The sequence below is a fragment of the Ktedonobacteraceae bacterium genome (genome assembly GCA_035653615.1).
In the GTDB taxonomy this organism is placed as follows: Bacteria; Chloroflexota; Ktedonobacteria; order Ktedonobacterales; family Ktedonobacteraceae; genus DASRBN01.
In genome coordinates, this window is sequence record DASRBN010000041.1 from 1 (window position 1) to 57671 (window position 57671).

Below are 57671 nucleotides of genomic sequence, written 5' to 3' on the forward strand. Positions count from 1 at the left end.
GTACAAAGAAACCAGTAGGAGACTTTTTACAACTTTCTCTCATGCGAAGGTCAACTCTCACTATGATACTCAGAGAGCCGAACCTATAATAGTGGTAAGCAGGTCTATGTTTACCACTCTGTAGCGTGATTCTCAACGAAATGACCACTGAACCCAATCCGTTCCAGTATGCAGGAGGGTACTTTGAGAGCAGCACCGGCCTGGTCAAGTTCGGCACGCGCTACGACAATCCGAAGTTGGCCGCTGGACGCAGTAGGACCCGGTGGCGGGCAGCTTGGGCAATCCGGACTCACTCAATCGGTACTTATATGTCAAGGATGACCCGGTCAGTGTGGTCGATCCGAGCGGGAAATACTCTGCTGCTGGGTTATTGGGATCATGCCTTGGAGCGGCTGTTGGAGCCGCAGTCGTAACTATCCTAAGCCTGGCCTTTGGAATCGTGACTATTCCGGCATCACTACCAGCTGGGGTCTTCGTTTTAGTTACAGCACTTATTGCTTGCATAGGAGGAGAGATTACTTATGACGTTGTTCAAGCTATTGGAGGTTAACCACCAGTAACTCTTGCAGGACAGTAGCTGGGATAAATCCTATCTCTTCTACTGTCCAATTTTCTCCTTTTGTCGATAGTGACGCCCATCTGCAGGCTCATTTGCTTTTGGAAGAAGGCTTACACATTATGAGATGGAAAGCAGCCTGGAATCGACCGACATTTTACCTGATGATTCTCATCGGTATTGCCGTAGCAGTCTTTGGTTTGATAGCTGGTCAACAACGCCCACTGTTGTTCGTTTTTCTGGTGATAGGTATTCTTTATATCGCGATATGTTTTCTTCTGCTCTACCTGGCAAGGAGAGCCGAGTAAGATCTTTGATGTAGACCGTCATATACGTTCGATGCTCGTTTGATAGCACTACCTGCGGCAAATGCATCAAGTAATCGGTTTGCTTACTCACCCTACCTATCATCTTAGAACAGGCCCGCAACAAGGTCGGTGCCTATGTTCCTATAAGGCGTCTGGCATCCCTAATCCACGCCAGTAGGAGAAAGGCTACTTGGAGAGCAGCACCGGCCTGGTCAAATTCGGCACGCGCTACGACAATCCGAAGTTGGCCGCGGGCCCAGCCGTCGATTTGAATGGGAACAAAAGGAATGGGTAAATGATTGCTGCTGATATCCTCTTGATATTGTTGTTGTATGCTGCGATTTACTTCGGTATTTTCCTGGCCTCGCACTTTTTCAATAGGTCACGTACCTTCCGGGTTCAGATGTTGATCTTGATGCTTGCCGCAATGCTGGGAACATTTCTCCTGGTGCTAGCGAGCCAAAATGCTTCTTTACAGACACTTGCAATAGTTCTCACGATTGTTCTCGGGTTTTGCGCTGCATGCCTCATTGTTGCTATTGAGATAGTGAGGCAGAGACGGCTTGCTCGCAGAAATCCAGATAGGTAAAGGCCAGGAATCGTTAAAATATACTTCTACATTATCCCAGCAGCCGCTCATAAAACGGATTAAAATACCCCTCATCTCGCCCAATCACCCCCTCCAGCCCCCGTCCACCCTCTGGCGAGCGTTTGATATCGGCGAAAAGTCCAGCCTCCAGCCCTTTGAACAGACCAGGATTATCCATCTGTTGCAGCAGGTCGACTGCATCGCGTAGTATCTGATTTGCCCTTTTTGAGATCAGGCTATCCTCGCGCCAGTCAAATTGCTCGCCAAGATCGCGTGCGGCACGAAATACGTAGAGCGCGCTACGAATAGACAGGAAGCGGTCTTGCAAGAGTGGGGTATGGATGGCCTCGGTGGGCATGCCGAGCAGTTGGATGCCCTGACCCGTCAGGACTCCGACGAGGTTGAAGAAACTATCGAGCATGTGGCCGCGAAAGATATCGCCGGTCATGTGCTTTGTGGGAGGCATGTACTTGACCGGGTAGCCAGGAAAAAGATCGCGCACGAGCTGCGCCGAGGCAATCTCGTGCAGCAGGTGATTGGGAGTATCGGGATTGATTTCGAAGGCGTGGCCGAGACCGATTTGCTCCGGCGGCAGACCGGCTACCTGGGCGAAACATTCGTTGATAAACTGCGAGGCAATGACGGTGTGTTCGGACTCGAGTGCATCGGCGGTAGTCAGGTAGTTATCCTCGCCGGTATTGATAATGATACCGGCGGCGGCGTTGATGCGGCGCGAGAAAAGCTGATCGATGAGCGTGCGTTTCATGTTGATGTCGCGGAAGATGATGCCATAGAGAGCATCGTTGAGCATCATGTCCAGCCGCTCTAAGGCACCCATGGCGGCAATTTCCGGCATGCAGAGGCCCGAACAATAGTTGGTGAGGCGTATGTAGCGGCCAACTTCGCGGCTCGTTTCATCGAGGGCAGCGCGCATGAGCTGGAAGTTGGCCTGCGTTGCGTAAGTGCCGCCAAAGCCCTCGGTGGTTGGACCGTATGGCACGTAGTCGAGCAGGCTCTGAGCGGTAGAACGGATGACGGCAATTACATCGGCTCCCTGCCGCGCCGCCGCCTGCGCCTGCACGATGTCTTCATAGATATTACCGGTGGCGACGATGACGTAGAGCCAGGGCATTGGCGGATTGCCGAGTTCTTCAGTCAGCGCAGCTCGTTCAGCACGACGCGCACGAATGCGTTTGATGCTCTGATCTACCAATCGATGAATCTCCTCGTCGATCTTCTCCGTTGATAGAACTTCATCCTTTGAGGTATTCGGAGCCAGTTCCTGCCCAGAGGCGATAAATTGGTTTCCTGCACCCTGCCGCATTCGCAAATCGCCACGCCCAATAGCCTCCGCGGCTGCCTGCACATCCAGGTTATTCTGAAGCATCGCCGCGACAAATGGACGTAAGATGCCACCGGGCAGCAATGACCTTGCGCTGTCTACAACACAATTTGGCAATGGCACACCTGTTTCATCGACGCCATCCACGCCGATCAAGCGTAAGGTGGCACGTTCAATAGCGACGGTGGTGTGAGCATAGATATAGTCAATGACGGGAGCGACAATGTGTTGGGCAAGCGCGCGTGCCTCATCAACGAGAACGGAGTCAAGCTTGAGGTGGGGCATGGCGAAGTATCTCCTCTGTTACAAACAGCATATCGCGATCATATCCAATATGCACAAAAGGTGCCACTACTATGAACAGTTTATCTTGCACATGAACCTGTTCAAAGCAGCAACACCCTTGTTATGGGTTGCGGTATGAATTGTCTATTTCAAAGACTTTCGCAACTATTCGTACTGAAAGTCTTCATCTGGCTCTATCTCGTCCTCTTCAATCTCCTCATCTTCGTCATTGTATTCATCCAGATAACTCAGATCAGGATAATTACTTGAGTACGGGTCTCTCCGAATCTGGATAGTCGGGTGGATGACAGGAAAAGGCTTCAGCCCACTCTGATCGGCCGGACCCTCCATCTGCGGTTCGTAAGCTGGCAGGCCTTCGCGCACCAGCACCTCCTCGCCCCATGCCATTGATTCAAAGCCCAGTCGGCGCAGGTCCATTACCATACCCGGCCAGGTATCTTCGGGGTCAACAGCCCACCAGTCACGCCCCTCGACATGTACAGGTCGAACGCGCACAGGTCGGTTAAGATCGCCCAGATTAGCCAGCAAGGATGAATGTTTCCGTTCGGCTTTTTTCACGGCTAAACCGTCCCTTCTATAAGAAGAACAATACCCCACATTGCCTGTCCCTCCAGAGCTTGCAGCCGAGCCATGTTTTCCTCCACCAGTAATGAATCATTCTCTCGCTGATCCCAAAAGAAGGAACCTATCAATGCTTACCAATAACATATCACATAGACAATGCAATATGCTAGTGTTCAAAGATACGTTATGCTCGACTTTTTGGATGAAACTGGCGAGGCTAACGCATAGATGCGCCTGCGCTGCTTACTCAAGGCTCTCCAGAGCTGGCTTTTCTTGAATGGAATGCGGATTTTCATTTGTTTTATAAATATTGCGCAAATTTAGCATGGCATACAAAGCGCCCAGCATTACCAGCAATCCGGTTGCCGTAAAGATGGTATCGATGGGGCCGAAAGTGAATCCGAGCAATGTGGCATGGAAATTGTGCAGAATAGTGCTGGTGAGATAGCCGGCCAGTCCGATTGAGATCATCGAAGCCAGACTTGTGCTGGGAGCAAACACCGAGATCACGCGCCCAACCAGCTCATGAGGCGTGATATGCAACAGCAAGGGGCCGAGTATAGCATCACCCGCGGTCGCGGTTACGCCCACAAAGAAAAATACAATCAATGCCGGTGTGAACGCCGTGAGACGCGAGTAGACAAGAATGAGTATTCCGGCTATACCAGCAAAATAGTCGGGTCGCACCAAACGCCGGTTTTGAAGATGATAGACATGGTTCCAGCGCATGCAAACATTGTGACAAATCCCGGTCAGCCAGGAATCAAAACGTTCGGGGGAGTGTAGCTGCTCAATGTGCCGCCACGCCTCCAGCATCGTCTCCTGCACAATATCATCCACGCTATCTTGCGAGAGGCTATACTTCCGCGCATAGGTCAACAGGCGTGGCTGAGCGTTTACTAACAATTCTTGCAGGTTGGCGAATGTTCCCTTTTGAATTGTAAGTTGCTGCTCAAGCACGCTCTTTTCTCGCTCTCGTATTGTTTTTCTAGAAGAGGTACAGATGGAAGTGTATCACACATGGGCATATCAGGTGGCTTGTTGCAAAACTGAAGATCATATATAATACCTCTGCTAAGAGTGACCGTGGCAGCTACTACAGCACAATTAAAGGAGATGAGAGATGCAGTCAGAGGGCCAGCAGCGAGAAGACACATATGTCATGGACCCGGAAAGTATGACCGAGATGGCCCGCTTGATCAACCAGCATGTTCTGATTACAGAACACATGGGGGGATTGTTTCCGCCAGAAGTTGATCCAAATGCTTTTACTTCGGTACTCGATCTCGCCTGTGGGCCTGGCGGCTGGGTACTCGACGTGGCTCGCGCCTACCCGGAGATAGAGGTGGTAGGGGTCGATATCAGCCAGACCATGATAACCTATGCAAAGGCGAGAGCTAAATCGCAGGGACTGAAGAATGCTAAGTTCCAGATTATGAATATCCTCAAGCCTTTCACATTCCCAGATCAATCATTCGACATGGTCAATGTGCGTTTTCTCGTCGGCGTACTTTCTCCTGGCGACTGGCCGGCAATGATCCAGGAATGTAAGCGAGTGCTGCGCCCTGGTGGGATTTTGCGCCTGACGGATGTCGATGACCTCGGCATTACCAATAGCGCTGCACTGGAGCAAATCACCGCCCTGGGAGCTAAAGCCGCGCGCATGGCAAAGCGAGCATTCTTCTCTGAGGGACGCTATGTAGGAACCATGATTATGCTGGCACGTTTCCTGCGCGATGCCGGGTTCCAGGATATCCACCAGCAGGCCCATATGATCGATTGGTCTGCCGGCACAGATGCCTTTCCCTTACAATACGACAATGCAAGAATGGCTCTCCAACTGGGTAGTACATTTCTGACCAAAATGGGTGTCGTTACACAGGAACAATTTGACAATTTGTATTATCAGGCCGAGATTGATATGAATTCTTCTGATTTCGTTGCCGTCATGCTATACTTGACAGCCTGGGGCAGACTGGCCAGTAATAACCCTTGAACTCATGGTTATCACAACAAACAATAAGAAGTTGCCGTACTCTCATATGTACTCTTATTAAAGAACAGGCCGATCATGCATCGGATAGCTTTTCAGGAAGCAACGAACTATGCCGCAGCCGGCGAAGACATTACGAGGTGTGACCCAGGCGTCTTTGCGTCGCCTGCGTAACACCCCCACCTACTTCTTCCTCATCTGGCGTTGGGTGACATGGCTCTATGCCCTGCTGGTAATTGTAACGACCCATGTCCCCTTGAACGAAGCGCTGCTCCCGCTGGCCGTGACATTTGTTCAGGCATCGGTCGTCACCCTCTATGCTCCCGTCTTCCGAATATTCCTACCCGATTTACCCCTACTAAAAAAGGGCCAGGCCCCTGAATCGCGCAAAGTGCGAACGAGTACCCGGCAAATACGCCTGCTGGGCAGCAGACGGCAGCAACCAATGGCCGCTGACGATGAGGCGGAAATATTGAAACCGCTATCCGCGACCAACAATCCTAAATGGAACGCGGCCATTTACGCGCTTGACGTAATCATCTGCGGCCTGGTTACCTACTACGCCGGGATTTTCGGTAATCCTCCTTTCGGCAGTGGATCGGCATTCTATCGTTACGGCCTTTCGACGGTGCTGGCGGCGGCTTTTACGTACCGTTATACCGGTGGGCTGGCAGCGGCCTTTGGCTACGAGGCGATCATCTTGTTTGGCGCATTCGTGCCCCCACCTCATCATCACTATGCACTCATGCTTACGACACAGGACTTCGCCAGCTCGCTAATCGATGCGCCGCTGGTAGCGCTGCTCGCGGCCTACCTTGCCACGCTGCTCAATGGCCTGACGCAAAGCAAAAGGCGCGAGCAAGATACTGTCCGCCGGCAAAATGCGCTGCTACGCGTCAGTGAAACACTGGTTGCAGGTGCCGGCGATCAGCTGCAATTCCTGCAAAAAAGCGCGGAACAGATACGTAAAGGGGGCCATTTTGAACGCCTGATCGTGGCACTCATCACTGCTGAAGATGATCGTAAGGATGCAGAGATTGAAACAGGCCCTCTGGTCGAATCAGGTGTAGCCGGAGCCATAGCTCCTGATAAGAGTAAGACGTTGATTGAGCAAGTAGCGCGTACAGGAAGAAAATTGACGACTTTTGAACCGTTGGAAGGCGAGCAGGCACAGGATAATGACGCCTACCGGCTGGCGCGTCTCTATCTTCCGGTGTCAAGAGAGGGCCAGGTATATATGGTGCTGGGAGCCGAGAGCCTACGACACACTCCTTTTGATCAGAAACAGGAAAATTTCCTGACTATCGCGGGAACCCAACTATTGATTGCCCTGGAGAACATACGCCTGACCGAGCAAGCTGCCGAACTTGCTGCCGCCGCGGAGCGGGGGCGCATCGCGCGTGAGATCCACGACGGAATCGCGCAACTCATCTATATGATGAGCCTGAATGCTGAAACATGCGCTGCTCTTGTCCAACGTGTTGTTGAGGATTCAGGTGAAGAGGCACAGGCGCTTGCATCCATTACTACGTACCTGGACAAGCTGGTGACGATTTCCAAACAGGCGCTCTGGGAAACCCGCCACTATATGTTCACCCTCAAGCCCTTAATCAGCGGCACATCGACGCTGGCACAGATGCTAACTAACCAGTTGCGCGAATTCGAGGCCATCAGCGGATTGCCGGCGCATTTAGAGGTCGAGGGCGATGAAGAGAGGCCAGATGGAGATGCCGGGCGCGCTCGTAAGATTGCCCAGGTAGGAACTGCCGTCTTCCGCATCACTCAAGAAGCACTTACCAATGCCTATAAACACGCGAATGCGGCACAGATTACTGTACATCTGCGTTATTTGCCGGGCTGCGTAGAGGTCGAGATTCGCGACGATGGTAGAAGCCCGGTCGCTATTCCGCACAGTTATGATCTTGAAGCCGGTGGAGAACGACAGCGTATCTATGGCGGCCACGGGATACCAGGAATGCGGGAGCGAGCAGAAGAACTCGGCGGTAGTCTCGCGATAGTGCAACATGCCACCGGCGGCACCAGCGTCCGGGCACGCATTCCAATGTAAGGAGAACTCTTATGGCAAAGATTCGCATCATGATTGTCGACGATCACGAGGTAGTGCGCATGGGCATGCGGGCCGTCATCGAGCCGGAAGTAGACCTTACGGTGGTGGGAGAGGCCGCCAATGGCGCGGAAGCCCTGGCAAAAGTTGGCATCCTGGACCCACAGGTCATCTTAATGGATGTGCGCATGGAAAAGATGAGCGGTATCGAGGCGTGCCGCGAGATCAAAAGCCAGCATCCCCATGTAGCTATTCTTATGCTCACCTCGTATACCGACGACGACGCCCTCTTATCGTCTGTACTCGCCGGCGCCAGCGGCTACCTCTTAAAGAACGAAAGACGCGCCGAACTGCTGAAAGCTATTCGCCTGGTAGCCTCCGGTCAATTGCTGCTCGACACGACTATAGCGAAGCAGGCGATGGAGCGCATGACCTCGCAGGCACCTGGAAGCGAACTGACCGAACGCGAGCGCGAAGTGCTGGCCCTGGTAGCACGTGGCTATACGAACAAACAAATAGCCGATACGCTCTACGTCTCTGAAAAAACTGCCCGCAACCACGTCAGCCATATCCTTGAGAAGCTGGGACTCTCAAGACGCAGCGAGGCAGCGGCATATGCGGTTGAACACAAGCTGGTGCCCCCGCGTGAGCAAAGAAAAGATTGATTTACTTTTCCATTTTGCCCAGAACAGATAACTTTAAGCAGTCCAATTCGCTTTACGTTTTTCCAGGAAAGCGCGTAAGCCCTCCTGTCCCTCTTCACTGACACGCAGCGTAGCAATCAATTCGGCGGTAAAACGGCGCGCGGTATCGTGATCCATCTGTCCAACACTCAATGCCAGCCCTTTACAGGCCCGCAACGCCTGCGGCCCACTACTCAGCAACTCACGCACCGTCTTCTCGACAGCAGCATCAAGTTCCTCAGCAGTCGTCACTACATGTACCAGCCCAATCTCCTTAGCACGAGTAGCACTGAAGCGCTCACCCGTCACAAACAGTACGCGAGCATGCGATTCACCGATCTTGCGTATCACATACGGCGATATAACCGCCGGAGCAATCCCCAGCTTGACCTCGCTGAAAGCCAGCCGCGCGCTTTCAACGGCGATGACGATATCCGAGACGGCCACCAGACCAAGCCCTCCGCCCATGGCCGTGCCGTTTACGCGTGCTACGACGGGACAGGGAAAGGTATTGATATTATCGAAGAGATCAGCCAGGCCCAGGGCATCGCTCAGATTCTGTTCTTGCGTGAATGATGCCGCCGCCTGCATCATATTCAGATCAGCCCCGGCGCTGAAGGATGGTCCCTCGCCGGTCAGAATAACGGCATGCAGCTTTGTATCGGCGCGCAAAAAGGTAAATGCGGCCTGTAAATCCTGAATAAGCCGGGTGTTGAACGCGTTATGAACCTCTCCACGCCGCATGGTAATGGTTGCGACTTTATCCTGGTGGCTATGTTCTATGCTGATATGCGCGTATGTTGTTGGCATGATTTGCTCCTTTTATTTACATTCTGAAGACGCCGAATGGAGTATCCGGCATGGGAGCGTTCAAAGACGCGGCTATGCCCAACGCCAGCACGGTGCGCGTATCACGTGGATCGATGATCCCATCATCCCACAGGCGCGCTGTACTGTAATAAGGATTGCCCTCTTTTTCGTATTTATCAAGGATAGGTTGCTTGAACTCGGCCTCCTCTTCCTCAGTCATGGTTTTGCCGCGCGCCTCAAGTCCTTCTTTGCGCACAGTAGCCAGCACGCTGGCCGCCTGCTCGCCACCCATTACCGAGATACGCGCATTCGGCCACATCCATAACTGGCGCGGCGAATAAGCACGCCCGCACATACCATAATTGCCCGCGCCAAATGAGCCGCCTATGATAACCGTGAAGCGCGGCACGGGCACATTGGCGACCGCCATCACCATCTTCGCACCATCCTTGGCGATGCCGCCATTTTCATACTGCTTCCCGACCATAAATCCTGTTATATTCTGCAAGAAGATCAGGGGGGTCTGCCGCTGCCCGCATAGTTCCATGAAATGGGTGGCCTTTAACGCGCTCTCAGAGAACAGGATGCCATTGTTCGCAATGATGCCGACGGGATAGCCCATCAGGCGCGCAAAGCCGCATACCAGCGTGGTGCCATACAGGGCCTTGAACTCGTGGAAGCGGCTGCCATCGACGAGATGCGCAATCACCTCGCGCACATCATAGCTCTTGCGGTTATCGCGAGGGATGATACCGTACAGATCGCTCGCATCATAAAGCGGTGGCTCAGGCTCGGCAATATCCCAGGGTATATACTTGCGCCGGTTGAGGTTGGAGACGATGCTGCGACAGATTGCCAGCGCGTGCTCATCGTTGAGGGCATAATGATCGGTCACGCCGGAGATGCGGCTATGGACATCGGCCCCGCCCAATTCTTCCGCTGTCACCTCTTCGCCCGTCGCCGCTTTCACCAGTGGCGGCCCGGCCAGGAAAATCGTGCCATTTCCGCGCACAATCACCGTCTCATCGCTCATGGCCGGTACATACGCGCCGCCTGCCGTGCAGGAACCCATCACGGCGGCGATCTGTGGAATGCGTTGACTCGACATGCGCGCCTGGTTATAGAAGATACGCCCGAAGTGATCGCGGTCAGGAAAGACATCCGCCTGCAAGGGCAGGAAAGCGCCGCCTGAATCGACAAGATAGATGCAAGGGAGATGATTTTGCTCGGCAATTTCCTGGGCGCGCAGGTGTTTCTTGACCGTCATGGGATAATACGTACCGCCCTTGACGGTTGCATCGTTGGCGATAATGACGCATTCTTGCCCCTCGACCACTCCAATGCCGGTGATGATACCCGCTGAAGGCGCTTCATTGTCATACATATCCCATGCCGCGAGCGGGCTAAATTCCAGGAATGGTGTATCAGGATCGCAAAGCAACTGTACTCGTTCGCGCGCCAGAAGCTTATTACGTTTGCGATGCCTGGCAATGGCATCCGCGCCGCCACCCTGCTGCACCTGCTGCAAGCGCTCGTTCAGTTGGGCGAGCAATTCCTCAAAATGGCGCTTGTTTTCCAAAAATTGGGGACTTTTACGATCTACGTGTGTTTCGATTATAGCCATTGAAACGTGTTCCTCTCGACAACAGTGTCATGTGGAATTTCATCAGTAGCGTACTCTGCTCTTTGCAGCATAGCACCGCCTGGCAAACAGCGTCAAGTCCAGTTCTTACTCATAACGTTGACGTTGACGTGAACGATAATATTTCGTATCATATAAGTGTGCCAACAAGAGAATATAACATCTCACTCTTTTTTCAAACAAATGCATACTCATATGCAATAAGCAATGTTTCAGCAGCAATAATTATGTAGGAATGGGAGGATATATACGTGAAGGTAAGCGATAAAATAACTCCTTCAAGAGGCGAGGAGCCTGCTCAGCCGCGTACTTCCCGCAGGTTTCAACAGGTAGGGCCGAACTATAAATGGGTGGCGCTATCGAATACGACTCTGGGCGTGTTGATGGCAACAATCAACAGCAGCATTGTCCTGAGCTCGCTGCCGGCGATCTTCAATGGCATCGGCATCAACCCGCTGTCGCCCGGCGAGACGAACTACTTTCTCTGGATGTTGATGGGGTATATGGTTGTTACCGCAACTTTGCTGGTAACATTCGGGCGCATCTCGGACATGTTCGGGCGTGTCAGGCTCTATAACCTGGGCTTTGCCGTCTTCACAGCAGGTAGTATTCTGCTCTTTTTGACCCCTGGCTCAGGCAACGCGGCCGCGCTCGAACTGATCATTTTCAGGCTGGTGCAGGCGGTTGGCGCCGGTTTCCTCTTCGCGAACAGCACTGCGATTCTTACTGATGCATTCCCTTCGCACCAGCGTGGTATGGCGATGGGCATTAACCAGATCGCGGCCATTCTCGGCTCCATCATTGGTCTGATACTTGGTGGCGTGCTCGCCGTCGTCAACTGGCGACTGGTCTTCCTGGTGAGCGTACCATTCGGCGTCTTTGGCACCATCTGGGCCTACCGCATGCTGCGTGAGACCGCCGTCATTGGCGGCCATCAGAAGATCGACTGGCCGGGCAACATTACCTTCGCGCTCGGATTAACTGCGCTGCTGGTCGGTGCCACTTATGGCATTGAACCATACGGCAATTCCTCGATGGGCTGGACGAATCCGATGGTGATCGGGACGCTCGCGTTTGGGATCGGCTTACTCGCCATATTCATCTGGATCGAGCTGCACGTCAGCGATCCAATGTTCCGGCTCGATCTGTTCAAAATCCGTATGTTCGCCGCCGGTAACGTCAGTGGCTTTCTTGCAAGTACAGCGCGTGGTGGCCTGCAGTTCATGCTCATCATCTGGTTGCAGGGCATCTGGTTGCCGCTGCATGGCTATAGCTTTGAGGTGACGCCGCTCTGGGCAGGCATCTACATGCTGCCATTGATGGCCGGTTTCATTGTGATGGGGCCGCTCAGTGGCTATCTTTCCGACCGCTTTGGCGCGCGCCTCTTTTCGACAACGGGCATGCTGATTCAGGTCGTAACCTTTATCATGTTGACATTCTTGCCTGCCAACTTTAACTACATCTGGTTCGCGATCATACTGGTGTTCCTGGGCATCGGTCAGGGCATGTTCGCGGCGCCCAACACGACGGCCATCATGAACAGTGTGCCGCCACAGCAGCGAGGCGTTGCATCCGGCATGCGCGCCACCTTCCAGAATGGCGCAAAGCATTCACGCAAGAGCAATCCGCCTAGCCGTTACCGTTTCATCACGTAGGAAAAAGAATAAATAAGTAGTAGTACCAGCAAGAGGTGAACCAGATGCAATTAGTCGAGCAACACGTGATTAGCCGCAGCGACCCACGCTATGCGGTGATTGATGCCGCCGCTTTTGCCTCCAAGAACCTCTACAATGCTGCGAACTACGAGCTACGGCAAGCCTTTCTTCATGAAGGCTGTTTCCTCTCCTATCCACAGTTAGACAAGCTCATGCAGTCGCATGAAGCCTACCGCGCCCTGCCTGCTAAAGTGGCGCAATGGGTACTCAAAGGGCTGGTCAAGAATTGGCAGTCCTTCAAGCAAGCACGCGAGAGCTATGAGCATGACCCCTCCAAGTTTTTAGGACGCCCTGGTCTGCCGAAGTACAAACACAAGAGCGAGGGGCGCAATCTGCTCGTTTACACCATCCAGGCGCTGAGCAAAAAAGCCTTAAAGCGTGATCTTATCCGACCCTCTCAGCTTTCCATTGAGGTACAGACCCGACATGCAGCCCATGTCGAGCAAGTTCGTATCATTCCACGTAAAGGGTATTACGTGGTAGAAGTGATCTACGAAAAGGCCGTCACACAAGCCCCCGTCAATGCTGCTTACTACGCTGGTATCGATCTGGGAGTGAACAATCTGGTAACGCTAGCCTCAAATAAACCCGGTTTCCAACCGCTAGTCATTAACGGGCGTCCAGTGAAATCCACGAACCAGTTCTATAACAAGCGCAAGGCAAAGTTACAGCAGCAGCTTGGACACACGGGTACAACAAAGCGTATGGAGCGTCTCACCACGAAGCGGAACCGTCGCATTGACCACTATCTGCACACCGCCAGCAAGCGGGTGATCGAGATACTGGTACGAGAAGGTATTGGGACGTTGGTCATTGGCAAAAATGACGGCTGGAAACAGGACATCGAGATGGGCAAGCGCAACAATCAAAACTTTGTCCAAATTCCCCATGCTCGTTTTATCCACATGCTCACGTACAAGGCGGAACTGGTCGGAATTACCGTGCTACTCACAGAAGAGTCGTACACATCAAAGGCCAGTTTTCTCGATCGTGACCCGTTGCCAGCACACACGAATGGCGATGAGAAGCAGTATAATACCTTTAGCGGCAGGCGTATCGAGCGGGGACTGTACCGTACCTCTAATGGACGATACATCAATGCCGATCTCAACGGCGCGTATAATATCATTCGCAAGGTAGCACCTGATGCTTTCCCACAAGCGGAGGGTGTAGAGGATGGGAAGGGGATGCTTGCATCCCTGGTAGTCCATCCAGTGAGGGTTGCCATTCCCCTCACGAAGCCAAAAAGCAGGCGGTCAATAGAACGCTAGGCTCTTTGGAACTATTGCACGCTCTACCGGCAGCTAACCCTGCTGAGCAAGAGCTTTTTCCCGACCCTGATCTCTTCGCCGTTCATGGTTGGGCTGCACGCGGTGTTTTACCTGTCGGCGTTCATGTGTCTCGTGGCCGCTGTAGCTTCTCTGCTGCGTGGGAAACGCTACATTTATGACCAGGATCAGGAAGCGACAGGAGCCGTTGCCGTGGGATCAGCGCCAACTTCCACGGCGGCACAGAGCGTTCTGAAAGAGGATAAGAACGATGGCCTTGCCACACCACCTGGCCCCGCTCCTCATGTACATGAGAAGCGGTAATAAAGAGAGGGGTTTTCTTAGCGACCCAGAGTGGCTTTGACCAGCAGCACACCGGCCAGCAGGGCTACTCCAACCACCATCCATCCGGCACGAAAGATGCTGAGATGCTGGCTCACCACCCCAAAGAGCAGTGCGAAGAGTACAAAGGCCATTGAGGAGAGGGCACTCACTCCTGAGGCAGCTCCCGCTCGCACTTCTGAGGGGAGGGAGTCATGCAGCAAGCGGGTAAAGACCATGTTGACCCCCACTCCTCCCGCTACCAGCACTCCCTGGGCCAGGATGACGACCGCGATGTTCTTCACTACCACCAGCTCCAGACTCGACGCCACCAGCAGCACGGCCACCCCTACGATGGTGATTGGCTTTGAAAGCGCCAGACGGGTCGAAAGCAGCGAGCCTATCCCTCCAGCAGAGAGTACTGTCGCGTTGGCCAGCCCATAAAGCCCGATTGGGGCGCCCAGAGCCAGTTGCCACAGCGGGCCAAACTCGAAGATCGCTGAGAGGAGAAGCGAGGTGACGAGTAAGACGATGACAACACGCAGGGTCTTCCCTCGCCGGAAGAGAGTCTGAGCTACCATATGCAGATGGCCGCGGAGAGAGGTACGTCCCTCGGAGTGATGCAAGCGAGGCTCACGGAAGGTGAGCAGGGCGCCCAGGGACATGGCTACCAACGGGATGGTGGCAAAGTAGGCAAGCCGGGGCGAAAGCAGTGTGGCCACCAGCCCGCCTATGAGCGAACTGGAGAGCAAAGCCAGGCTACTTAGCAGCTTTACCTGGCTCAGGCGCTTTTCAAATGTGTAACTCTCCCCGGTGTGTTCAAGCAGCGTGTCGTAGAGGATCGATTCGTAGGTGCCCGACGCGAGGGCCACCTCGACACCGAAGAAAAGAGTGCTGACCAGATAGGTCGGCACATTGCGACTGAGTCCACCAAGCAGGGCGTTGAGCATGGCGGCGACCGAGGCTAGCATGAGGATATTCTTGCGGCTCCAGCGATCAGCCAGGATACCGGAGGCCAGATCGAGTAGCGGAATCAGGCTGCTGTAGCAGGCGGCCATCAATCCGAGGGCAGCCTGGTCAAACCCAAGGCTTCTGAGAAACACCTTCTCGATAGGGGCCCAGAGCACCAATCCCTGAGAAAAAGCTGCGATGTAGAGCGGCAGCAGGCGGCGGGTAAGCGACATTCGTGACTGGAGCGCCAGAGGTTCACGGATGGTAAGAGGAAGCTGCATATCGTCGTTCTCTTTCTCTGAGTGGAACAATTTCACTTGCAAATTACAAGTGAATGTACTATCCTATTCTCAAAGCAGGAAGCAAAAGCGGAAGCGGCGACCATCTCTCTGGCTGCTTGCCAGTGGGGTTGGCGCAAGAATGGGATATAATATAGAACAGCCGTCCGGGATACTGGCTCTGAACGATGGAGCCAGCCGGTGCTGCAATACATACCTTAAAAGGCACGAGGAGATTCAGTATGCGTGATTTACCGGCAGGAACAATCACGTTGCTTTTCACAGATATCGAGGGGTCTACTCACCTGCTCCAAAGGCTAGGTGAACGCTATGCGGAACTGCTGAACGAGTGCCGCACCCTGCTGCGCGCCGCTTTCTCTACCTATCATGGTCAGGAGGTCGATACGCAGGGGGACGCCATGTTTGCGGCTTTTGCTCGCGCCAGTGATGCCCTCGCAGCCGCGGTAGCCGCGCAGCGTGAACTCGCCGGTCATTCCTGGCCTGCTGGCGAAGCGGTTCGTGTACGTATGGGACTGCACACCGGTGAACCATCCCGCATCGTCGAGGGGTACGTGGGTTTAGATGTTCATTACGCCGCGCGTGTGATGAGCGCTGCCCATGGAGGACAGGTGCTGCTCTCACAAACCACCCGCGACCTGGTAGAACACGACTTACCGGAGGGTGTGAGCCTGCGTGATCTTGGGGAGCACCATCTCAAGGACCTGGAGCAGGCCGTACATCTCTACCAGGTAGTGATTGCGGGTCTGCCCGCTGATTTTCCACCGCTCAGGACCCATGATCGCCGCTCAGACACGCTTCCTGTGCAGCCAACACCGCTCATTGGGCGGGAGCACGAGGTCACGGCCGTTGTGCGACTCCTGCGCCGTGAGAAGGTGCGGCTGGTGACCCTCACCGGCCCCGGCGGGACAGGCAAAACGCGCCTGGCGTTACAGGTTGCGGCAGAACTTGGCAACATATTTACCGGGGGAGTATTTTTCGTCTCGCTCGCCTCTCTCAATGACCCTGCGCTGGTCATACCTACCATTGCACGCACACTTGGCATTTGGGAGAGTGTAGGCCAGCCTGTCTTCACACGCCTGGTGGAAGTATTGCAAGACAAGCAAGCGCTGTTGCTGCTGGACAACTTCGAACAGGTAATTGAGGCAGCGCCACAGCTAGCAGACCTGCTCGCGTCCTGCCCGCAACTCAAGCTGCTCGTCACGAGCCGGGAGGTGTTGCATGTGCGTTCAGAACGCGAATTCGCGGTGCCACCACTCGCATTACCCGATCCTGATCACCTTCCCAAACTTGCAGCACTCGCACGTATACCGGCGGTGACACTTTTTCTCCAGCGCGCGCAGGCGGTGAGGCCTGAGTTCAAGTTGAGATCTACCAATGCCAGGACAGTGGCGGAGATTTGTGTTCGTTTGGATGGGCTTCCACTGGCCATCGAGCTAGCAGCGGCACGTATGAAGTTGCTCTCTCCACAGACCCTGCTCGCGCGCCTGGACCAGCCATTGAACCTGTTAACCGGTGGAGCTCGGGATGTACCAGCACGCCAGCAGACCTTGCGCAACACTATCGAATGGAGCTATCAACTGCTTAATGCCAGAGAGCAACGGATCTTCCGCTGGCTCTCCGTCTTTGTGGGTGGTTGCTCGCTGCAAGCAGCTGAAACTGTCTGTACCGGGCCGGACGATGAAGCGGGACAGGTTTGGGATGACGTAGCCTCGCTCGTCGATAAGAGTTTATTGCGACGGATGGGGCAAACTCAGGAAGGAAGTGAGGACCAGCGCCTCTTGATGCTCGAAACGATCCGCGAGTATGGGCTAGAGGCACTCATCGCCAGTGGAGAAGAGCCTGCCGCTCGACACGCGCACGCCGTCTACTTCTTGCACCTGGCGGAAGAAGCCGAACCGGCGTTGAAAGGGCCACTACTTGTGGATTGGCTGGAGCGCCTGGAGCGCGAACATGACAATCTACGAGCCGCGTTACAATGGTCCCTGGAAAGTGGAAAGGGCGAGGTAGCCTTGCGTCTCGCTATTGCATTGGAGCGATTCTGGGTAGTGCGCGGCCAGCGTAACGAGGGGCTGGCATTTCTGCAAAAGGCCCTGGCAGGAAGCGCAGAGGTGACCACTACTATTCGGGCGAAGGCTTTGCTTGTTGCTGCGCGGCTTGCTTTCAACCAGAGCAACTATGCTCAGGGTGAGATACTGGCTCAGGAGAGCCTGGCACTGTTTCGCGAGCTTGGAGACAAGCGAGGCATCGCGCTCTCTCTCAATCGACTTGGTGTGGCGGCCTGGAGACGAGGCGATTTTAGTTCAGCGCGTGTTCTATTGGAGGAGGACCTGGCCCTCTTTCGAGAAATGGGTGACCGGGACCGTGTCGCCTGGTCGCTCTTCATGCATGGATTACTTGACAGTAAGCAAGGCGAATACGCCAGGGCTTCCTCCTGGTTCGAGGAGAGCCTGGCGCTTTTTAGAGAGCTGGGCAACAAGAGGGGCATCGCTGCCTCGCTAACCCAGTTAGCAGGCACGCTCTTTGTTTCCCAGGGTGTCCAGGACATGATTTACCCGCTGCTCGAGCAAGGTCTCTCGCTAGATCGGGAAGTAGGCGACAAGGAAGGTATGGCCGTCGCGTCTCTCCTGCTAGGATGGGTAGCGCTCAAACAGGGAGATAAAGCCACTGCACGAAGCCGCGTAGAGGAGGGTTTGACGCTGTACCGGGAGATGGAGCACCGCGAAGGCATAGCGGAGGCGCTCTGTATGTTGGGGAAAGTGGAGGTGGCTCGTGGCGATTACACCTTTGCCAGGACACTCTACGAAGGAAGCCTGGCGATGGCGCAAGAGATAGGCGACAAGGAACTGATCGTCTCCGGCCTGGAGGGGTTGGCGGGTGTAGTGGCCGGGCAGGGAGAACTCAGATGGGCAACGCAGCTGTGGGGAACTGCGGAGGCATTGCGCGAAGCAATCGGTGCGCCTTTGCCACCGGTTGATCGGGACGACTATGAGCAGGCAGTGGCGACTGCTCGCGATCACCTGGGAATAGAAGCTTTTGCTGCTACGTGGGCAGAGGGACGGGCTATGACAGTGGAACAGGTGCTTACCGTGAGAGAACAAGCCATTCATCCGCATCAATTCCGGCAGAACCAGCATCTTCTCAGGTAATGCCATGCCAGGTCAGCATATCCATCAGCTCTCTCAGGTGAGCTTGTGTTCGATAGCAAAGCGGGTCGCTGCGCTGCGCGAGTTTACATCCAGCTTGTTGAAGATCGAACGCACATGAGCATTGACGGTATGGAGGCTGACGACGAGTTGATCGGCAATCTGGGCGTTGGTCAAGCCCTGAGCCACCAGGCGTAGCACTTCCACCTCGCGCTCGGTCAGGTCCGCAGGGTAGGTGGATTGTGGACGCTCGCCTGCGGCAGGCAGCACTTTTTCCTGAGATTTTTCAAGCAATGAGTTCAACCATTCTCTGGCCTCAGCTGCGTCATAATGCCCCATCCCCTCAAGAATGAGTAAACTCTCCTTTGCTAGTTGGCATGCCTCAGCAGTATTACCTTGCGCTGCCGTAATGCGCGAGAGGTTATATTGGCAATAGGCAAGCAGCCACAGGTTTTCTACCGGAGCCACTTCAAGCGCCTCTCGCGCGAATTGAGCCGCTTTGTCGAGTTGCTGTTGTTTTAGATAGAGGTTACCCAGATCAACAAGCAGCGAACTCTGGTAATACTTGCTTCCAGCCTGATGTGCTACAACAAGCGCCTCCTGCAAGTACTTCTCTGCCTGGATGGGATTATTTTGTTTAGATACAGCCTCTGCAAGATTGCTAAGTAAACCAATCATCCCTTCGCGCAAGTTATATTGCCGCGCTATTATAAGGCCCTCTCGCATTTCCTTTTCCGCTTGAAGATACTTTTCCTGCTTCATCAATGCCCAGCCAAGATTGACGATCAGTTTACACCGCAGTTCATAGTGACCATACTGATCTGCCAGCGCCAGGCCTTCGCGTAAGTATGCCTCGGCCTGATTATGCATGCCGCGTTGCCCGGTCATGACAGCTAATTTAGACAGCAAGCCGCAGGTTCGCTCGCTATTTCCTAGTTGACGTGCCAGAACAAGTCCTTCCTGAAAATATGCTTCGGCTTGATCATACATTTTCTGATCGCCTGTCGCTATGCCCAATGTGATGAGTATATCGCAAATACGATCAGCATCCTTGATCTGGCGAGCCAGCTCTAGAGCTTCTTGCAGGTAGGTTCTGGCCTGAGAATAGTCTCCACGCCTCATGACGACGGGACCAAGAGCATGCAATAGGTCACTCATCTGCGCAAGCTGTTCATTCTGGCGTGCTAATGCAAGACCTTCCTGCAAATATTCCCCGGCCTGTGCATACTCTCCCTGTTTCCAGGCTAATTGACCAAGATGAAGGAGCGCTTTCGATTGACCAGCAGTATCCTCTAAAGACCTGGCCAGTTGGATAGCTCTTATCAGGAAGCCTTCCGCCTGGAAATAGAAGCCTCGTATGTACAGAAAAGAGACGAATGCATTGACTCCTCGCACAAAGTCAGTATGCAATTCCAGTTCAAAGGCGGCTTCGAGCGCTGCAATGATATTCGCCGTTTCCTGCTCCAGGCGCAGTAACCAGTGGCGTTGCTGCGTTCCTGTAAGATATGCTTCGGCCTGCTGTACTAATGCCAGGAAATAGGCGATATGGGCGCGCGAAATTGCCCCGGCCTCTTCGCTCGTGCGCAGGCATTCCAGGCCAAACTCACGGATCGTCTCCAGCATCAAGAAACGCGGCTCCTCTCCCTCGTGTTCCATTTGTTGTAGCAAGCTTTTGTCGAGCAGCGAAGCGGCCACATCCAGAACGGGGATCGCTCCATTGTCAACCGTGCTGGAGATGGCTTCCGCGGCTTCCAGTGTGCAACCGCCTGCGAAAATCGAGAGCCGCCAGAAGAGGCGCTGCTCCTGATGACTCAGCAGGTCATAACTCCAGGCAATCGTACTGCGCAGCGTCTGCTGGCGCAGGGGTAGATTACTCGGCCCGCCCGTCAATACGGAGAGACGGTGCTCTAAGCGCTTGAGCAGGGCTTTTGGCGGTAGGAGTTTGATACGAGATGCCGCGAGTACTAACGCGAGAGGCAATCCATCCAGGCGGACACAGATCTCGGCAATGGCAGGCGCATTCTCAGCGGTCAATTGAAAATCTGGCTTGACGGCCTGTGCCTGCTGCATAAAGAGGGCAACAGCCGCATACTGAACGAGTTCTTCACTACCTGGAAGCTGTTTGAGATTCGGGACCGCAAGCGGTGGAACCACATATTCGTACTCTCCATGCAAGTGCAGTACGGCCCGGCTGGTCACAAGGATTTTGAGATCGGGGCAGTCCTGCAACAATTCGATTAGCAACGGAGCCGCATCTACAACTTGCTCGAAGTTATCTAGCAGCAGCAGCGACTGCCGATTGCGCAGGTACGCTTTCAGTAGGGGCGTACCCTGGTGGTCGCCCACCGTACTCTTGTAGTCTTCCCAGAGATCAAGGGTATGAGCAATAGTGGGGAATACCAGGTCGGGATTGGTGATAGGAGCCAGGGAGACAAAGAAGAGGCCATCGGGGAAATCGTGCAGCAGGTTGTTGGCCACTTCTAGCGCCAGCCGGGTTTTGCCTACTCCACCGGTGCCGGTGAGGGTCAGGAGTCGCACCTCGGGACGCTGCAGGAGGGCGCATACCGTTGCTAACTCCGCTGCGCGCCCAATGAACGGGGTGAGTTGCACCGGTAGATTGTTTGGTACTGTCCACGCCGGTTGGACAGGGGCCTGCCTTGTAGGAAGAAAGAAGATGTTATCCTGCATAGCCAGCTCCTCTCCACATCGCCTTTTGCAGAAGACAGAGGCTTCGTTGTTATTGGTACGGTGAATCGGTAATACTTTCAGGTGGGCGGAAATCGCCGGGGCGACCGGGATAGCGAGGCAGGCCTGCACCAGGGCCAAGTTCTCCCGTTGGCGTTCCCAGCTTCAAGGCTTTGCGCTCCAGGGCCAGCGCAATCAGGTCGACAGCGCCATCCAGATCGATAACAGCAGTATTCACCACCACGTCATACAAATGCGCGTCCTCCGGGCTTTGATGATACTCTGCCTGCAAGTAACGTAGCCTGTCTCGATCTTTCATTTGAACCCGCGAGCGCGCATCATTCTGATTGAGACCTTCACGCCGCATCACGTAGGCAATGCGCAAGTCCAGTGGAGCTACGACCCTCGCGTGCAGGACATCGCGCCGCTGCCCCAGCAGCATCTGCGCTCCACGTCCTACGATCACTACATGTCCCTGCGTCACTGCCGCCTCTACGACATCATGTAGGGCATTGCGGTATTTTTGTTCATCCGCTTCGGGTAGTGTTCCCGGACCAATAAGCATGACCGGCTCAACCAGTTGCATACTTGTTAGAATACGTGAAATGAGGCCCTCAGCGTGTTCATCGTGAATCTGCGCCTCCGCTTCACTGACTCCCAGGGCTTTTGCTACCTCTACCACCACCTCGTGGTCAACCAGTTGCCAACCCAGATGCTGCGCAAGCCGGGCCGCTATCTCACCCCCACCGCTTCCATACTCGCGTGAGATGGTGACGGCACGCATACGGTTAATCGCATCCATATTCATACTGTGGCCCTCCTGCATCTCTTATTTCTGCCACAACATACTTCATTGCCGGTATATAGCTCTCATCAGGATTCTAGCATTTTGGGGGTATATCGGACAAGCAGCTTAAGCATATCTATGGGAAATCAGATCCACCGGTTCAGCCAGGGCGCTATAGAGAGCTTCCACCAACCCCTCAATCTCCTCCAGCTTCGACTCGATATCGGCCAGCATCTCTGCCCTCTCATCCTCTTTTATTATGTCAAGTTTTCGATATTCGTCTTGAACGACTTCAACCAGTACAGCTATCTCCTGCTGGCGTTCAGGCGAAGCAACTTTGATCGGCAAGTATTTCCAGACATCAGGATAAACGCGATTTTTGCGCGTCCCCTCGTGCATATTAGAAGTAAGATAGGCGTGCATAAAACGGCTATTTACAATGGCTAATAGATAACGCAGATCGAAGCCGTCTGATAGAGATGCGAGATCACCTTGCAATCCTGTTATCTGCTGTGATTTACGTAGGACTCTTCGAATACCCCGCTCTTCAAGCGCCCCAGCTATTTCCAATGCTTTCCAGGGAACCACCACCTGCACGCTATGATTAGCAAATAAGCCCTCGCGATCATAGTAACCACCAGAAGTTTCACCTAAGAGCAGCTTTTCAGAGGTGCGAAAGAGGGCAATATGCCTGGGACCGCGCATGTACGGGCGGAATTTTTCATAAGCAACAAAACGTTTTCGACGCAGAAAATAGCGATCTACATCATCTCCCAGTACACCATCATCTGGATACTCCGCAGGACGTTCTTTTCCCATAGATGGGGGTAAAAATACATCATTGAGCGTAAAGCGCTTTTGTCGTTTCCCGTCAATTACCGGGTCGGAGTCCTCATCGCTTTGTGCTTCAATACCCGTGCCAATATAAACCAGGGCGCATAATGGTATAGTTGCTTCTGACATGCTTTTATTAAGAATAGGATCATAACGCCAACGAAAAAGCTGACCATTGGAAGCTACTTGTGGAAGAGATGGGAGCGTTTCAAAATGTTTACAATCGGATTGTGTATGCCTGCGCCTTCTTACAAGATGATTCTCATCAGGGGCACGATTCTCAAGAAGCACTATCGTATTTTCTACAGCGGCATCTTGAAAAAGGCGCAATCCGGGGAAAAAGTCTATCTGTAACAGGCTATAATTTTTTGAGAGAGCTTGTCGTAACCGGTCAGCATATCCCTCTGTCTCAATCCCATTAGAGACAATCAAACCTGAACGTCCAGTTTCAGGTCTGAGGAATTGGAGATTCCGCTCGAAAAACGGCACAAAGAGATCCCAGCGTTGGTACAATAAATGATAAATGCCAAAATTCCAGACTTCGTTGCGGTAAAGCAAGTTTTCAGAACTTTCTCCTGCACTGACATAAGGAGGATTGCCAACCAGATAATCAATGCCCTGCCGGCCAGGATTGAGTTGTGTGAGATCAAAAGGCAATCCTTTCGCTTCCTTGATGCTGATAATTCGTCTCTCTTCCTCAGAAAGCGCCTGCCCTCGCGGGCGTGGAGGACGAAGACTTATACGTTCAGTAGCCTTGCCATTCATTAAAGCATGCATTTGTTCCGCATACGTCGGCTCGAGAGAATCCGTACAATAAATATGGAAACGATCAACACTCCGGCACAAGTGACCTTGCTCATCAACTAAAAAAGGTAGACATTGAATAAGTAAATTCACTTCGGCTAAATAACAAGCGAAAGGATTGAGGTCAAAGCCTAAAAAAGTCTGGGTAAGCATTCGAAGAGCATATTCTGGATCAATCTCATGCTTAGCAACAAGATGTCTCAAAATGGCACTTTTACGTGCCGCTGCCGCAATCAGGAACGTCCCACTTCCACAAGAAAGGTCTCCCACCGTCTTTTCAAGAAATGCGCGAAGCTGGGCAGTACTCTGGTTATCTTGCTCACCACAATAAGGCATACCGAGGGTATCAAGCATGTAATCCACAAGATAGTCTGGTGTGTAAAATTGCCCTGTCTCGCTGCGGCCCTTACTCTCGATGAAACTCTCGTCATATATTCTGCCCAGCAAATCCATACCTAGAGCCTTGAAATCGTAGCGACGAAGCAGGCGAAACAGCGAGCAAATGCTTCGAGCATCAGGGGTAAACCAGTCAAAAAAATCCTGGCTTCCATAATGCCTCGATGAACAACCGGGAGGATAGACCCTCTTCAGCAGCGAAAGATACGCATCTTGGATCACAGGGGCCAGATTCCTGTCGATAACCAGGTACGGGACTAATCCATGATCTTCACATGCTCGTACAAAAAAGATGCGCACAAATTGGTGGTAAGCAGCTTGCAGGCAGAACTCTTCTTGCGGATCAGCATAAGTTCCATTTATGAGGGCTTGCCAGGCATTGAATACTTCATCCGCCTGTTTGCTGAGTGTGCCGTTTTCGACCGGGAAGAGCAGGCTGTTAAATTGGGTGCGAGCCTGCTTGCGTATTCTCTTCAATATAGGCTTGAGCTGGTGAATAAGGGCTTTTATTTCTACACGTTCTGAAACCATCACCCAAACCGCTCCGTCACTGCGTTGGCATGGGCCGGAAAACCTTCGAAATCTGCCAGGAGGCGGGCTGTCGAACTCAGGGAAGCATAGCCCTCGGCAGTTACGTAAGCGATGCCGGTACGTTTCAGGAAATCATAGACAGATGTGCAGGAGAAGGTGTGAGCAAAACCGCCGGTGGGCAGAATCGCGTTCGTTCCGGCACAATAGTTTCCTAGACAAAATGGGGTGTAGGGGCCAATCAGTATCTCGCCAGCGTCCTCTAACATTGGCAAGAGCGCGAACGGCTCGCGCACCTGCACCTCAAGATGTTCCGGCGCGTATTCATTGACGAAATTTATCGCTTCAATCATGTCTGCTGCCAGCACAATGCCGCCGGTTCCTTCCGGTTGCTCAAGCACCGCGCGCACGAAGGCCTGGCGGGGTTCCGGTAGGGCAGCTATTTTTCCCGGCAGCAGGGCCATCACGGCTTCGGCCAGGGAACGACTATCGGTGACGAGTAGCGCCGAGGAATCGGGGCCATGCTCGGCTTCGATCAATATATCACGCGCCAGTAATTCAGGGTCCGCGCTCGCATCCGCCAGGATGATAGATTCGCTGGGACCGGCGGGCAGGCCTACATCGACCGTGCCGTATAAAAGCCGTTTGGCGGCGGCGATATATCCGCTTCCAGGGCCGGTGATTTTACGGACGCGGGCAATGGTGGACGTGCCATAAGCAAGTGCGGCAATCGCTTGCGCGCCACCAACGCGATAGATCTCATCCACACCGCACTCGGTAGCCGCTACCAATGAGGCTGGATCGATTGCTCCATCCGGTCCCGGCGGCGTACAGACGACGATGCGCGGCACTCCAGCAACACTGGCAGGAGTGGCCAGCATATACATCACCGATGGGAACGCACCCTTGCCACGCGGTACGTACAGTCCCACCGAGCTGATCGGTGTAATCTTCTCGCCGGCCGTAACGCCCGGCTCTATCAGAGTGAACCACTGCTCGTGCGGCATCTGGCGCTCGTGGAACACGCGCACATTGTAAATCGCTTGCATGAGCGCTGAGTAGATATCTTTATCCAGTATGTCATAGGCTCGCTGGATCTCCTCGTGGCTCACCCGTAACTGGTCGGGAGCAAGTTGCACCTTATCGAAGCGAGCCGTAAATTCCAATAGTGCCTCGTCGCCGCGTTCGCGCACGGCTCGTACAATTGGCAGCACGGCCTCGATAAGCGCATCGATCTGCAATTCCGCGCGGCGCAATAAGCGCACCCTCTGTTCTTTGCTCATGCCGGAGAGTTCGTAGAAATGTATCATGATCTTATCCAATCAAACCTTTTCTTCGCATCTGTTCCAGGTCATATTCCGCGGGCGCCAGCGGACTGATACCCGCCCGGGCGCATGCCTCGCCCACTAACGCGAATCCAAGCTCCATTCCCTGCACGATCAATGAGTGTTCATTCGAGGCCAGCAGGTCCAGGCAATTTTGCTGCTGTTCGATCTCATTTCCTGTACCACCGGTTGTCCCAGCATCGTATCCTTTGATGAGCGCGCGATGGGGCGAAAAGTCATCGTATGGCAGGTTCAGGGTCGTGGCTAGCAACAGCAACCAGTATTGAACCTGGCTGCTCTCCAGGATGGTATCGGGCTGCCTGCCGGTATGCACGTGTTCTCCACTCTGCACTTCGGCTAGTTCTTCCAGTTCATCGGCCAGGCGCGCCAGCAGGTAACTCAGGCTGCGCTCTTGCAGCAGGCGCGACGTATTGGATTCCTCGCTCAGATCATGATCTTTTAAATACAGGTAGACAGCATATAACTGGCGCAAAGCCCCTTCCAGAGGCCCTATGAATTGCGACCCATCACCGGAATCCTTTTTCTCAGCTGCATGTCCATCACCATAGACCATTTCCGGGTCAAAGACACGTTCGGCCACAGTTTCATAGCTCCCGTCCGGCAGCAGGCGGCGATAATAGCAGCTGCGATAGCCCATGTGACAGGCGGCATCGCCGTGTTGTATCACGCGGATCAGCAGGCTATTCTCCTCACAGTTCACGAAGATAGCGCGTACTTCCTGCACATTGCCGGACTGCTCGCCCTTATGCCAGATGGCGTTGCGCGAGCGGCTGAAAAAGTGCGTCTGACCTGTCTGGCGGGTGCGCTCAAATGCCTCCTCATTCATAAAGGCGAGCATCAGCACTTCTCCGGTGATATCATCCTGGATGACGGCGGGAATCAGTCCCTGGCGATCAAATTTCAGCATGGCCGCACCGTAATCTCCTTTCGCCGCAAATAGTCCTTGCTGTGCCCATTCTAGCATATCTACGCCCGTAAGCGTGCGGCCACCATGAATAAAAACCTCATAACGCCCGGCATAGAGGGATTTGAGCGCGCATCAATGGCGAGGATCATACATTTTTCTTGTAGGAATCGGGATAAAAGGCAAAGCTGGTAATTGGACTTGTAGGAAAAACAGTTGCACCCTCAGCTAGAGGAACCGGAATGACGCCCGCACGTGAGAAAACACCAGCTGTTCCTCTCCGCTATAAGCCGCGGGAGGAGCCAGTTGCATAATCGAATAGAAGCGGTTGTTATGTTCCGTCGCAAGCAGGATCACGGTATATGTTGCTCCATCCTGCACTATGCTGCCCTTGACCTGTTGCCATGTAGCTCCGGCAAATGCCAGCGATGGCGAGCTTGCCTGACCTGTCATTCCTGATTGCGCAGCTTCATTCTTGATATACTGGGCGATACTACCCGTGGCCGCGGTCTCTTGAACGATCACCTGGCCGGTATGACTACTATCATAGAAGCTCACAGAGCCTTTTTTCGTATCGATATGGGCCGTCCAGCCCTGTGGATAGCGCAACGCAAAACCCAGCGTGCTATTTTGAAACGGCTGGTCCGTATTCGTCACGGCGGGAACCGTAAAGGGCGAGTCTACCACAATCCAGGCGACCAGGCCTCCAACCAGCAATAAGCCTAGCGTGATAAACATGAACACAAGCGGCTTACTGCTCTTGCGCTTAGAACGAGTCGCGCGAGGCGGCATAGCAAGCGAAGGTGGAGGAGTAGTTCGCTGCGCCTGAAACTCTCGCGCAGGCTGGTCTTTGGAATGAGACAGCTGAGGTGATGGTAGAGGTGATAGCGGCCGCTGCAGCATAGACTGCTGAACCGGCCGGGGCATTTCCTGCACTCTGTTCTCTCGCTGTTCAACAAATCTTCCTGCCGCCGGAGGCAAAGACTGTACCATCGCCTGTCGCTGCGAAGCCATCGGGCGAGTATCAAGCTGCTCCACCTCGTCAAGGCGCGCAGACTCTGTAGGGACTGCGGCTTGTCCCTGTCCGGCAGGGATCCTGCTGGATGCTGGCGATCTACCTCCTGGGGGCAGGTCGGAGGGGACAGAAGGAAGATGAGCTGTGGATATATTCTCGACTTCGTCGTTTGATGGTGACCGGTTTGAAATAGCAGGCTCTTTGCGCACCGGATAGGCATCCTTTTCAAAAGCGCTGGCCTCTTTTTGCGCTATAGGCGAACCAGCGTTTCCCTTGCTCTGCTCCGGCGATTCCCAGACCTTCACATGCAATTCGCGGGCAGGTGAAGGATCGGCATTCGCTATTGGATAAGCAACCTCACGTTCAAGCTTGTTGATCCAGGCTGGCGGTTCGTTATGAATAGGACGCCGGGAAGGTCGGGACGGCGGGCGATAAGCAATCTGCTCGCGTATGGCAGGGCGGTTCCCGCTATGCGAGTCCTTTTCATCTGCGGGTGGTCTGGAGGAGCTGGTGGCAGAGGATGGTCGGGACGGGGACGAATTGAAATCATTATCCGAGCGCACCAACCCTGGCCCCTCTACATCAGGGGATGAGGGGGAAGCACTGCTCGGGCGAACAGGTTGTTCCGCTCCGCATTTGCTGCAAAACCGCGCGTCGTCTCGCGGCAACACTATTCCGCATCGTACACATTGTGTCGCCACAATTCCTCCCTGTCACCTTGAATATCCAGACAATGAGATCACGTTGATCCCGGGTAAAGGTACCTTACCGTTAAGTTACTCGAATTCGGACTGCTCGTCAAGTCGATAGCCCAATGGGGTGCAAATCAGGCGAATTGGATTTCAGCATCAAATTGCCTCGCGCTCGTCAACACCCTGGTTGGTTTACTATCCTCTACCTTGTTATAACGCAAACGAGCATCGCATTGTCCTGACGAGGTTATCATCATATCCGTCAAGTTCGTGAGAATTTTAACATGGTCCTCAGAACCATGCCACTGTTATTGCGGCCCCACACAGAATAATGCAAGGGGGATACAATGGTCGAGACTAGATAGAGATTTTGAATTCAATACGCAAAAATATGACCCTGCTATCGTAAATATGTTAGCTAGTGTGAAAGTGCGAGGCAAGCCAAGACTAGACTAGAAAGAAAAGGGAGATCATGCCAGCTACATTAAAAGGTCCATATGGACAGACTATTCTAGAACCTACTGCTAATCCATACACTATTGGGAGAAGCCAGGATAATCAACTTGTCGTACAGGATGCGAAGGTCTCATCGCATCATGCCGAGATACGCTCCCAGGGACAGAACTATGAAATCGTCGACCTGGCGAGCAGCAATGGTACCTTCGTGAATGAGCAACGCCTGGCCCCGTATACACCACGACCACTGTCTAATGGTGATCAAATTCGCTTTGGCGATACTGTTTTTCTCTTTGATGCGGGCGTCATGCCATCGCAGCCTCAAATCGAGCCAACCGTCTACGGCGGGCCAAATCAGGGAAGCAATCCCTCCTACCCACCCACCGTAGCAGCACCTCCTTCTTTCAATGGATATGAATATGGCGCTCAGCAGGGAGGATATACACCCCCGCCCCCTGTTGCGGCCCCTCCGCCATCCTATGGAGGCAACAATTACGGCTACCAGCAATCAGCGCCAATATCCTACCCACCCGCCGCGGCTCCTGTTGCACCCGTGCCAGAACAAAAGCGCAGCCGGCGCGGACTATTCCTTATCATAGGAGCCATCATTGCCGTACTATTGATCGCGGGAATTGCATTTGGCGCGCTTGCATACGTAAATCGCTCGACACCTACGAAAACGCTGAATGCCTTCTGTACCGCCCTGAAGGCCGGAGATTACCAGACGGCATATAACCAGCTTTCCAGCGGCTTACAGGCAAAATTCGGCTCGGAAGCGGCTTTCGCAGCCGGTTTCTCTAATAATGAGGGGCTTGGCAAAGTGACCAGCTGCTCGGTCAGCAACGTCAATGATGGAGCCGGCACAGGCACAATCAACTATACCTTTTCGAAAGGTAGCGCGCTTCCGGTTGATTACACGCTGGTTAACGAGAACGGTTGGAAGATCAATGCTCAGAATCCACGCTCCACGCCAACGTTGACCTTGAATACGTATTGTAGCGCATTGACAGCACAGGATTACCAGACGGCCTACAATCAGTTCTCTAAGAACTATCAAAATCAAATCGGCTCGGAATCTGGCTTTGCCAGCGCCGCTGCTACTGATAAGATAAAGGGCTGTACGGTAGATAGCGTCCAGGACTCGGCGGGTACTGCTATGATTACATATGTCCGCACCGACGGGCTGAATATCCACGCAAATGAGACGCTGACAAACGAGCAGGGTACCTGGAAGATCAATAATGAGCAATTCGTCTCAACACCAACTCTGACCTTGCTCAACTATTGTAACGCGTTGAAAAACCAGGATTACCAGACGGCATATAACCAGCTTTCCAGCGCCCAACAGAGCCAGCAAACCGAGTCCCAGTTCGCGTCCAATTTCGACTCGGTTACCGTCAACGATTGTACGGTAAGCAACGTCAATGACACGGCAGGAACCGGCGAGATCACCTACACGCTCAACGGAAGCACTACCGCGACCTTTGACTACACGCTGGTCGATGAGAACAACACCTGGAAGATCAACACTGAAAAACAACACCAGTAAGCACCGCGAATCCTGAGCGCTTAGAAGCCCTGGCAAGAGAACGGTTGAATGCAGCGTTGCATTCAACCGTTCTCTTGCCAGGGCTTCCTCTTTTAAACAACCCCAGTTGATTATGGTATACTTCCGGCAAGTGAAACGATTCATTTTTGCTCCAGGAGGAGATAGATGCCTCAATCAACCATTTTGCTCCAGCCTGTAGACACGGTGAAGGTAACGATCATCATGGACAATAGCCTTGATCTGCTGATGACCGGTACAGAGGTTGCGCAACGCATCAAGCTGGGTCCTCATCCATTTGAGCGTAACTTGCCCATCGGCGAACATGGCTTCTCAGTGCTTATCAATGTAAAGGATGGAGAAAGGAGCGGCACCGTTCTATTTGATACCGGCCTCAACCCACGGAACTTCCTGTACAATCTCGATGCTCTGGAGATCGATCTGGCGGATACCCAGGCGATTATTCTCAGTCATGGGCACCCTGATCACGCTATGGGGCTGACCGGTCTGGTACAGCGCCTGGGCAATCGCAACCTGCCGCTGCTCTTGCATCCCGACGCCTACCTGGAACGAAAGATCATCTTTCCTAATGGAGAGGAAAGCTTCCTACCACCTCCTCGTAAATCAGACCTGTTGCGCGAAAACATACAGGTTATCGAGGAGATAGGCCCCTCAATGCTGGTAGACAATATGATTCTCGTCTCAGGCGAGGTGTCCCGGACAACCAGCTTTGAGAAAGGCTTTGCCACCCACTACGCGAAGCGCGAACACGGCTGGGAGCCTGACCCGCTCATTCACGACGATCAATGTGCCATCATACATGTACGAGAGAAAGGGCTGGTCATCATCACGGGCTGTGGCCATTCCGGTATTATCAATATTATCCGCAATGCTCAGGTTCTCACAGGTATCCAGACCATCTACGCGGTAATCGGTGGTTTCCATCTTACAGGCGCTTTGTTTGCCCCTATCATTCCGGCGACTGTGGCTGCGCTGCAAGAGATCAATCCGCGCTACCTGGTTCCTGGCCATTGCACCGGCTGGCAGGCGACACACCAGATCGCCCGCGCCATGCCCGACGCGTTTATCGCTAACAGCGTTGGGACAAATTTCGTATTGTAGCTCGTGAGAGCCGCAACGTACAGGCACACAATGTAAACGCTTTTATCAGTTGAAAGAGAGAATATATTCGTGACCATAAACAGCTTTGACATCCTGATTCGTGGCGCAAAAATCGTCGATGGAACCGGTAATCCCTGGTACTACGGGGATATCGCCATCGAGGGAGACCGCATTAGAGAGATTGTCGCGCCTGGTCGTATCCCTGCGGAAGCAGCAGGCGAGGTAGTGGACGCGACGGGATCGGTTGCCTGCCCCGGCTTTATCGACATCCTCAGTCACTCGCATATTCCACTCATGCACGATCCGCGCGCCCTCTCTAAGATTACGCAAGGGGTGACGAGCGAAATTATGGGCGAAGGCTGGACGCCCGCACCGTTCGGTGGCCGCATCGAAGACCCTTTTCTGGACCTTTCGCAGCAGGGACGTATCCTGATCGGCGAATGGGCCGAGCGAGCGAAAAGCTGGAAACACCTGAACGATTGGTTGGATGCGATGGTCGAACGCGGTACATCGCCCAATATCGGCACCTTCCTGGGGGGCGGGACGCTGCGCGAGTACGTGAAAGGACGCGATATGGGCGCGCCCACGCCTGGCGAGATGGAAACGATGCGGCGCGTGATGGCGGAAGCAATGGAAGATGGCGCATTCGGCGTCTCTTACGCCCTTATTTATCCCCCCGACACATATACATCGACAGAGGAGCTTATCGAGGTCGCTAAAGTAGCGAGTCGCTACGGTGGCATCTATGTCACCCACCTGCGTTCGGAGGGCGAGCGCCTGCTAGAAGCGATAGACGAGGCAGTGGAGATTGGACGCCAGGCACAACTGCCCGTCGAAATCTACCATCTCAAAGCAATGGGCAAGCATAACTGGCACAAGATGCCGCAAGCCATCGAGCGCATCCAACAGGCACGTGATAGCGGCGTGGATATAACGGCGGATATGTATCCCTATGCAGCTTCCGGCACCGGGCTAGATTCCGTCTTACCACCCTGGATAGCCGAAGGAGGCAGGTATTTCGAACGGCTGGCCGACCCGGACGTTCAAAGGCGCGTGCGCCAGGAAGTGCTTGCGCCATCAGGCACATGGGAGGCCATGGCACATGGCGCCGGACCAGAAGGCGTTATGCCCGTCGGACTTGAAAAGCCTGAGAACCTGCAATATGCGGGCAAACGGCTCTCCGAGATTGCCGCTATGCGCGACCAGCACTGGCTCGATACCGTGATTGATTTGCTACTCTCCGAACAGCAGCGCGTCTTCACCATCTACTTTGTGATGGACGAGGCCAATGTCATGCTGGGACTACAGCAGCCCTGGGTGAAGCTCTCGACAGATGCCGGCGGCGTAGACCCCACCTGGGCAAAGAGCCTGGGGCCAACGCATCCACGCGAGTATGGAACATATCCGCGCATGCTGGCAAAATACGTGCGCGAAGACAAAGCACTGACATTGGAGGACGCGGTGCGCAAAATGAGCGGGGCCGTTGCCGCGCGGCTCGGTTTGTACGACCGCGGTCTACTCCGGCCTGGCTGCTTTGCAGATATTGTCCTCTTCGACCCTGAAACAGTACAGGACCGCGCCACATTTGATGATGCGCACCAACTCTCGACTGGCATTCGCGATGTGTGGGTCAATGGAACGCGCGTGATTCGCATGGGCCAGCATACCGGCGCGACACCTGGCAGGGTTTTAAGAGCCTGAGCTTCCTGGCTTGACACCGCTTACTGCATTGACTATACTCAATCCATACATAAGTGGAACGCCTTTCCACTCCATAGAACAGAGGGCAGCATCCTGATAGTGAAGGAAGAAGCATGCGACACGGCGAACCCCTGGACGGCGAGAAAACGGTGCAGATCGTTCACCGCATTGCCAGCGTGCTGCGCGCTTTCAGCAGTCAGGGATTGCTTGGGATCACAGACCTGGCAGGCGCGACCGGTTTACCGAAGTCTACCACTCACCGGCTCGTAACCGCCCTGGTCAATGAGGGACTGCTCGTACAGGACGAGGATAGTCATAAGTACGCATTGAGCCTGCGCGTGACAGCCCTCGGCGCGAGCATCCTCAGTTCTCATACGGTGCGCAAGTCGGCGCGTCCTATTTTGATGGAGCTGCGAGACGCGACACATGAATCCGTCCACCTGGCAGTGCTGGAGGGCATGGAAGCGGTGATTATCGACACGGAAGATTCCTACTTTGTCGTGCGAGCCGTGAATGTCCCCGGGCAGCACCTGCCCGCTCATGCCGTCTCTACCGGCAAGGTGTTGCTCGCCTATCAATGGGAGGTACGCCTGCGCGAGATACTGAACCACACCACGCTCGCAAAATATACCGACCGCACCATTACCGACCCCCGCCTGCTGCTCGAGGAACTGCGCCGCGTGCGCTCGCTCGGCTACGCCATCTCTTGCGGCGAATTGGAAGAGGGCATCGATGCCGTCGCAGCTCCCATCTTCGATCACCTCGGCTCCGTCGTTGCCGCGGTTTCAATCGGCGGCCCCAGCGAGCGCTGCCGCCCCAAGCAGGGCGAACACATCGCGGCAGTCACGCGCGCCGGACAGCAGATATCGCAGGCATTGCGCTATGTCGGCTGGCACTAGATAAGGTAATCATCATGGTAAAGCAGAGCGAGAATGAACATGTCTAAGGAGTGGTCCCCGCCTTTAGTCGCAGTAAAGGGCGCCGGAGATCTCGCTACAGGCGTTATTCACCGGCTGGTTCGCTCAGGCTTTCCAGTCATAGCCACGGAACTGCCTCAACCAACCGTCCTGCGTCGCACTGTAGCTTTTGCGGAGGCAGTGTCGCTCGGTGAGATGACGGTCGAGGGGATTACCGCCCGGCGCGCAGACTCAATAGAGGGCATCCAGGCCGCGTTAAAAAGGAGCCTCGTGTCGGTAGTGGTTGATCCTGATGGTATATTACTCAAGCAAATGCAACCGGTGGTGTTGGTTGAGGCAACGCTTTCGAAGCGCAACAGCGGGATCACCATGGATGACGCGCCCATAGTGATCGCCCTTGGTCCCGGCTACGAGGCAGGCAGAGACGTACATGCCGTCATTGAGACCAATCGCGGTCACAATCTTGGGCGTGTCTATCTTGAAGGTAGCGCCGAACCGAATACGGGCGTTCCCGGCGCCATTGGTGGCTACAGCAGCGAGCGCTTACTACGCTCACCATGCGCGGGCACAATCTTTGGCCTGCGCCAGATCGGTGATACGGTACAGGCAGGCGAGACGGTAGCAATCGTCAAAGCATCTCCAGCAGGCAAAGACGAGATGCCGGTTATAGCGGCTATATCCGGCATATTACGCGGCCTTGTGCGTGATGGCCTGGGGGTAACCCCCGGCATGAAAATAGGAGATATCGATCCCCGCGCGGTTCGCGAACACTGCTTTACGATTTCGGATAAGTCACGTGCTGTTGCAGGAGGCGTGCTGGAGGCTATTATGTATCTTGGGAGGAAAAGAATTTCGTAATGTTGTCGAGGTATTGCATGTATGCTTAAAATTACTGCCTATCATAGCCCAACGACAATCGCGGATGCAGTCAGGCTGTTAGCGGAAGAAGGCCGAACGATCATTGCAGGTGGGACAGACCTGCTCGTCAATCCGCGCTATATGGTTGGCGTGCGCGAAGTGGTGGATATTCGCAAATTGGGTCTAAATTATATTTCCGAAGAAAACGGCGAGCTGCATATTGGCGCGGGAGCCACCATGCGAACCGTCGCCAGGCATCCAATTGTTCAGGCACTCGCGGACGGCATACTTGCGCGAGGCGCAGCTGTGTGCGGCTCCCCAAACATCCGCAATATGGCGACGCTGGCAGGCAATGTCGCCTCTGCCTTACCTTCCGCGGACACTCCACCTGCTTTGCTGGCACTTGACGCGCAGGCAGTGCTGGTAGGCGAACAGGGAGAGCGTATCGTGCCGTTGAACCAGTTTTTCACCGGCCCGGCTAAAAGCGTCCGTGAGCGCGAGTTGATCCGCGAACTGCGCATCCCATTGAACAGGCAAGGCATGCACGGTGGTTTTTATAAGATTGGCCGCACAGCTGAAGATATCTCGGTGGTAAACGCAGCCGCGACGCTGACTGTTCAAGACGGAGTAATTATTGCTGCGCGCCTGGTGCTGGGAGCGGTGGCCCCCACACCATTGCGTATTCCAACAGCGGAAGAGGCTCTGGTAGGACAGCCAGCCGTAGAGGAAACATTCCAGCGCATGGCGGCAATCGTGGGCGAGGAAGTGCGACCGATCAGCGATCACCGGGCATCCGCCGATTACCGCCGGCGGATGAGCGGCATCGCTGCGGTGCGGGCGCTGCGACAGGCGGCAGGGTTAGCCCCCCATGGAGAGGAATGGCATCATGCCTGAAATAGAAATGACCTTGACAGTCAATGGACAGAAAACAACCTGGCGCGTCCAGCCGGGTGAAACACTGCTGGAAGCCCTGCATGAGCATCATTATAGAGGCGCGAAACTTATTTGCGGCACCGGCGATTGCTGCGGCTGCGGCGTCATTCTGGATGGCCGCTCCATCAACTCCTGCTGCATGTTAGCGGCCCAGGCCGAGGGCGCCGACCTGCTCACCATCGAGGGCCTCGCCCAGGAAGGGAAGCTGCATCCCATTCAGGAAGCATTTGCCGAGGAGGGGGCCGCTCAATGCGGATACTGCACACCGGGTTTCATCATGCGTACTTATGCTTTTTTACAGGATAACCCACATCCCACCGAGGAGGAGGCACGAGCGGCGCTGGCCGGCAACATTTGTCGGTGTACAGGCTATGTGAAGCCGGTCGCGGCAGTCTTGAGAGCGGCTGAGAACATGAAGTCTTAAAACAGGCTTGTCTCGCAATGCCAACCATGGTATGATTCTGAAACATTGAGAAGGAGATCCTGGAAACTTACCTATGGCACATGACTACTACGAACCCGGCGCAGGCAACATTGCCGACGCGAAACATCAACGAGCGCGCCAGGAAGCGCGCACCCGCGTCGTTGGACAAAAAGAGCGGCGCGTAGATGCGCGGCCACTTGTCACAGGCGCACCCGTCTATGCTGCTGAATTTGAACAGCCCAATATGCTGCATGCCCGCATCCTGCACTCCCCACACGCGCATGCCACTATTCGCCATATCGATAAAAGCAAGGCGCTCGCTTTACCGGGTGTTTATGCTATTCTGACCTATGAAGACCTTCCACGCGTGGCACATAGCACCGCCGGCCAGCCCTACGTGGAGATGTCTCCCTATGATGCCTATTTGCTTGACAATCGCGTGCGTTATGTGGGAGATTGGGTCGCTTTCGTCGCGGCAGAAACCCCTGCCATCGCCGAGGAAGCCCTTGGCCTCATCGAAGTCGATTATGATGTGCTACCGGCCGTATTCGACCCGCTCGAAGCCTGCAAGGAGGGCGCTCCCCAATTGCACGAACCCGATACAACGCACCCCAACGCGGGCAAGAATCTGGGCAGCATTTATGATGCATCCCACAATATCGCCGCGCACGAGGTGATCCGGCACGGCGACTTTGATGCCGCGATGCGCGAGGCCGATATCATCGTTGAGGGAGAATATCGCGTCCCATATATTTCACATGCCGTGTTGGAGCCGCATGTGTGCGTTGCCTACCTGGACGGCTACGAGCGCATGATCGTCGTCAGCAGCACGCAGGTGCCATATCATACACGCCGCCAGCTGGCCTCAGTATTGCAGTTGCCCATCTCGCGCGTGCGCATCGTCAAACCGCGCGTTGGTGGTGGTTTCGGCAGCAAACAGGAGATGCTGCTGGAACCGGTTGCCGCGGCCCTGGCCCTGAAAACGCGCCGGCCCGTGCGCATCGAATACAGCCGCCAGGAAGAATTTACCGCCGGAAGATTCCGCCACCCGATGATTATGCGCATGCGCAGCGGTGTAAAGCGCGACGGCACGCTGGTTGCTATCTCCATGCATTCCATTGGCAACGCGGGCGCGTATGGGACGCATAGCTTCACCGTCACGCGCAGCACGGGGCATAAAACGTTGTGCCTGTATCGCGCCAAAGCCTATCTCTTCCAGGCCGATGCCATTTATACCAACCTGCCCATTACAGGCGCCATGCGTGGTTATGGCGCGCCGCAGGGCTTTTTTGCCCTTGAATCGCACATCGATGAAATCGCGCACCGCCTTAATATGGACCCATTGGAATTCCGGCGCAAGAATCACGTGCAGAAAGGCGATTGGGACCCCATCGAAGGCGAAGAGATAGATGGCGTATGGCACTCCAAACGTCAATTTCGTTCGTGTGGCCTGCCGGAGTGCCTGGAACGTGGGGCAGCAGCTATAGGTTGGTATCAGCCATTCGATAGAGGCGATGGCAAGCCGGCCCGGCGCGGGCGAGGCATGGCGACCGCGATGCAGGGGAGCGGCGTTGCCAGCTTTGAACTTGGCGGAGCCTCGATCAAGCTCAACGAAGATGGCTCGTTCAATGTCATGACAGGAGCCACCGATATCGGGCAGGGCAGCGATACCATCCTTGGCCAGATCGCAGCAGAGGCGCTGGGGGTCGGCATGGACAAGATCATCATGCATTCCGCCGATACCGATTCCAGCGTCTTCGACTACGGTTCGTATGCTTCCAGCACCACCTATATCAGTGGCAGCGGCGTCAAGGTCGCCGCGGAGCGGGTGCGGCAGCAAATCCTGGAAGTGGCGGGCGATATGCTCGACTGCTCTCCTGAAGACATGTCGATCATCGATGGAGTTATTTATACACCGCGCGGCGCGAGCAATCTGACCATAGCGGATATCGCGCATGAAACATTGTATGGCAGGCACCGCCAGCAGATTATGGCAAAAGGAGATTTCTGGACTGATGATTCGCCGGCTCCTTTTTTCGCACAATTCGTAGAGGTCGAGGTAGACACGGAAACGGGACAGGTACGCGTGACAAGGGCCGTCAACGCGCTTGATCTTGGCAAAGCCATCAATCCCACCCTGGCCACCGGACAGGTCGAGGGAGCAGTCACGATGGCCCTGGGCTATGCGCTTAGCGAAGAGCTCAAATTCGACGAGCAGGGCCGCGTGCGCAATCCGGGATTTGTGGATTATAAAGTCATGTCAACACTGGATATGCCGAAGATGACAACCATCCTGGTTGAGGACACCGAATACACGGGGCCGTTCGGAGCGAAATCCGCCGGTGAAGTACCCACCAATGGCATGGCTCCCGCGGTCGCCAATGCGGTCTACGATGCGTTAGGGGTACGCATTCGTAGCCTACCAATCACTCCAGAAAAGATTTTACAAGCGTTAGATGAACAAAAAGATAAATAAATAGCCAGGATCAGGGAAAAGTAGAAATATGGCGCAGGAATATACATCACCAGCATATCTTCTCATCCAACAAGGCCCGCAGGCCGGTAAGCGTGTGGAACTGTGGAAAGACTGCACCACGATTGGCCGCAGCCGCAATTGTGACATTTTCTTAGAAGACCTCGCCGTCCATCGCAAACAGGCAAGCATCTGGCATACCGATGCAGGCTACGTCCTGCGCGATGAACATGGCAGCGGCGATTGCTTCGTGAATGAGCAGCCTGTGAGAGAGCAACTGCTGGTTGATGGAGATCGCTTGCAATTCGGCAACACACTCCTCATCTTTTTCGCTCACGAGGGGACGCGTCCATTCCAGCTTGCTTCGTCGCGTGGCCGCGAGCTCCATATCGGCAAGCAGCCGGACCCATCAGGCAGCGCGATTGCTAAACTGAACCTTACCGGACGGCGAGGGGTCATTGTGCGTAGTTTTGAATTGCTGCCCGAGATGACAATCGGACGCAGCCGCGAATGCGATATTTTCCTGGAAGACCTGGCCGTCAGTCGTCTCCACGCAACCATCCGCCAGCTACCAGATGGTGGATACGAGATTGAGGATCATCGCTCGGCCACCGGCACCTTCGTCAATGGCATGCCCATCACACGCTATCAATTGCTCGAAGGCGACGTAGTGCAGATCGGCACAAGCAGGCTGGTATTCAAGCGCTCGACTTCCTAGGATTGTACATTTCTAAAGACTTCACTGCTGTTCCTGTTCATCATATACATGCGTCTGCTGTATAAATCGCCGCACTTCTGGCGGCACATCCTGCAAATGCTCCTGTGGGTCCTGCCGAATGCGCGTCGAAGAGAAATCGCGATAGGACGCGCTGAACGGCAGAGGATGAATGTGCCCTGCAAATTGCAGGTTTTCGGGTTTGTGTAAAAGCGCATTGAGTTGCTGCGGGCCAGCATCTCCGCGTGGCGCAACCAGCAATTCCGCCAGGGCAAAAAGCTCCCGCAGGGCCGCATCACGGTCTTGATAATAATGGGGATCGAGGATTTGCACAATTTTGTCAAAGCCTATCAGGAAATAGAGTCTCGTCACCTTCGGAAAACAGGTCCGTATCCCCTGCGCCTGCTCCACATATAATCCCCGGTTCAACAGCATAATCCCCGTATGACGCAGGTGGTGCCGCAGCACAGTTTCGAGCAGCATGATGCGGTCAAGCACTGTGGGCTTCTGGACATGCTCCTTATCGACAATATGCTTGCTCATCGCGGCATAGAGCCTGATTGCCTGCTTTTTCTCACCTGTCGATATCAGGTGAGAACGCGCGTATTGCCGTGCCTGGCTCAGTAACGCCAGGTGCGCATTTGTAGGTGGATTAAACGAACCGGGGAAGACTACGACGATACCTTGCGGCACGGGCGAGCCGGGCACAATCAAAGCCTGTGGCTCGGCTTCAGGATCGAGTTGGTCAAGCAGCGATTGTACCTGCTGGCGGCGTTGAATGGTATGTTTGGAAAGGTGTTTGTCCATGATGCATTACATTTTCTTGAAGATGAGCTTAGCGATTGGCATTTGTAGTATGTCGTAATTATACCATTCTCAGAGGCAGGAACCAATGAAAAATCCCCTGCAAGCCAGATAGAGGTGCTTGCGGGGGATAAGATGAAACCACTATTTCAATTGTTTAGTTGTCTCCTGAACTGCCGATATTCTCAGTAACACCAACCACCTTTACCTCCACAGTGGTCCACGTTGGCTGCATCGTTGTTCCTTGAATAGAAAAGCTCGCGGTTCCGCCGCCCGGAACATTATCTACATTGAAAAAAGCAGTCGCTCCCACTACTGTTCCTGAAGCATCGAGCAATAATCCCTGTACATAGATATCATGCTGTTTCGTGTCGCCATTTTTGATCTTGCCATCCACCTCAAACGTATGATGTCCGGCTACTAATTTCGCCGTGGGTGTACCAACAAGCGTCATGAGTGGAAGCAAGGCCTGTTCCGTTGTCGCTGTTGAGGTGGACTGCGTTGCTGTCGGGGATGGTGAAGTTGATGTAGATGAACCGGTGGAAGTGGTGGGCGCATTATTGCCGCACGCTGCCAATAAGAGCGTTAGCAGTAAACCGATAAGGATAACAATAGATAGCCGGCGTTTGACAAGGGAAGTTTGCATGAGTGCTTTCTCCTTCGTAAGAAAATAGTATTTCCCCCCTTTGGCCTCCTGGCTTTCAACATCGTGAGGGAGTGATTGTTACTATTGAGCAATCACATTTCAAATAAACGCAGAAAAGAGGTAAGCTGGATTATAAGACCGTCTGGAAAAGCTGGAATAACAGGTACAGATTGAGCGTAACAATCAGCCCGGCAACCACCCATGCGACCAGCGTTGTATAGCGGCGATTGACCAGGTCGCCCATCAGGTTCTTTTGACGGGTGAACATCACCAACGGAATGAGCGCGAAAGGAATGCCGAAGCTGAGAATCACCTGGCTGACGACCAGCGTACTGGTAGGATCGAGGTTTAAAGCTATGACAATTAATGCAGGCAGCATTGTTACCAGGCGCCGCAGCCATACAGGAATCTGGCGGCGCAGGAATCCCTGCATCACCACCTGGCCGGCCATTGTTCCAACCGTCGACGAGGATAGACCAGAAGCCAGCAAAGATACGGCAAAAATCACGCTGGCTGCGCTACCAAGCAATGGCTGTAGCGTTCGATATGCCTGATCGAGAGTCCCGATACCTGTCATCCCATGAGCGAAGAAAGTCGCCGAAGCCATCACCAGCATAAACAGGTTGACCAGACCCGCTAAAGACATCGCTATGACCACATCTATCAATTCAAAACGGAAGAGCTTCCGGCGTTCCTTCGTCCCCCTGGCAATAACGCGATTCTGAGTGAGCGATGAATGCAGAAAAATGACGTGCGGCATCACCGTAGCACCCAGAATACCAACTGCCAGCAGCACACTACTGGTGCCGGCGAATTGCGGCACGACAGCATGGTAGCCGATCTGGGCCCAATCTGGTCTATCGAGGACCGTCTCAATCAAATAGCTGCCGGCAACTACGCCCACCAGGGCAGTAATCACAGCTTCGAGATGCCGGAACCCACGATGCTCAAGGCCAAGGATGATGAACGTTGTAATCCCCGTCAGAATTCCCGCTAGCAGCAAAGGTATGTGAAAGAGCAGATTGAAGCCAACCGCAGCGCCGAGAAATTCGGCCAGGTCGGTAGCCATCGCTACGATTTCTGAAAGCACCCACATTCCCAGCACGACGGGTCGAGGAAACTGCTCGCGACAGATTTCCGCGAGATTCCTTCCGGTCGCAATCCCTAGTTTTGCCGATAGGGTTTGAATGAGCATCGCCATGAGGTTACTGGCGATAATCACCCAGACCAGCAGATAACCAAATTGGGCGCCGGCCTGTATATTGGTGGCAAAATTACCGGGATCGATATAGGCTACACTGGCAATAAAGGCAGGACCAAGGAAAGGGAGAATGCGCGTCAGAACGTTGCGCTTACTCTGTCCTTCCAGAACTTCACGCGCGGCTCTAACTGTCGCATTGTCCACACCCCCAATGAACTCTTCCTGTGTTGCTTTTGAACGTAGTAACGCCATGGTACATGTCCTGTTCTATAGCCATAATCTCACTTGTTTGCCATCTCACCTGCTTCAATAGGTGTTACAGTAATATGTTCGGCCAGTTCTGCCCCCAACATATGTTCGACCTGCTGTGGCTTTTCGCCCACACGAATGCGCAACGGACCGCCAAATGGCGCCCGCTCGATCACCTCTACGTATGTCTCAGGATACAGCCCCAGTTGCCCAAGGTAGCGCAGCTTTTCGGGGTCCTGGTCGCTTACACGCACGATAAGAGCTGTTCGTCCCTGTGCCAGCTGCGGCAACGGAATGCCCTTACGCAGAGGAATCACCCCATCCTTACTGGGAATGGGGTCGCCATGCGGATCAACCGTGGGATAGCCGAGCAGGGCATCAAGTTTGTCTTCAAACTCTTCCGAGATAACATGCTCCAGCTTGTCCGCCTCGTCATGCACCTTATCCCAGCTATAGCCGAGCTCGCGCGCCAGGTACAGTTCGAGCAGGCGATGATGCCGGATAACCTCCATCGCCTTGCGCTCGCCCAGGGCCGTCAGGCGCACACCGCGGTAAGGTGCGTGTTCAACCCAACCGGCCGCCGCAAAATCTTTGAATAACATCGTCACGGTCGCATCACTCACCCCCAACCGCTCGCTGACCGCTGAAGTAGAGACTTTTTGCCCCCGCTCCTGCATATCATAAATCACCTTCAAACAATCACTGATGCGAGGGGCAAGATCTTGAATCGGCTCTTCCATGTTTATCTCTCCCGAAACAAAAGTTTTAGATTGCTAAAAATATAGTAACATATCTTTAAAAGATTCGCAAGAGATTCTGGGCAATCACCAGAATTTTGACCTCTTGCTAGACCGGGAACAACAGCGTAAACTGAAGGAGATGTGAATCAGGGTTAAGGAGAAAATGATGGCACAACCGATTGAAGCTCAGGCGCTGAACAACGATACGCTCGCCGGCGAGCGTACCTATCCTGCTTTATGGAAATTGCGCCTGGTATCAGGATGGATAATGCTCCTGACTTCGCTGGTCGGTCTCTTTGCGGTGAGCTGGGATATCCAGTGGCATATCGCCGTGGGACGGGACCGCACGCTGACCGCACCGCACCTCTTTATTCTGGGAAGTATAACCGTGACGGGTCTCGCAGCTCTGGCAGCCGTTCTTCTAGAAACGCTGTGGGCACGGCGTAATGCATCAGTAGCTCAGGAGAGTACGACGTTTGCGGGCATCTTCTCCAGTTCATTAGGAACTTACCTCGTCGGATATGGAGCGCTCGATGCCGCTATCGCCTTTCCGCTGGATCAATACTGGCATACGCTCTACGGGATCGATGTCTCAATCTGGGCCCCTTTTCATATTATGGCGCTGGTAGGAGTCAGTGTGGGCTGCCTGGGAATCATATATATCCTGGCAGATGGGGCTCAGCTTGCCGCAAAACAGGGAGCGCAATGGGCAGCACAGGTAGGATATATTGGAGTGATTGTGGCATGCGCGACGCTGCTAAGTTTCCTCTCTATTCTGTTGCTCAATGCCCTCAGTACAGGGTATCTCCATTTCGGCAACCTGACTTTCACCGTCTATCCGCTGATGCTCGGCGCATTTGGCATCTTTGTGATGATGCTGGCCACTCGCGCGTTGCCATGGCGAGCAGCGTCCACAAGCGTAGTGATCGTCTACCTGGTCATTGGGCTGGGAATTTACCTGCTTGTGCCGTCCTTGATGACACTCAATCTCCACCTTGAACAGCAGGCCTTGCTTCCGAGTGCGCCAACCGTTTCTATCGTAGCGGTAGAATGGCAATACTGGGTAATTATCGCGGCAGTACTGCTGGATATCGTTGTCTGGGTCTCGCAGCGCATGAGGTGGCCGTTGAGAAGCACAAACTGGGTGACATTTGTAGTCGCTTCGATAGGCATCAGCCTGTCGGCATTCTTCTACCCGTTGTTTCTCCGCACTGCTCGCGCGCATGCCAGCCTCGCGTCCGCCGTAAAAGGCACAGTGCAGGCTACTACTCAATCGCAGGCAGCCGGCAATCTGCCGCATACCAACATAGTAGTGATTGTCGTAGTATCGCTCCTGCTCGGCCTGCTGGGCACATGGCTGGGATACTGGCTCGGTACAGGCACCGGCGAATCGATGCGGAGGAAGCAGGCATGAAAAGGAGGACGAGTCGCTGGCAGCAATTTCTGCTCGCGCTGGGTATACTCGCGCTGATCTTCCTGCTGGTCGAAATCGGCACGACCCTGGCCGCGACACAGCATGGGAACACACCGGCACGCGTCGAACAGGTACAGGCAGGCCCTTATCGCTTCATAGTAAGCCTCTACGACGACCCTGCTCGCGCGGGTTTCGCGCTGCCTTTCGCGATTGCTCCGCAGGGAGCGGAGCAAGGTTCCTGGAGCTACCAGGTGACTTCTGTTCCGGTGGGGACACCTTTGCGCAACGGCCAGATTCGCATCAATGGCAAGCTTACAGCGAACCCGATCAGGGATAGTGTGAGTCCTGACCCGCGGGTGCCGGGAGGCGTGCAGGGAGACGCCGAGATCACGGTGCAGGGGCCATGGAACTTGCACGTGGTTGTAGATGGGCCACTTGGCCAGCAGTCATTTGATGTCCCGGTCACAGCCACTACCCTGCCCGCAATACCAACCTGGCTGGGCTGGTTCATTGGTTTCATTCCTGTCTACGGGATCGCCGTTTTCCTGTGGATGCAGGCAGGGCGCAGAAGGCAAGCTATCTCTCCAACTGGGTGATTTAAAGTCCTATAGGGACAGCGGCTTATCCCTGTCCAGGTTTGGGGTCCTGATGCCCGTAGGGACAGCGACGCGTTCCTGTCCTGCACCACAGCTTGACGTTCTGTTCTAGAAGAGATACAATATAGGCGGAAAGTATCGGTCAAAAAGTTATCAAATGTACCGGGCGACTCTAGCCGTCCGGTTTTCTTATGCCTTTAGAAAAGAAAGTCTCACATCGAAATTATGCAGGTTATGAAGAGTATGACCCAGACAGAACGTTTAGTGCGGCGCGAGGATATTCGTAACGTCGCCATTATCGCCCACGTTGATCATGGCAAAACCACCCTGGTGGATGGCCTGTTAAAGCAGAGCCACATCTTCCGCGAAAACCAGCAGGTGGGCGAGCTAATTATGGATTCCAACGACCAGGAACGCGAACGCGGCATTACCATCCTGGCTAAAAATACCGCTATCACCTATCGAGGTATCAAGATCAATATCATCGATACACCGGGTCATGCCGATTTTGGCGGCGAAGTCGAGCGTGTGCTGAATATGGCCGATGGTTGCATCCTGCTCATTGACGCCGTTGAAGGCCCCATGCCGCAGACACGTTTCGTCTTGCAAAAGGCTTTGGAACTCAATCTGCAGCCCATCGTCGTCATCAACAAAATTGATCGCCGCGATGCCCGCATCGCCCAGGTAGTCGAATGGACGCAGGACCTTTTCCTTGAACTGGCAACGACCGACGCGCACCTCGATTTCCCTATCCTGTACGCGATTGGCCGCGAGGGGGTCGCCATGTATTCACCCGATGACGAGCCTCGCGACCTCGAACCATTGTTTGAGACCATCGTCAATACCGTTCCGGCCCCGCTGGTGGATACCGAAGCCCCACTGCAGATGCTGGTGGCAGCGCTCGACTACGACGACTATAAGGGCAAGTACGCAATTGGCCGCGTGGTGCGTGGGCGCGTGAAGCCCAATACGTTCGTCGCGCATATCAACCGCGACGGCATCGTCTCGCGCCAGAAAATCAATCTTGTCCTCACCTTCAAGGGCTTGCAGCGCGTTGAAGTCGATGAGGCGCTGGCGGGAGATATCGTTGCGCTCACCGGCATTCCCAACGCTAATATCGGTGAGACAATTGCCGATATCGATACGCCCGAAGCCTTGCCCACTATTGCCATCACCGAGCCTACACTGAAAATGACGTTTGGCGTGAATACCAGTCCGTTCGCCGGGCGCGAGGGAAAGTTTCAGACTTCGCGCCAGCTGCGGGCGCGGCTCTATCGTGAGTTGGAGACGAACGTCAGCCTGCGCGTAGAAGATGGCAACACGCCTGACGAATTTATCGTTTCAGGACGCGGCGAGCTACATCTTTCGGTTTTGATCGAAACCATGCGCCGCGAAGGGTACGAATTCCAGGTCTCCCGCCCGGAGGTTATCACGCACATAGGCGAGGATGGCGAAATACTCGAACCGATTGAGCACCTGGTTATAGATACCCGCGAGACGTACATCGGAGTTTTGACGGAAACGCTCGCCGCCCGCAAAGCGCAGCTCGCGAATATGACCAACGATGGTTCAGGAAATGTGCGCCTGGAGTACCACATCCCAACACGCGGCTTAATCGGTTTCCGCAACGCCTTCCTGACGCTCACGCAGGGCAATGGAGCGATGAGCAGCATGTTGATCGACTACCAACCCTGGCTCGGAAAAATAGGCACGACCCGTATGGGAGCATTGATCGCTTCTGAGACCGGTGTAGCGGTAACTTATGGATTGAACAACGCCCAGCAGCGCGGTGATACGTTTATCGAACCAGGCACGCCCGTTTACGAGGGCATGATTGTCGGCCTCAACGTGCGGCCAATGGACATGGTGGTCAACGTCTGCAAAGAAAAGCAGAAAACGAATGTCCGCTCCTCGACCGCCGATATCGCCGTGCGCCTAACGCCACCCATCATCATGAGCCTGGAGCAATCGCTCGACTTCATCAATAACGATGAACTGGTCGAGGTGACGCCGCTAAATATCCGCCTGCGCAAACGCTACCTCACGCAGCACGAACGCGCGCGCAATCGCGATACGGAATAAAAATCAAAATACTATCCAGGGCGGACCCTTGTGGTTGCCCTGGAAGAGACGTTACTTCGGCGTAACTATCGCGGAAAATCCACCCCACCATTGCATAAATTGCTGGTGAGAGATTGCATGGCGATTAAAGATCGAGGAATCGGCTAAATAGACACTGGAACTATTTCCACCCGTCACCACCAGAAGGTGGCCATCTGGATATTTAGAAGGTGGGAAATCCACGATGACGGGTTCTCCCTGGTTGGCAATCGCTATCACCTGGGCAAGACTACGATTGTAGCCCCAAACGGTCTTGAAACCAAATTTCGCGACCGTTTCCGCAATACCTGAATCTCTCAATAGCCCCAATTGCGGCGTAATAGCGCCTAATTGGGATTCAACCTTCAAGATATCCGTGATGCGATAATGATGTCCATAGGCATTGATTACTTCTGTCATTGACGCCGCGGAGCAGGCAGAATAGGCCCAGGTATTATATTCCTGTGTAGAGTTGTATTGAGATGGGTCAAGCTGGCTTATACGAACGAGCTTCTGTGAGACATTATAGGTGGGCTCGCTCCCAGGAGTTTGCTGTGCCGCGGAAGCATCTTGCGAAAGGAACCACGTCGGCCCGAAAGAGGCGGGATGAGGCAGCAGGAGGTTCAAAGAGTAAAAGCCAAGTATAAAAATGGCGACGAGGCCAATGATAATGACTTTCCAGGGCAGAGACTCGCCTATATCGCGGCCCGTGGCACGTCCCCATAGCGCCGCCATTGACAGGCTCAATAAGGCCGGTTCCTCAGTAGAAGCTCTATAACGCCGTGCGCGCACCGGTTCAGTATCAACTGGATCACGCCGCCTGCCGCGCATCGCAGAATATGATGGTGGACGTTGACTACGCGCTCGTGGTTTAGGGGAAAGCAGCAATCCGACCAGGGTAATGATCAGGGAAACCGCGAGCAACGGAATCAGGAGCATGGGCATAAAATATTTTACTCCGTACTAGCCAGCCGCCGATTGCCGACGAGTAATACCGCGTTCTTGTACAAACTTTCTAATGTTGCTTCTTAGTAAAGTATAGCATATGATACCATCGAATTTCAACGTACAGATGTACTTTTTTCTCAACGAATTTTTTCCGGTTCCGTTATACCGCCAAAAGTCATAAAATGCTGTCTTCCCCTTGCCTTTCCCTGAGCCGATTTTAAACAGTGTAGCATCAAAACGAATGGCCGATATAGGTACTCACTCCTCTCAAGCGCAGGATGAAAGGCGTTGCTTGTTTGGGGCCTGCGTGGAGTCAATTAACCCATCTTGACAGTGAGAAGTGGTTTAATGTATTATTTTCCTATAACAATAGGTCTTTAGGTTTTCTTGTCGCGTCAGGTTATTTCCATGACAAATGAAAAGTCAGTAATTGAATTTTACCTGGATAGCCGTTCAGGAGTAGCTACCTACATGCAAATAGTGCAACAAGTAAGGTATGCTCTACGGCTTGGCTATTTGCAGCCGGGAGATCGATTGCCAACCATACGTGAAGTCGTCGCGAAACTTGCTATTAATCCGAATACAGTCTTTAAAGCTTATCGGCAACTTGAAATGGAAGGGTTGATAACATCACATCCAGGATTAGGAACTTTTGTACTACACGGGCTGGAGAAGCCCTTATCGGCATCCCTTGAAGTTCTTCGTCAAGAATTATCTAGTTGGCTAGATAAAGCTGAAGCAACTGGACTGGATCAGGAAAGCATTCGAGCACTTTTCTTGAGTACGATTCAACGAAAAAAAGTGAGGATGTAATGAAATGATTTCATCAGTAGCATGCAACGGTCTAGGTAAGCGCTATGGGTATTCCTGGGCATTACAGGACTGCACGTTAAGTTTACCGGTGGAACGTGTAATTGGTCTGGTAGGACCCAATGGTGCAGGAAAAACAACGTTACTCCATTTGATTGTAGGACTATTAGCACCCAGTACAGGCAGTCTTAAAGTATTCGGCGTTGACCCTCAGAAGCAGCCCGAACAAATCCTCAGTAAAGTCGGCTTTGTTGCACAGGAGCATCCACTACTAAAATCTTTTACCGTAGAAGATATGTTGACGTTTGGTCGCAAGATGAATGCCCATTGGGATAGTAATTTTGCTATGAAACGACTAAAACAATTGAACATCCCACTCCATCAAAAGACCGGCAAACTTTCAGGAGGTCAACAAGCGCAGGTCGCGTTGATTCTGGCCTTAGCCAAAAACCCTGAATTACTCATTCTGGATGAACCAGTCGCCAGCCTCGATCCCTTAGCCCGTCGTGAATTTCAGCAGTTATTGTTGGAGATAGTAGCTGATGGTAATTTCACAGTGGTTATGTCCTCACACATTGTAGCCGACCTGGAACGCTTCTGCGACTATCTTGTTATTCTATCAACCTCACATGTCCAGGTAGCGAGTGATGTGGATCAATTATTGCAATCTCACAAATTATTGATCGGGCCACGCGAACAGGCGGAGTCTCTCATGAAAAATGCTGCTGTGCTTGAGGTCACCCACGGAGAACGTCAGAGCAAGATAATGGTACGTGATTATAGTTCCAGGCTAGATGGCCTCTGGAAAGTGCAAGACGTATCTATGGAAGATATTGTCTTAGCCTACCTGGCACAGTCAAGGATGGATAGACAGGTTCATACTCATAATAAAGAGGAGGTGTTAGAATGATCTGGTTTACCTGGAGGCAGCACCGTATGGAAGCAATCAGTGCAGGAGTATTGCTTTTACTCATTGTGTGCGTCGTCGTGATAACTGGCCTCAGCATCAGAAACCTCTATGATCAATCCGGTGCAGCAAAGTGTGTTTTACCTACCGTGCAATGCTTTCAATCGCTGGCAAATTTTAATAGTCAGGCTATGACGAAAGCCTTTGGAAGCTCAACGTTTTATAATCTTTTCTCTATTTTGTTACTTGCTCTACCACCACTGGTTGGTGTATTTCTTGGCGCTCCAGCGGGAGCGCAAGAATTGGAACAGGGAACTTATCGTTTAGTCTGGACGCAAGGCGTTTCCTGGTATCGCTGGCTTATCACAAAGATTAGTTTACTTTCCATTGCAACACTTTGTGCTTTTACGTTCCTGTTTGTCCTATTATCCTGGTGGAGCCAGCCCTTGAGCAACGTATTAACCACCATCTGGCCTTTCTATGATGTTCGGGGAATAGTTCTTCCTGCCTATGCACTTTTCTCATTTGTCCTGGGTTTCGCTGTAGGTATACTCCTACGAAGAACTGTTCCGGCAATGGCTATCGCCCTGGTGGTCTTTATTGTAGTGCGAATCTTGATAGAGGTCTTCTGGCGTCCATATTTTTTACCACCGCTGCATTTCGATTATTCAATTAGCTCCCCTAGCGCACAGATTCCTGCTCAGTCATGGATAATAGCACAGGAAACAATCGATCGTCACAGTAATGTTGTACCAGATTCGGCTACTGCTGTATGTAACTCGACGGTGTCCGCATCAGATCTTGCAGCGTGCTTTGATAGGTATGGTTTTCGGTTCAGGACGGTGTATCAGCCTGAAAATCGCTTCTGGCTCTTTCAGGGTTTTGAAACTGGTATCTATCTGCTCTTAACTGTTGGATTCTTCGTCCTGTCGTACTGGTGGATGAAGCATAAAATTATATGAAGTTTCTCAGGAGATGTATCGAGTTGGGCATCTCAAGAGAGACTCCAGTTCTATAAAAGCCAATTGCCCGATGGCAAAAGACAACAGCTTTGCCCACTCACACGAAGTGAGCGGGCAAAGCTGGGATAAGCAAAGTCTTCAGGGTTGTTGCTTGCACTCTCCTTGTGTTCCGTGCAAGCTAGTTCAGTCGAATGTCCTCGTGCCAGGAAGTGTAGCCAAATTCGGGACATGCCGGGTCCACTAACCAATGCTCATATGTATAATTTACCGGCTGGGTTATATTCCAGTTAGTGGACCAGTTGTTGGTTCCGACAAAAGGACAATTATTAAGGTAACCTGTCCAACTTGCATACTGATCGCGATCCCACCAAAGAGGATTTGGGGCAGTATTACCCTGTACACCGCTAAATTGAATGAATACCGTCGTACAGTCCGAGCTCTTCGTGTAGTGGACATATGTATGCACTGAGTCACCATTGGCAGTCCAGTTTAATGAAGGCGTGGAACTCGATCCGCAAGCGATGGAAGGTCCTTGGAACGAATTCGGACTTTCTTGCTCTGCCTTTTCTCGCACCATTGCCACTAATTGCTGAAACTGTAATAAAAAGTGCTTCAGCACTTTCTCTGAGGAGGTTGACGATGGCAGAACAACATATGGTTCGTGCCGTGCCACAGCCTGCGAAAGATGAACGGTTTCTGTCTCGATAATACTACCTGCCGGACAAGCATAGTTTACTGTGAACTGTTTACGTGTTCCAACATTCAGAATCTTGCTCGCGGAGCAATGTGATGTCCTTGTGACATCTAAGGCGATAACAACTAAAGGGTCAGATTTTGCAATAGCCTTGGATGCCGCAAAGCTTGGGCTTACAGGGATGAACGTACTCAGGAAAATAAAGACTAGCCCGAAACTCGCGTAAATCAACTTCCTCATCTTTCTTTTTGCTAATCTCTCCTTTCTGATACTGAAGACTTCCTACTATGTTTTAAAATCAAACCTGCAATGTTAAAGCAGGCTCAAACGTTCGGATATTTCCAAGAAAAGTATATATTATAATGTCCAGTAAGTCAACCTTTTTTATTTCGAATTTATAGTATATTTGATACGTGAATAGATAATAAAATCAACTCCATATTTCCGCCGTTCCTGCAATTGTGATGGTATAATAATTAAGGTTACGGTATGATTAGGATTCATTCTCATCACAGAGCAATGAGGGCCACCATGTACATTTATTACATCCTGCGCGGAACACAGGCGGGAAAACCAGTGGAACTGGAAGGCGATATCGACGAAGAGAGTTTTCCAGGCGTCGATCTCGACAATGGACCTGCCATCATCGACTTCCTGACCAAAAAAGTCAACCAGCAGACCGGTAAGGTCGGCTTCTGGGAGGAGTGCGAGTTGACAGAGTCGTTCTTCAACCGCGAAGATACTTTCCTCTTCTACAACGATCGTTGGATGAAACGGTCTGATACGCCCTGGCGCAAAGATAAAGGCTACTAGGATCAGTCCTCGCTCAGCCGCAATGTCTGGCTCATTGAAGGACTTAAGACCACACGCGCCATCATGCCCAGGGCAACAATACAGACGATTATCAGCACGATGAAGACGATGTCGAGCGAGAGCGGTACGACGATGTGCGCCGGAATGATGTGCTGGAGAGCATAAAATTCATCGATATTCGTCATATTGGCGGGCGCGCCGGTAAAGATGAGCGTTGGGACGACCGTCAATGAGAGTAACGCGCCGAAAACGACTCCCAGCACCAGCGCGGCAATGTAGACAATCGCCTGTTCCCATGTCAGGACGCCGGCAACCTGGCCCGGCGAGGCCCCTAGAGCGCGCAAGACGGCAAAATTGGTTAAACGTGTGCGAACATTGAGCCACGAAGTGAGCAAGTCGCCGATCACGGCCAGCAACAGGGCAGTAATCGCCCCTATTACCAGTATAATGATAAGATCAAGGTAAAGTGGGTCATTGCTTAACGTGCTTTCGAGCGCGTAGCGATCATTCAGATTGTCGAGGTGCAGTGTCGGAGTGTTAAGCGCAGCGCGCACCTGCGCCAGCGAATGTGCATCGTCCATTGCACGCAACCAGACATGATTGATCGGAAGCAAGCTACCGCTATTCAAGCCGCCTGCCGCGACAATCTGCGTATCGTAAATGCTAGAATATGTCATATAATCGACCAGAATACCTGCTGGCGGCACATAATCTCCTGCTGCCCCAAGGGTGGTGTTGTCATTGACGGTCGGAATATGCTGCACCTGGTCAATGACGACGAAGTTCAGGTTGGAGAAATCCCCAGAACCCACCTGCAACGTGAAGGTAGTCCCGATCTGAAGATTCAGCCTGTTCATGGCATTGGCATCGGCAATCACCGGAACATCGCCAGCACTGCTGACGCCATATTGCCGCTCAGCAGCGAGCTTTGCCATCAATGAAGAGAGAGGTTCGCTCGAATCCTGAGAGGTCCAGATAGCGGTGTTCGCAAACGTGCTGCTATCGACGGCGCGAATATCAACTGTCGTGGCAGGCGCTATTCCAGATGAAGTTGCTTCCCCCACATAGCCCGCTGTGGCAGACAGAACGCCTGGTATGCCGGAGTATTTTGCCGTAATATTCTGCAATGAGGTCACATGAACAGAAGTAGGGAGATCGCCGCTGAAATCCGCACCTGTTTCGTAGGCCGCAATATCACGGCTGTACTGAATCTGGGACGCGGAAAAGACCAGCGTGAAGATGGCAAAAGCAGTTGCCAGAGCAAGCAGCATCGTCATGCGTACCACCTGGCGAGGAGCGCGCGCTACCTGCGCTAGAGCAAGCATGGAGACGGCGCCGCGATTGCGACCGGTAATAGTTGCTCCCCACGCCAACAGATAAGGAAAGAAGCGCAAGAAAAGCAGGATAAGCCCGATCAGCAGGAAGATGGGAGCAACCAGCGCCAGCGGCGTCGCAACCAGCACCTGGGCACGGCTATCAAGCAGCGATCCAATGCCGGTAATGTACAGCGAGATACCATAGCCAATCAAAGCAATCACGGCGGCTATAACATCGAGCCGGTAACGCTGCCAGAAAGGGACTTGAGTTGTGCGGGCTGTTTCTCGCCGCAGCGCCAGTACATCCATCGTCGCGGCTCGCCTGAGCAGGAGAGCCATGGTCAGAATAGCAACCAGCACCGCCACGACTGCATACCACGCGACCCCCAGAATGGCCGAAATGGGATGAGCTGTAAGCAGCGTAATAGCATCCTGCTGGGCCGGCGGCAACATGCGCTGCGAGATCAGGACAATGGCGATAAGCGCGAGGATAGGCCCAAGGATGAGCGCAATAATACCAACGCCTATGCTCTGCATGACCAGGAAGCCATAGACCTGGCGCGTCGTCGCCCCACGGCTGCGCAGCATAGCGATGGCCGCGGTCTGCCGTTCGACCAGCAAACCGGCCATCAAACTGACAAAGAAGAGAATCAGTACGATGATCTGCAGGGAAAGAATATCGATAGGAACATTTACCACCGCGACACGGTTGTTGTATTGCAGCAGCGTCGCGGGCAATTGATATGTATTGGGTACGGGATTGTAAAGGCTCACCTGCAACATATAAGGGTAGACGATCACCCCATTTGTCTGGGCTTGATTCTGTATAGGCCCGGCCTTCGCCGCGATATCGGACTGCAAATGGTAAAGCTGTTCCGACAGGTTACTCAATTGATAGATGTTTACCCGCGAGGGATCAAGATAGTAACGCCAGGTCAACTCATATGTCTGGGGCGAGAAGACGACATTTGAATTGTGCGCGGCGGCAATCGAATCAAGCGCCGCCAGGAACGATGTACCCGGCACCAGCAGCGTATACGAGGTCTGTGAATCCTGGCTGACCGGCAGGAAATCCTGACCATGCCAGAAGGAATCGGGAATGACGTTGAAGAGTCCGACGATGTGTAGCTGAAGCGCGCCAACCCGGTGAGGACCGCCGAACATCTCCTGCGTATCCGTATAGTAATCGGGACGCAGCGTGATTACCGATCCAACGGTGACATGCAGGCTCTGCGCCGTTTCAGGCGTCAGTATGGTTTCAATCTCACCACTCGCGGCTTGAGGAAGCCGTCCCTGGACTAAGTTGATATGAGAAGCGGCCTGCTGAATCGAAGTGCCAAAAAGATTCAGCGTATAAGCCCCCTTAACCGGAGCAGGCGAAACAACCGTGAAGCCCGATCCCTGCACAGTAAATGCCGTGGACGAGCCGAGATAGTTCGCCAGGTCGTGCTGGATGATGGGCGCAAACTGTTGTTGTATGTTCTGCACGATGCCCGTTGATAATCCCTGCGTAGTGGTATCAAGCGTGATTTCTGAGGTAGTTGGAGTGGCTGTAAGAGAGGTGCGCAAACCGGCGGTCGTAGTGACGGTTGAAAAGAGCGGCACAGCGCAGACAATCACGACGGCAGCAGTGATACCAACGCACGTCAGCAAGAGCAGAAAGCGCACCTGGCGCAATCGCCACAGCGTGAGCGTCAACAGGGATGGAGTCAATGAGCGTCGGGGGCGACGATGGTTATTTTGCCCGGCCGTTGAACGCGCGATCACCAGTTCCTCTTCTCGCGATAGGAAATCCATGCGCCCATCCTCGCTCAAACGCAGCACCTGGCTCATTGAGCGATGTAAAATGACGCTCATCATCATCACAAGCGCTACAATGAGGATCGCGATCAGCACCAGAAATGCTATGCCTAGCGAAACAGGGACAACGAGCTGCACCGGTATGATCTGCTGAAGCGCGTAAAAGTCGTTATTGCTGATAAAGGTTCCGGGCGTGATACTGGTAAAGACCAGGGCCGGCACCACTGTGACAGCAAGCAGGGCGCCAAAAAAGATGCCCAACAGAAGTGCGGCGGCATAGACGATGCCCTGTTCCCACAGCAAAACGCGGGCAATTTGTCTCGGAGCGGTTCCCAGCGCTCGCAGTAGCGCGAAGTTGGTCAGGCGCGTGCGCACGCTCAACCAGGACGCCATTAAATTGCCGGCAACCGCTAACAAGAGCGCAGCGCTTGCGCCCAGGATAAGCACGCCTATCAAATCCAGAAAGAGTGGATCGGAATGTAGAGCGCCGGCCAGCATGCGGCGATCAACCAGGTTATCGAGTTGCAAATAGCCGCCGGTCAGAGCGGCTCGCACGCTTGCCAATGACACGGGATCATCGCTCGTTCGCAGCCAGATTTGATTCAGCGTGAGATAGGAGCGATTGACCTGGAACTGCACCGCGGACAGGCTGGCGTAATCGACCAGCACACCTCCGGCGGAAGTATCGGTGACGGTCGGGATATGCTGCACCTCGGCGATAGCGATGTAGTGCAGGTTATCGCCGGGAGTCGCGCTGTTATTGACCGAAAAAGTTGCTCCGACGTGCAGGCCAAGGCGATTCCAGGTGTACGCATCGACGATGGCTGGTACTGCTGTTGTCCTTATGGCATTCCCGCGCTGGGCCAGGAGTTGCGTCATCAAAGACGAGAGGGACTGCGACGAGTCCACCGGAGTCCAGATCATAGTCTGGGCAAAGGTCGAGGGATCGACCGCGCGAATCTCAATTGGAATGCTCGGAGCCGTCAACTCTGAGAGGCCCTGGACTACTGACGCATCTGCTGTATAGCCAACAGAGGCCGAGGTGACGCCGGGTATATGCTTATAAAGCGCTGTTTGTTGGGCCAGCGGAAGAATATTCATATCCAGGCGAAAGTTGCCGCTGAAATCTGAGCCTGTCTGATATGCAGCGATATCCAGGCTGCGTTGATCCTGCGAGGCGACAAATACCAGGGTAAAGATGGTAAATGCCGTGGCAAGCGCGAGTAGCAGCGTCATACGTACAGCCTGGCGAGGAGCGCGGGCCATATGCGCCAGCGCCAGCATGGGCGCCGCGCCCCGCATACGCATGGCGAGATTCGATCCCAGCCGCAACAGGATTGGGAAGAAACGTATGAAGAGCAGCACTACGGCGAGCAAGAGGAAGATGGGGCCAATCAAGGCCAGAGGCGTGGAGATCAGGGCCTGTGTCTGGGCGCTAAGCAACCCTTGCACATTGCCAAGATAGAGCGAGACACCATATCCGGCCAGCGCAATGATGATAGCGATCACATCCAGATTCAGGCGCTGCAATAACGAGCGCCTTCGCCCCGCGCTGACAACATTCATACGAGACGCGCGATACAGGAAGAAGATCATGGCAACGATGGCAGCAAGCGCTGTGATGATGGCATATGCGCGAATATCCAGCAAGGCCTGGAGAGGAGCATTAGAGATAACATTGATGGCATTTTGTATCGCCGACGGCAGCAGGCGCAGGGCAATGAAATAGACAGCGACAATGGCAAGCGGTGGTCCAACGATGAGCGCGATCAGGCTTAACACAATACTCTGCGTAATGAGCGAACCGAGTACCTGCCAGTTGCTCGCCCCACGGCTGCGCAGAACCGCGATCCCCTCGGCCTGCCGGTCGACGAGCAATTGCGCCATCATGCTGACAAAGAAGAGCAGCAGCAGGATTACCTGCAAAGCGAGGATAGAAGAGGGCAGATTTGCCAGGGCCATTTGACTGCGAAAGCGCTC

At 53.6% G+C, this 57671-nt stretch carries 42 protein-coding genes (1 of these 42 running past the window's edge); 24 read left to right on the forward strand and 18 right to left on the reverse strand.

Going from position 1 to position 57671, the window contains the following annotated elements:
• The first annotated feature begins 678 nt into the window (after positions 1-678).
• On the forward strand, positions 679-864 hold the full coding sequence (locus VFA09_25055; protein ID HZU70566.1) for a hypothetical protein: 186 nt from the start codon (positions 679-681) through the stop codon (positions 862-864).
• Between the two features lie 620 nt (positions 865-1484).
• On the opposite strand, the gene VFA09_25060 is transcribed toward VFA09_25055, so the two are convergent.
• The 3 genes from VFA09_25060 to VFA09_25070 form a co-directional block, all read right to left on the reverse strand.
• Complete coding sequence (locus VFA09_25060; protein ID HZU70567.1) at positions 1485-3080, reverse strand: lysine 5,6-aminomutase subunit alpha; 1596 nt, start codon at positions 3078-3080, stop codon at positions 1485-1487.
• A 165-nt stretch (positions 3081-3245) separates the two neighbouring features.
• On the reverse strand, positions 3246-3659 hold the full coding sequence (locus VFA09_25065) for a hypothetical protein (protein HZU70568.1): 414 nt from the start codon (positions 3657-3659) through the stop codon (positions 3246-3248).
• 249 nt (positions 3660-3908) lie between these two features.
• Positions 3909-4625: a sigma factor gene (locus VFA09_25070; GenBank protein ID HZU70569.1), complete on the reverse strand. Its 717-nt coding sequence runs from the start codon at positions 4623-4625 to the stop codon at positions 3909-3911.
• Between the two features lie 163 nt (positions 4626-4788).
• On the opposite strand from VFA09_25070, the gene VFA09_25075 reads away from it, so the two are divergent.
• From VFA09_25075 to VFA09_25085, 3 genes are all read left to right on the forward strand, one after another.
• On the forward strand, positions 4789-5661 hold the full coding sequence (locus VFA09_25075; GenBank protein HZU70570.1) for a methyltransferase domain-containing protein: 873 nt from the start codon (positions 4789-4791) through the stop codon (positions 5659-5661).
• Between the two features lie 109 nt (positions 5662-5770).
• Positions 5771-7726 carry an ATP-binding protein gene (locus tag VFA09_25080; GenBank protein ID HZU70571.1) on the forward strand — a complete coding sequence of 652 codons (1956 nt, stop codon included), beginning with the start codon at positions 5771-5773 and terminating at the stop codon, positions 7724-7726.
• Positions 7727-7737: 11 nt separating this feature from the next.
• Entirely contained in the window at positions 7738-8388 is a 651-nt protein-coding gene (locus VFA09_25085; GenBank protein ID HZU70572.1) for a response regulator transcription factor, read from the forward strand.
• A 33-nt stretch (positions 8389-8421) separates the two neighbouring features.
• Here the strand turns inward: VFA09_25085 and VFA09_25090 are convergent, their stop codons facing one another.
• Both VFA09_25090 and VFA09_25095 read right to left on the reverse strand, forming a co-directional pair.
• On the reverse strand, positions 8422-9216 hold the full coding sequence (locus tag VFA09_25090; GenBank protein HZU70573.1) for an enoyl-CoA hydratase-related protein: 795 nt from the start codon (positions 9214-9216) through the stop codon (positions 8422-8424).
• Between the two features lie 16 nt (positions 9217-9232).
• Positions 9233-10840: a carboxyl transferase domain-containing protein gene (locus tag VFA09_25095; protein ID HZU70574.1), complete on the reverse strand. Its 1608-nt coding sequence runs from the start codon at positions 10838-10840 to the stop codon at positions 9233-9235.
• Between the two features lie 269 nt (positions 10841-11109).
• On the opposite strand from VFA09_25095, the gene VFA09_25100 reads away from it, so the two are divergent.
• The 3 genes from VFA09_25100 to VFA09_25110 all read left to right on the forward strand — a co-directional run bounded on the left by VFA09_25100 (position 11110) and on the right by VFA09_25110 (position 14165).
• Positions 11110-12513, forward strand: a complete 1404-nt coding sequence (locus VFA09_25100) for an MFS transporter (protein HZU70575.1) — start codon at positions 11110-11112, stop codon at positions 12511-12513.
• 44 nt (positions 12514-12557) lie between these two features.
• Positions 12558-13844, forward strand: coding sequence for a transposase (locus VFA09_25105; GenBank protein ID HZU70576.1), 1287 nt, complete (start codon positions 12558-12560; stop codon positions 13842-13844).
• Positions 13845-13928: 84 nt separating this feature from the next.
• Positions 13929-14165 (forward strand): hypothetical protein, encoded by a 237-nt coding sequence (locus VFA09_25110; protein ID HZU70577.1) that lies wholly within the window; start codon positions 13929-13931, stop codon positions 14163-14165.
• A 17-nt stretch (positions 14166-14182) separates the two neighbouring features.
• Here the strand turns inward: VFA09_25110 and VFA09_25115 are convergent, their stop codons facing one another.
• Complete coding sequence (locus VFA09_25115) at positions 14183-15394, reverse strand: MFS transporter (protein HZU70578.1); 1212 nt, start codon at positions 15392-15394, stop codon at positions 14183-14185.
• Between the two features lie 239 nt (positions 15395-15633).
• On the opposite strand from VFA09_25115, the gene VFA09_25120 reads away from it, so the two are divergent.
• A complete protein-coding gene (locus VFA09_25120; protein ID HZU70579.1) occupies positions 15634-18558 on the forward strand; it encodes a tetratricopeptide repeat protein in 2925 nt (974 codons plus the stop codon).
• A 33-nt stretch (positions 18559-18591) separates the two neighbouring features.
• Here the strand turns inward: VFA09_25120 and VFA09_25125 are convergent, their stop codons facing one another.
• The 6 genes from VFA09_25125 to VFA09_25150 form a co-directional block, all read right to left on the reverse strand.
• Positions 18592-21243 carry a tetratricopeptide repeat protein gene (locus VFA09_25125; protein ID HZU70580.1) on the reverse strand — a complete coding sequence of 884 codons (2652 nt, stop codon included), beginning with the start codon at positions 21241-21243 and terminating at the stop codon, positions 18592-18594.
• A 49-nt stretch (positions 21244-21292) separates the two neighbouring features.
• Positions 21293-22048 carry a cytidylate kinase-like family protein gene (locus VFA09_25130; protein HZU70581.1) on the reverse strand — a complete coding sequence of 252 codons (756 nt, stop codon included), beginning with the start codon at positions 22046-22048 and terminating at the stop codon, positions 21293-21295.
• A gap of 105 nt (positions 22049-22153) precedes the next feature.
• A complete protein-coding gene (locus tag VFA09_25135) occupies positions 22154-24592 on the reverse strand; it encodes an N-6 DNA methylase (GenBank protein HZU70582.1) in 2439 nt (812 codons plus the stop codon).
• Positions 24592-25899 carry a histidinol dehydrogenase gene (gene hisD / locus VFA09_25140; protein HZU70583.1) on the reverse strand — a complete coding sequence of 436 codons (1308 nt, stop codon included), beginning with the start codon at positions 25897-25899 and terminating at the stop codon, positions 24592-24594. Before hisD ends, VFA09_25135 begins: the two co-directional genes overlap by 1 nt.
• Before the next feature lie 4 nt (positions 25900-25903).
• Complete coding sequence (gene hisI, locus VFA09_25145; protein HZU70584.1) at positions 25904-26842, reverse strand: phosphoribosyl-AMP cyclohydrolase; 939 nt, start codon at positions 26840-26842, stop codon at positions 25904-25906.
• A 225-nt stretch (positions 26843-27067) separates the two neighbouring features.
• Positions 27068-28555: a hypothetical protein gene (locus tag VFA09_25150; GenBank protein ID HZU70585.1), complete on the reverse strand. Its 1488-nt coding sequence runs from the start codon at positions 28553-28555 to the stop codon at positions 27068-27070.
• A 463-nt stretch (positions 28556-29018) separates the two neighbouring features.
• On the opposite strand from VFA09_25150, the gene VFA09_25155 reads away from it, so the two are divergent.
• The 9 genes from VFA09_25155 (at position 29019) to VFA09_25195 (ending at position 39694) form a co-directional block, all read left to right on the forward strand.
• Positions 29019-30551 (forward strand): FHA domain-containing protein, encoded by a 1533-nt coding sequence (locus VFA09_25155; protein ID HZU70586.1) that lies wholly within the window; start codon positions 29019-29021, stop codon positions 30549-30551.
• A gap of 165 nt (positions 30552-30716) precedes the next feature.
• Positions 30717-31670 (forward strand): MBL fold metallo-hydrolase, encoded by a 954-nt coding sequence (locus VFA09_25160; GenBank protein HZU70587.1) that lies wholly within the window; start codon positions 30717-30719, stop codon positions 31668-31670.
• 69 nt (positions 31671-31739) lie between these two features.
• Positions 31740-33371, forward strand: coding sequence for a D-aminoacylase (locus VFA09_25165; protein ID HZU70588.1), 1632 nt, complete (start codon positions 31740-31742; stop codon positions 33369-33371).
• 113 nt (positions 33372-33484) lie between these two features.
• Positions 33485-34270 (forward strand): IclR family transcriptional regulator, encoded by a 786-nt coding sequence (locus tag VFA09_25170; GenBank protein HZU70589.1) that lies wholly within the window; start codon positions 33485-33487, stop codon positions 34268-34270.
• A gap of 33 nt (positions 34271-34303) precedes the next feature.
• On the forward strand, positions 34304-35146 hold the full coding sequence (gene yqeB / locus VFA09_25175; protein HZU70590.1) for a selenium-dependent molybdenum cofactor biosynthesis protein YqeB: 843 nt from the start codon (positions 34304-34306) through the stop codon (positions 35144-35146).
• Positions 35147-35167: 21 nt separating this feature from the next.
• Positions 35168-36040, forward strand: coding sequence for an FAD binding domain-containing protein (locus VFA09_25180; GenBank protein HZU70591.1), 873 nt, complete (start codon positions 35168-35170; stop codon positions 36038-36040).
• A complete protein-coding gene (locus tag VFA09_25185) occupies positions 36033-36503 on the forward strand; it encodes a (2Fe-2S)-binding protein (GenBank protein ID HZU70592.1) in 471 nt (156 codons plus the stop codon). Before VFA09_25180 ends, VFA09_25185 begins: the two co-directional genes overlap by 8 nt.
• Positions 36504-36576: 73 nt before the next feature.
• Positions 36577-38979 (forward strand): molybdopterin cofactor-binding domain-containing protein, encoded by a 2403-nt coding sequence (locus VFA09_25190; protein HZU70593.1) that lies wholly within the window; start codon positions 36577-36579, stop codon positions 38977-38979.
• 28 nt (positions 38980-39007) lie between these two features.
• The gene (locus VFA09_25195; protein HZU70594.1) at positions 39008-39694 is read left to right on the forward strand and encodes an FHA domain-containing protein; all 687 of its coding nucleotides are present in this window, start codon (positions 39008-39010) and stop codon (positions 39692-39694) included.
• A 21-nt stretch (positions 39695-39715) separates the two neighbouring features.
• Here VFA09_25195 and VFA09_25200 read toward each other — a convergent pair whose 3' ends face one another.
• The 4 genes from VFA09_25200 to VFA09_25215 form a co-directional block, all read right to left on the reverse strand.
• Positions 39716-40498 carry a hypothetical protein gene (locus VFA09_25200; protein HZU70595.1) on the reverse strand — a complete coding sequence of 261 codons (783 nt, stop codon included), beginning with the start codon at positions 40496-40498 and terminating at the stop codon, positions 39716-39718.
• A 154-nt stretch (positions 40499-40652) separates the two neighbouring features.
• Positions 40653-41141 carry a hypothetical protein gene (locus tag VFA09_25205; protein ID HZU70596.1) on the reverse strand — a complete coding sequence of 163 codons (489 nt, stop codon included), beginning with the start codon at positions 41139-41141 and terminating at the stop codon, positions 40653-40655.
• 130 nt (positions 41142-41271) lie between these two features.
• Complete coding sequence (locus VFA09_25210; GenBank protein ID HZU70597.1) at positions 41272-42594, reverse strand: Nramp family divalent metal transporter; 1323 nt, start codon at positions 42592-42594, stop codon at positions 41272-41274.
• A 29-nt stretch (positions 42595-42623) separates the two neighbouring features.
• Positions 42624-43331, reverse strand: a complete 708-nt coding sequence (locus VFA09_25215) for a metal-dependent transcriptional regulator (protein HZU70598.1) — start codon at positions 43329-43331, stop codon at positions 42624-42626.
• 166 nt (positions 43332-43497) lie between these two features.
• Here VFA09_25215 and VFA09_25220 point away from each other — a divergent pair, with 166 nt between their 5' ends.
• From VFA09_25220 to typA, 3 genes are all read left to right on the forward strand, one after another.
• Positions 43498-44745 carry a hypothetical protein gene (locus VFA09_25220; protein ID HZU70599.1) on the forward strand — a complete coding sequence of 416 codons (1248 nt, stop codon included), beginning with the start codon at positions 43498-43500 and terminating at the stop codon, positions 44743-44745.
• Positions 44742-45341 (forward strand): hypothetical protein, encoded by a 600-nt coding sequence (locus VFA09_25225; GenBank protein HZU70600.1) that lies wholly within the window; start codon positions 44742-44744, stop codon positions 45339-45341. Before VFA09_25220 ends, VFA09_25225 begins: the two co-directional genes overlap by 4 nt.
• A 243-nt stretch (positions 45342-45584) precedes the next feature.
• Positions 45585-47423 carry a translational GTPase TypA gene (typA, locus tag VFA09_25230; GenBank protein ID HZU70601.1) on the forward strand — a complete coding sequence of 613 codons (1839 nt, stop codon included), beginning with the start codon at positions 45585-45587 and terminating at the stop codon, positions 47421-47423.
• Positions 47424-47474: 51 nt separating this feature from the next.
• On the opposite strand, the gene VFA09_25235 is transcribed toward typA, so the two are convergent.
• A complete protein-coding gene (locus tag VFA09_25235) occupies positions 47475-48386 on the reverse strand; it encodes a C39 family peptidase (GenBank protein ID HZU70602.1) in 912 nt (303 codons plus the stop codon).
• A gap of 474 nt (positions 48387-48860) precedes the next feature.
• Between VFA09_25235 and VFA09_25240 the strand changes: the two genes are divergently transcribed.
• From VFA09_25240 to VFA09_25255, 4 genes are all read left to right on the forward strand, one after another.
• Complete coding sequence (locus tag VFA09_25240) at positions 48861-49202, forward strand: GntR family transcriptional regulator (GenBank protein HZU70603.1); 342 nt, start codon at positions 48861-48863, stop codon at positions 49200-49202.
• Positions 49203-49206: 4 nt separating this feature from the next.
• Positions 49207-50109, forward strand: a complete 903-nt coding sequence (locus VFA09_25245; GenBank protein HZU70604.1) for an ABC transporter ATP-binding protein — start codon at positions 49207-49209, stop codon at positions 50107-50109.
• A 26-nt stretch (positions 50110-50135) separates the two neighbouring features.
• Positions 50136-51068, forward strand: a complete 933-nt coding sequence (locus tag VFA09_25250; GenBank protein HZU70605.1) for an ABC transporter permease subunit — start codon at positions 50136-50138, stop codon at positions 51066-51068.
• Between the two features lie 1225 nt (positions 51069-52293).
• The gene (locus VFA09_25255; GenBank protein ID HZU70606.1) at positions 52294-52575 is read left to right on the forward strand and encodes a hypothetical protein; all 282 of its coding nucleotides are present in this window, start codon (positions 52294-52296) and stop codon (positions 52573-52575) included.
• Positions 52576-52577: 2 nt separating this feature from the next.
• On the opposite strand, the gene VFA09_25260 is transcribed toward VFA09_25255, so the two are convergent.
• Positions 52578-57671, reverse strand: partial view of an FtsX-like permease family protein gene (locus VFA09_25260; GenBank protein ID HZU70607.1) — the 3' portion only. Its footprint extends 1035 nt past the window's final position; only the last 5094 of its 6129 coding nucleotides appear in the window; its start codon lies off the right edge, out of view — the gene reads right to left on this strand; it ends in the stop codon at positions 52578-52580.

Coding starts and splice junctions, on each gene's coding strand:
- VFA09_25205 (HZU70596.1), bottom strand. CDS start 41,141: ATGCAAACTTCCCTTGTCAAACGCCGGCTATCTATTGTTATCCTTATC.
- VFA09_25170 (HZU70589.1), top strand. CDS start 33,485: ATGCGACACGGCGAACCCCTGGACGGCGAGAAAACGGTGCAGATCGTT.
- VFA09_25210 (HZU70597.1), bottom strand. CDS start 42,594: ATGGCGTTACTACGTTCAAAAGCAACACAGGAAGAGTTCATTGGGGGT.
- VFA09_25180 (HZU70591.1), top strand. CDS start 35,168: ATGCTTAAAATTACTGCCTATCATAGCCCAACGACAATCGCGGATGCA.
- hisD (HZU70583.1), bottom strand. CDS start 25,899: ATGATACATTTCTACGAACTCTCCGGCATGAGCAAAGAACAGAGGGTG.
- VFA09_25095 (HZU70574.1), bottom strand. CDS start 10,840: ATGGCTATAATCGAAACACACGTAGATCGTAAAAGTCCCCAATTTTTG.
- VFA09_25110 (HZU70577.1), top strand. CDS start 13,929: ATGGTTGGGCTGCACGCGGTGTTTTACCTGTCGGCGTTCATGTGTCTC.
- VFA09_25240 (HZU70603.1), top strand. CDS start 48,861: ATGCAAATAGTGCAACAAGTAAGGTATGCTCTACGGCTTGGCTATTTG.
- VFA09_25090 (HZU70573.1), bottom strand. CDS start 9,216: ATGCCAACAACATACGCGCATATCAGCATAGAACATAGCCACCAGGAT.
- VFA09_25220 (HZU70599.1), top strand. CDS start 43,498: ATGGCACAACCGATTGAAGCTCAGGCGCTGAACAACGATACGCTCGCC.
- VFA09_25215 (HZU70598.1), bottom strand. CDS start 43,331: ATGGAAGAGCCGATTCAAGATCTTGCCCCTCGCATCAGTGATTGTTTG.
- VFA09_25200 (HZU70595.1), bottom strand. CDS start 40,498: ATGGACAAACACCTTTCCAAACATACCATTCAACGCCGCCAGCAGGTA.
- hisI (HZU70584.1), bottom strand. CDS start 26,842: ATGCTGAAATTTGATCGCCAGGGACTGATTCCCGCCGTCATCCAGGAT.
- VFA09_25255 (HZU70606.1), top strand. CDS start 52,294: ATGTACATTTATTACATCCTGCGCGGAACACAGGCGGGAAAACCAGTG.
- VFA09_25125 (HZU70580.1), bottom strand. CDS start 21,243: ATGCAGGATAACATCTTCTTTCTTCCTACAAGGCAGGCCCCTGTCCAA.
- VFA09_25135 (HZU70582.1), bottom strand. CDS start 24,592: ATGGTTTCAGAACGTGTAGAAATAAAAGCCCTTATTCACCAGCTCAAG.
- VFA09_25115 (HZU70578.1), bottom strand. CDS start 15,394: ATGCAGCTTCCTCTTACCATCCGTGAACCTCTGGCGCTCCAGTCACGA.
- VFA09_25055 (HZU70566.1), top strand. CDS start 679: ATGAGATGGAAAGCAGCCTGGAATCGACCGACATTTTACCTGATGATT.
- VFA09_25195 (HZU70594.1), top strand. CDS start 39,008: ATGGCGCAGGAATATACATCACCAGCATATCTTCTCATCCAACAAGGC.
- VFA09_25130 (HZU70581.1), bottom strand. CDS start 22,048: ATGAATATGGATGCGATTAACCGTATGCGTGCCGTCACCATCTCACGC.
- VFA09_25160 (HZU70587.1), top strand. CDS start 30,717: ATGCCTCAATCAACCATTTTGCTCCAGCCTGTAGACACGGTGAAGGTA.
- VFA09_25075 (HZU70570.1), top strand. CDS start 4,789: ATGCAGTCAGAGGGCCAGCAGCGAGAAGACACATATGTCATGGACCCG.
- VFA09_25185 (HZU70592.1), top strand. CDS start 36,033: ATGCCTGAAATAGAAATGACCTTGACAGTCAATGGACAGAAAACAACC.
- VFA09_25120 (HZU70579.1), top strand. CDS start 15,634: ATGCGTGATTTACCGGCAGGAACAATCACGTTGCTTTTCACAGATATC.
- VFA09_25225 (HZU70600.1), top strand. CDS start 44,742: ATGAAAAGGAGGACGAGTCGCTGGCAGCAATTTCTGCTCGCGCTGGGT.
- VFA09_25080 (HZU70571.1), top strand. CDS start 5,771: ATGCCGCAGCCGGCGAAGACATTACGAGGTGTGACCCAGGCGTCTTTG.
- yqeB (HZU70590.1), top strand. CDS start 34,304: ATGAACATGTCTAAGGAGTGGTCCCCGCCTTTAGTCGCAGTAAAGGGC.
- VFA09_25085 (HZU70572.1), top strand. CDS start 7,738: ATGGCAAAGATTCGCATCATGATTGTCGACGATCACGAGGTAGTGCGC.
- VFA09_25235 (HZU70602.1), bottom strand. CDS start 48,386: ATGCCCATGCTCCTGATTCCGTTGCTCGCGGTTTCCCTGATCATTACC.
- VFA09_25250 (HZU70605.1), top strand. CDS start 50,136: ATGGAAGCAATCAGTGCAGGAGTATTGCTTTTACTCATTGTGTGCGTC.
- typA (HZU70601.1), top strand. CDS start 45,585: ATGACCCAGACAGAACGTTTAGTGCGGCGCGAGGATATTCGTAACGTC.
- VFA09_25245 (HZU70604.1), top strand. CDS start 49,207: ATGATTTCATCAGTAGCATGCAACGGTCTAGGTAAGCGCTATGGGTAT.
- VFA09_25190 (HZU70593.1), top strand. CDS start 36,577: ATGGCACATGACTACTACGAACCCGGCGCAGGCAACATTGCCGACGCG.
- VFA09_25155 (HZU70586.1), top strand. CDS start 29,019: ATGCCAGCTACATTAAAAGGTCCATATGGACAGACTATTCTAGAACCT.
- VFA09_25060 (HZU70567.1), bottom strand. CDS start 3,080: ATGCCCCACCTCAAGCTTGACTCCGTTCTCGTTGATGAGGCACGCGCG.
- VFA09_25105 (HZU70576.1), top strand. CDS start 12,558: ATGCAATTAGTCGAGCAACACGTGATTAGCCGCAGCGACCCACGCTAT.